The organism is Pseudodesulfovibrio sp. (assembly GCF_028692895.1).
Lineage (GTDB): Bacteria > Desulfobacterota > Desulfovibrionia > Desulfovibrionales > Desulfovibrionaceae > Pseudodesulfovibrio.
Genome location: NZ_JAQUWN010000001.1, coordinates 1 through 57,541, shown reverse-complemented (window position 1 = coordinate 57,541; position 57,541 = coordinate 1). Strand labels below are relative to the sequence as shown.

The 57,541-nt window shown below is 64.6% G+C and carries 50 protein-coding genes (1 of these 50 cut by a window edge); 23 read left to right on the top strand and 27 right to left on the bottom strand.

Annotation, left to right across the window (positions count from 1 at the left end; all coding sequences use genetic code 11):
- On the bottom strand, window positions 1-1,173 hold the start of the coding sequence (locus PHP91_RS00250; protein WP_300135389.1) for a PAS domain S-box protein. The gene continues 2,496 nt to the left of window position 1, outside the view; 1,173 of the gene's 3,669 nt are visible here — the first part of the coding sequence; it begins with the start codon at window positions 1,171-1,173; the stop codon falls past the left edge of the window.
- 163 nt (window positions 1,174-1,336) lie between these two features.
- On the opposite strand from PHP91_RS00250, the gene PHP91_RS00245 reads away from it, so the two are divergent.
- Window positions 1,337-2,101 carry a transporter substrate-binding domain-containing protein gene (locus PHP91_RS00245; RefSeq protein ID WP_300135387.1) on the top strand — a complete coding sequence of 255 codons (765 nt, stop codon included), beginning with the start codon at window positions 1,337-1,339 and terminating at the stop codon, window positions 2,099-2,101.
- Between the two features lie 47 nt (window positions 2,102-2,148).
- On the opposite strand, the gene PHP91_RS00240 is transcribed toward PHP91_RS00245, so the two are convergent.
- The 4 genes from PHP91_RS00240 to PHP91_RS00225 all read right to left on the bottom strand — a co-directional run bounded on the left by PHP91_RS00240 (window position 2,149) and on the right by PHP91_RS00225 (window position 8,998).
- On the bottom strand, window positions 2,149-3,444 hold the full coding sequence (locus tag PHP91_RS00240) for a PAS domain-containing sensor histidine kinase (RefSeq protein ID WP_300135385.1): 1,296 nt from the start codon (window positions 3,442-3,444) through the stop codon (window positions 2,149-2,151).
- Window positions 3,428-4,600, bottom strand: a complete 1,173-nt coding sequence (gene ercA, locus PHP91_RS00235; RefSeq protein ID WP_300135383.1) for an alcohol dehydrogenase-like regulatory protein ErcA — start codon at window positions 4,598-4,600, stop codon at window positions 3,428-3,430. The genes PHP91_RS00240 and ercA overlap by 17 nt, the downstream gene beginning before the upstream one ends.
- Before the next feature lie 109 nt (window positions 4,601-4,709).
- Window positions 4,710-8,273: a PAS domain S-box protein gene (locus tag PHP91_RS00230; RefSeq protein ID WP_300135381.1), complete on the bottom strand. Its 3,564-nt coding sequence runs from the start codon at window positions 8,271-8,273 to the stop codon at window positions 4,710-4,712.
- A 104-nt stretch (window positions 8,274-8,377) separates the two neighbouring features.
- A complete protein-coding gene (locus PHP91_RS00225) occupies window positions 8,378-8,998 on the bottom strand; it encodes a hypothetical protein (RefSeq protein WP_300135379.1) in 621 nt (206 codons plus the stop codon).
- Window positions 8,999-9,165: 167 nt separating this feature from the next.
- On the opposite strand from PHP91_RS00225, the gene hcp reads away from it, so the two are divergent.
- The gene (gene hcp, locus PHP91_RS00220) at window positions 9,166-10,773 is read left to right on the top strand and encodes a hydroxylamine reductase (protein WP_300135377.1); all 1,608 of its coding nucleotides are present in this window, start codon (window positions 9,166-9,168) and stop codon (window positions 10,771-10,773) included.
- Between the two features lie 782 nt (window positions 10,774-11,555).
- Here the strand turns inward: hcp and PHP91_RS00215 are convergent.
- The 10 genes from PHP91_RS00215 to PHP91_RS00170 form a co-directional block, all read right to left on the bottom strand.
- Entirely contained in the window at window positions 11,556-14,798 is a 3,243-nt protein-coding gene (locus PHP91_RS00215; RefSeq protein WP_300135375.1) for an efflux RND transporter permease subunit, read from the bottom strand.
- A 399-nt stretch (window positions 14,799-15,197) separates the two neighbouring features.
- Entirely contained in the window at window positions 15,198-16,262 is a 1,065-nt protein-coding gene (locus tag PHP91_RS00210; protein WP_300135373.1) for an efflux RND transporter periplasmic adaptor subunit, read from the bottom strand.
- Window positions 16,263-16,296: 34 nt separating this feature from the next.
- Window positions 16,297-16,479 (bottom strand): hypothetical protein, encoded by a 183-nt coding sequence (locus tag PHP91_RS00205; protein ID WP_300135371.1) that lies wholly within the window; start codon window positions 16,477-16,479, stop codon window positions 16,297-16,299.
- Window positions 16,451-16,702, bottom strand: a complete 252-nt coding sequence (locus tag PHP91_RS00200; protein ID WP_300135369.1) for a hypothetical protein — start codon at window positions 16,700-16,702, stop codon at window positions 16,451-16,453. The genes PHP91_RS00205 and PHP91_RS00200 overlap by 29 nt, the downstream gene beginning before the upstream one ends.
- Window positions 16,703-16,950: 248 nt before the next feature.
- Window positions 16,951-17,556, bottom strand: coding sequence for a TetR family transcriptional regulator (locus tag PHP91_RS00195; RefSeq protein WP_300135367.1), 606 nt, complete (start codon window positions 17,554-17,556; stop codon window positions 16,951-16,953).
- Between the two features lie 221 nt (window positions 17,557-17,777).
- Window positions 17,778-18,998, bottom strand: coding sequence for an ABC transporter permease (locus PHP91_RS00190; RefSeq protein ID WP_300135365.1), 1,221 nt, complete (start codon window positions 18,996-18,998; stop codon window positions 17,778-17,780).
- Between the two features lie 66 nt (window positions 18,999-19,064).
- Complete coding sequence (locus PHP91_RS00185) at window positions 19,065-19,730, bottom strand: DUF3431 domain-containing protein (protein ID WP_300135363.1); 666 nt, start codon at window positions 19,728-19,730, stop codon at window positions 19,065-19,067.
- Entirely contained in the window at window positions 19,723-20,511 is a 789-nt protein-coding gene (locus PHP91_RS00180; protein ID WP_300135361.1) for a LarC family nickel insertion protein, read from the bottom strand. Before PHP91_RS00180 ends, PHP91_RS00185 begins: the two co-directional genes overlap by 8 nt.
- A gap of 81 nt (window positions 20,512-20,592) precedes the next feature.
- A complete protein-coding gene (gene larB, locus PHP91_RS00175) occupies window positions 20,593-21,342 on the bottom strand; it encodes a nickel pincer cofactor biosynthesis protein LarB (protein WP_300135359.1) in 750 nt (249 codons plus the stop codon).
- Window positions 21,339-22,100, bottom strand: coding sequence for an ATP-dependent sacrificial sulfur transferase LarE (locus PHP91_RS00170; RefSeq protein ID WP_300135357.1), 762 nt, complete (start codon window positions 22,098-22,100; stop codon window positions 21,339-21,341). The genes larB and PHP91_RS00170 overlap by 4 nt, the downstream gene beginning before the upstream one ends.
- Before the next feature lie 161 nt (window positions 22,101-22,261).
- Here PHP91_RS00170 and PHP91_RS00165 point away from each other — a divergent pair, with 161 nt between their 5' ends.
- The 4 genes from PHP91_RS00165 (at window position 22,262) to PHP91_RS00150 (ending at window position 24,830) form a co-directional block, all read left to right on the top strand.
- Complete coding sequence (locus PHP91_RS00165) at window positions 22,262-22,735, top strand: MarR family transcriptional regulator (protein WP_300135355.1); 474 nt, start codon at window positions 22,262-22,264, stop codon at window positions 22,733-22,735.
- Window positions 22,736-22,841: 106 nt separating this feature from the next.
- Window positions 22,842-23,621: a class I SAM-dependent methyltransferase gene (locus PHP91_RS00160; RefSeq protein WP_300135353.1), complete on the top strand. Its 780-nt coding sequence runs from the start codon at window positions 22,842-22,844 to the stop codon at window positions 23,619-23,621.
- A 538-nt stretch (window positions 23,622-24,159) separates the two neighbouring features.
- Window positions 24,160-24,414: a helix-turn-helix domain-containing protein gene (locus tag PHP91_RS00155; RefSeq protein ID WP_300135351.1), complete on the top strand. Its 255-nt coding sequence runs from the start codon at window positions 24,160-24,162 to the stop codon at window positions 24,412-24,414.
- Between the two features lie 11 nt (window positions 24,415-24,425).
- Window positions 24,426-24,830 (top strand): hypothetical protein, encoded by a 405-nt coding sequence (locus tag PHP91_RS00150; RefSeq protein ID WP_300135349.1) that lies wholly within the window; start codon window positions 24,426-24,428, stop codon window positions 24,828-24,830.
- A gap of 117 nt (window positions 24,831-24,947) precedes the next feature.
- Here the strand turns inward: PHP91_RS00150 and PHP91_RS00145 are convergent, their stop codons facing one another.
- The 3 genes from PHP91_RS00145 to PHP91_RS00135 form a co-directional block, all read right to left on the bottom strand.
- Window positions 24,948-26,252 (bottom strand): ATP-dependent 6-phosphofructokinase, encoded by a 1,305-nt coding sequence (locus PHP91_RS00145; protein WP_300135347.1) that lies wholly within the window; start codon window positions 26,250-26,252, stop codon window positions 24,948-24,950.
- A gap of 106 nt (window positions 26,253-26,358) precedes the next feature.
- Window positions 26,359-27,366 (bottom strand): D-glycero-beta-D-manno-heptose-7-phosphate kinase, encoded by a 1,008-nt coding sequence (gene rfaE1, locus PHP91_RS00140; RefSeq protein ID WP_300135346.1) that lies wholly within the window; start codon window positions 27,364-27,366, stop codon window positions 26,359-26,361.
- Between the two features lie 142 nt (window positions 27,367-27,508).
- On the bottom strand, window positions 27,509-28,426 hold the full coding sequence (locus PHP91_RS00135; protein WP_300135344.1) for a ParB/RepB/Spo0J family partition protein: 918 nt from the start codon (window positions 28,424-28,426) through the stop codon (window positions 27,509-27,511).
- A gap of 94 nt (window positions 28,427-28,520) precedes the next feature.
- On the opposite strand from PHP91_RS00135, the gene PHP91_RS00130 reads away from it, so the two are divergent.
- Window positions 28,521-28,946: a hypothetical protein gene (locus PHP91_RS00130; RefSeq protein ID WP_300135342.1), complete on the top strand. Its 426-nt coding sequence runs from the start codon at window positions 28,521-28,523 to the stop codon at window positions 28,944-28,946.
- Window positions 28,947-29,012: 66 nt separating this feature from the next.
- On the opposite strand, the gene PHP91_RS00125 is transcribed toward PHP91_RS00130, so the two are convergent.
- From PHP91_RS00125 to PHP91_RS00100, 6 genes are all read right to left on the bottom strand, one after another.
- Complete coding sequence (locus PHP91_RS00125; RefSeq protein ID WP_300135340.1) at window positions 29,013-29,786, bottom strand: AAA family ATPase; 774 nt, start codon at window positions 29,784-29,786, stop codon at window positions 29,013-29,015.
- Between the two features lie 227 nt (window positions 29,787-30,013).
- Window positions 30,014-31,021 (bottom strand): NAD-dependent epimerase, encoded by a 1,008-nt coding sequence (locus tag PHP91_RS00120; protein ID WP_300135339.1) that lies wholly within the window; start codon window positions 31,019-31,021, stop codon window positions 30,014-30,016.
- Between the two features lie 360 nt (window positions 31,022-31,381).
- Window positions 31,382-32,098 (bottom strand): hypothetical protein, encoded by a 717-nt coding sequence (locus PHP91_RS00115; protein ID WP_300135337.1) that lies wholly within the window; start codon window positions 32,096-32,098, stop codon window positions 31,382-31,384.
- A gap of 2 nt (window positions 32,099-32,100) precedes the next feature.
- Window positions 32,101-33,324: a bifunctional phosphopantothenoylcysteine decarboxylase/phosphopantothenate--cysteine ligase CoaBC gene (gene coaBC / locus PHP91_RS00110; protein WP_300135335.1), complete on the bottom strand. Its 1,224-nt coding sequence runs from the start codon at window positions 33,322-33,324 to the stop codon at window positions 32,101-32,103.
- A gap of 4 nt (window positions 33,325-33,328) precedes the next feature.
- Complete coding sequence (locus PHP91_RS00105; RefSeq protein ID WP_300135333.1) at window positions 33,329-33,793, bottom strand: hypothetical protein; 465 nt, start codon at window positions 33,791-33,793, stop codon at window positions 33,329-33,331.
- A gap of 75 nt (window positions 33,794-33,868) precedes the next feature.
- Window positions 33,869-34,528, bottom strand: a complete 660-nt coding sequence (locus PHP91_RS00100) for a hypothetical protein (RefSeq protein ID WP_366141523.1) — start codon at window positions 34,526-34,528, stop codon at window positions 33,869-33,871.
- Between the two features lie 173 nt (window positions 34,529-34,701).
- Between PHP91_RS00100 and queA the strand changes: the two genes are divergently transcribed.
- The 10 genes from queA to PHP91_RS00050 all read left to right on the top strand — a co-directional run bounded on the left by queA (window position 34,702) and on the right by PHP91_RS00050 (window position 43,358).
- The gene (gene queA / locus PHP91_RS00095; RefSeq protein ID WP_300135329.1) at window positions 34,702-35,796 is read left to right on the top strand and encodes a tRNA preQ1(34) S-adenosylmethionine ribosyltransferase-isomerase QueA; all 1,095 of its coding nucleotides are present in this window, start codon (window positions 34,702-34,704) and stop codon (window positions 35,794-35,796) included.
- 40 nt (window positions 35,797-35,836) lie between these two features.
- On the top strand, window positions 35,837-36,070 hold the full coding sequence (locus PHP91_RS00090) for a 4Fe-4S binding protein (RefSeq protein ID WP_300135327.1): 234 nt from the start codon (window positions 35,837-35,839) through the stop codon (window positions 36,068-36,070).
- Window position 36,071: 1 nt separating this feature from the next.
- Window positions 36,072-37,142 carry a 3-methyl-2-oxobutanoate dehydrogenase subunit VorB gene (locus PHP91_RS00085; protein ID WP_300135325.1) on the top strand — a complete coding sequence of 357 codons (1,071 nt, stop codon included), beginning with the start codon at window positions 36,072-36,074 and terminating at the stop codon, window positions 37,140-37,142.
- Window positions 37,143-37,913: a thiamine pyrophosphate-dependent enzyme gene (locus PHP91_RS00080; RefSeq protein ID WP_300135323.1), complete on the top strand. Its 771-nt coding sequence runs from the start codon at window positions 37,143-37,145 to the stop codon at window positions 37,911-37,913.
- Window positions 37,913-38,455: a 2-oxoacid:acceptor oxidoreductase family protein gene (locus tag PHP91_RS00075; protein ID WP_300135321.1), complete on the top strand. Its 543-nt coding sequence runs from the start codon at window positions 37,913-37,915 to the stop codon at window positions 38,453-38,455. Before PHP91_RS00080 ends, PHP91_RS00075 begins: the two co-directional genes overlap by 1 nt.
- A gap of 196 nt (window positions 38,456-38,651) precedes the next feature.
- Entirely contained in the window at window positions 38,652-39,539 is an 888-nt protein-coding gene (locus PHP91_RS00070; protein ID WP_300135319.1) for a class I SAM-dependent methyltransferase, read from the top strand.
- Window positions 39,540-39,797: 258 nt separating this feature from the next.
- Window positions 39,798-40,898, top strand: a complete 1,101-nt coding sequence (locus PHP91_RS00065) for an iron ABC transporter substrate-binding protein (RefSeq protein ID WP_300135317.1) — start codon at window positions 39,798-39,800, stop codon at window positions 40,896-40,898.
- A 1-nt stretch (window position 40,899) separates the two neighbouring features.
- Window positions 40,900-41,970 carry an iron ABC transporter permease gene (locus PHP91_RS00060; protein WP_300135315.1) on the top strand — a complete coding sequence of 357 codons (1,071 nt, stop codon included), beginning with the start codon at window positions 40,900-40,902 and terminating at the stop codon, window positions 41,968-41,970.
- Window positions 41,967-42,722 carry an ABC transporter ATP-binding protein gene (locus PHP91_RS00055; protein ID WP_300135313.1) on the top strand — a complete coding sequence of 252 codons (756 nt, stop codon included), beginning with the start codon at window positions 41,967-41,969 and terminating at the stop codon, window positions 42,720-42,722. The genes PHP91_RS00060 and PHP91_RS00055 overlap by 4 nt, the downstream gene beginning before the upstream one ends.
- A 24-nt stretch (window positions 42,723-42,746) precedes the next feature.
- Entirely contained in the window at window positions 42,747-43,358 is a 612-nt protein-coding gene (locus tag PHP91_RS00050; protein WP_300135311.1) for an FmdE family protein, read from the top strand.
- 110 nt (window positions 43,359-43,468) lie between these two features.
- Here the strand turns inward: PHP91_RS00050 and PHP91_RS00045 are convergent, their stop codons facing one another.
- The gene (locus PHP91_RS00045; RefSeq protein ID WP_300135309.1) at window positions 43,469-44,638 is read right to left on the bottom strand and encodes a homocysteine biosynthesis protein; all 1,170 of its coding nucleotides are present in this window, start codon (window positions 44,636-44,638) and stop codon (window positions 43,469-43,471) included.
- Between the two features lie 616 nt (window positions 44,639-45,254).
- Here PHP91_RS00045 and PHP91_RS00040 point away from each other — a divergent pair.
- The 5 genes from PHP91_RS00040 (at window position 45,255) to PHP91_RS00020 (ending at window position 54,120) form a co-directional block, all read left to right on the top strand.
- Window positions 45,255-46,553 (top strand): DnaA/Hda family protein, encoded by a 1,299-nt coding sequence (locus PHP91_RS00040; protein ID WP_300135307.1) that lies wholly within the window; start codon window positions 45,255-45,257, stop codon window positions 46,551-46,553.
- 148 nt (window positions 46,554-46,701) lie between these two features.
- A complete protein-coding gene (dnaN, locus tag PHP91_RS00035) occupies window positions 46,702-47,871 on the top strand; it encodes a DNA polymerase III subunit beta (RefSeq protein WP_300135305.1) in 1,170 nt (389 codons plus the stop codon).
- Window positions 47,872-50,271: a DNA topoisomerase (ATP-hydrolyzing) subunit B gene (gyrB, locus tag PHP91_RS00030; protein WP_300135303.1), complete on the top strand. Its 2,400-nt coding sequence runs from the start codon at window positions 47,872-47,874 to the stop codon at window positions 50,269-50,271. It begins immediately after the preceding gene.
- A gap of 253 nt (window positions 50,272-50,524) precedes the next feature.
- Window positions 50,525-52,966: a DNA gyrase subunit A gene (gene gyrA / locus PHP91_RS00025; RefSeq protein ID WP_300135301.1), complete on the top strand. Its 2,442-nt coding sequence runs from the start codon at window positions 50,525-50,527 to the stop codon at window positions 52,964-52,966.
- A 293-nt stretch (window positions 52,967-53,259) separates the two neighbouring features.
- Entirely contained in the window at window positions 53,260-54,120 is an 861-nt protein-coding gene (locus PHP91_RS00020; protein WP_300135299.1) for a tetratricopeptide repeat protein, read from the top strand.
- Between the two features lie 97 nt (window positions 54,121-54,217).
- On the opposite strand, the gene pgl is transcribed toward PHP91_RS00020, so the two are convergent.
- Window positions 54,218-54,949 (bottom strand): 6-phosphogluconolactonase, encoded by a 732-nt coding sequence (pgl, locus tag PHP91_RS00015; RefSeq protein WP_300135297.1) that lies wholly within the window; start codon window positions 54,947-54,949, stop codon window positions 54,218-54,220.
- A 130-nt stretch (window positions 54,950-55,079) separates the two neighbouring features.
- Here pgl and PHP91_RS00010 point away from each other — a divergent pair, with 130 nt between their 5' ends.
- Complete coding sequence (locus PHP91_RS00010) at window positions 55,080-55,808, top strand: TerC family protein (RefSeq protein ID WP_300135294.1); 729 nt, start codon at window positions 55,080-55,082, stop codon at window positions 55,806-55,808.
- A 706-nt stretch (window positions 55,809-56,514) separates the two neighbouring features.
- On the opposite strand, the gene PHP91_RS00005 is transcribed toward PHP91_RS00010, so the two are convergent.
- A partial coding sequence (locus tag PHP91_RS00005; protein ID WP_300135291.1) for an asparagine synthase C-terminal domain-containing protein occupies window positions 56,515-57,541 on the bottom strand: 1,027 nt, incomplete at its 5' end.

The window sequence follows — 57,541 nt, the reverse complement described above, 5'->3', positions numbered from 1 at the left end:
CTTGCGGGCCGTGATGTCCGAAAAAGAGATGAAGACCACCCTGGCCCCGTCCAGCTCCATGAGCGCGGCCGAGGCCTGGCACCAGAACCGGCTCCCGTCCGTTCGGCGCATCAGGAGCTCCACGCCGCTGAGCCGCCCCTGGGCCAGCAGGCGCTCGGCCAGGCGGTCGCGGGAGGCTGGGTCGTCGTAGAACCGGCGCGCCCGCAGCCCCACGGCCTCCTCCAGGGGGAATCCGAACTGCTCGGAAGCCCGCCGGTTGGCGAAGAGGGTCCGGCCGGTCTCCAGGTTGACGATGACGATGGGCAGGGGCGAGGCGTCAAGCATGGCCCGCATCCGCTCCTCGTTCTGGCGCAGCTTTTGCGCATATTCCTGCTGCCGGGTCATGTCCGAGAACACGCCGACGATGCCGGCCGGGCTCCCGGACCGGCCCCGAAAGACCGCCTTGCGCACGATGAGGTGGCGCGCCTTGCCGTCGATGACGCTGTCAATATCGCGGGCCTGGGCCTCGTCCGGGCGGGCCAGCAGCCGCCGGTCCATTTCCTCGTACACGGCCGCCTCCGCCGCCGGGCTCACGTCGGAAACCCGCAACCCGAGCAACGCCTCGCGAGGCCTGCCCATGAACGCGGCGAAGGCCTGGTTGCAGCCCAGGTACCGCCCCGCGAGGTCCTTGTAGAAGATGTGGTCGGGCACGGCGTCGATGATGACCTGAAGAAAGGCGAGCTGGTTGGCCAGGGCCTCCTGGGCGCGCTCGCGCTCGCAGGTCTCGTGGGCCAGCCTCCGGCCCTGGGCAGCCAGGTAGCCCGCCCGCTCAAAGGCCTTGCACAGGGCATGGTCCAGTTCGTCCAGGACATCCCCGTCCTTGACCACGAAGTCCCAGGCCCCGTTGCGCATGGCCCGGATGGCGTCGTCGCGGCCGGTGGCGCCCGAGATGACGATGAGCGGTGTCGTCTCCGACCGGGACGCCAGCTCGGCCAGCACCATGTGGCCGTCCATGCCGGGCATTCGCAGGTCCACCAGCACGGCGGAAACGCCCCCCCCGGCGAACAGCGCCAGCCCGGACGGCCCGTCCCCGGCGGCGGAGACCCGGTGGCCGCGCCGCTCAAGATGGCTCGCCACCAGGTCCCGGAAGGACGCGTTGTCGTCTATGAGCAGTACGTGTTTTTTCCCCGGCACAGCCGCTCCCTGGCGCTGGATGACTTTCGACTGAACAACCGCTTACTCCGAACCGCGACAAAAGGTTATTATTATTCCGCGACCGTCACAGTCCCAAGCTTGTCTCACGCCCCGGAACCGGGTATCGTCCAACACCAACCCGTAATTTTTCAGGAGAAACGCCATGCGAACCCTGCTGCTCGCCGCCCTGCTCGGCCTGACCGTGCTGGCCGCTCCCGCCCAGGCCCGGCCGGTGAAGTTCGTGGCCGACATCGACTTCGCGCCCTATTCCATGCTCATCGACGGCGCTCCGGCAGGCATCGACGTGGAGCTGCTCCAGGCCGCGGCCGACAAGGCGGGCGTCACCATCGACATCGAGCTGAAGCCCCTGGACCAGGTGCTGCGAATGCTCAAGGACGGCTCCTGCGACGGGGCCTTCGCCCTGTTCCGCAACCCGGAGCGCGACAAGATCGGCCTGTTCATGGAGGCCTCGCCCGTGCACAGCAGCGATTTCGTCCTGTTCACCAAGGTGGGCGACACCTTCCCCTTCGGCGCATACGACGACCTGAAGGGCAAGACCGTTGGCCGGGTCCAGGGCACTTTCCTGGGCGAGGCCTTCGCCGACGCCGCGTCGGCCGGCCTGGTGGCGGTCAAGGACTATCCGGACCTCTCCTCCAGCCTGCGCGGGCTGATAATGGACGAGACCCAGGCCTTCGCGGGCAACATCGACGTCACCTACTACCGACTCAAGGCCATGGGCATGACCAGCTCCATCACCTACCTGTCCAAGAAGCTGGTGGACCAGCAGCCCGCCTACCTGGCCATGTCGCGCGCGGCGGACCTGCCGGAGAAGGAGGACGTCCTCCAGCGCCTGGGCGAGGCCCTGGACCAGATGCGCCGGGACGGCGCCTACAACAAGATCGCCCGGCGCTATCTCTTCCGCTACTAGGCGGCTGCCGACGGAATGTTATCGGAACGGGGGAGCGGCCGGAGCGGTCACTCCCTGAGCGCGGGCAGGGTGAAGACGAACCGGCTGCCCGCCCCCTCCCCGCTTTCGGCCCAGATGTGGCCGCCGTGTCCCTCGATGATGTGGCGGCAGATGGGCAGTCCCAGGCCGGTGCCGCGCGGGCGGTCGGCCAGGCTGCCCTCGCCCTGCACGAACTTGTCGAAAATGGCCCCCAAAAGCGGCTGCGGGATGCCGGTCCCGGTATCGGCCACGCTGATCTTGACGTATCCCCCGGCCCGCTCGGCACGGCAGGTGACGCTGCCCTTGTCCGTAAACTTCGCGGCGTTGGAGAAGAGGTTGACCAGGACCTGGATGAGCCGGTCGCGGTCGCCCCGGACCCGGGGCAGGTCGTCGGCCACTTCGGCCAGGAAGGCCAGGCCCGCCTCCTCGAACATTGCGTCCGAGGCCTCCATGGAGCGTTCGATGAATTCCCCGGGGCGCAGGCGCTCCATGCGGTAGTCGATGCGGTTGGCCTCCAGCTTGGCCAGGTCGAGCACGTCGTTGATCAGGGCGGTAAGGCGTTCGCCCTCGGAGACGATGATGTCGAGGTTGCGACCCGCCCGGATCATCTCGCGCCGCACCTTTTCGTCCCCGCAGCTTTCCACGGCCGGAAAGACCGTTTCCGCAAGCTTCTTGCGGGTGATCTTGGCGAAGCCGAGGACCGAGGTCAGCGGCGTTCGCAGCTCGTGGGAGACGATGGACAGGAATTCGCTCTTGGCCCGGTTGGCCCGGTCCAGCTCGCGGGTCCGCTCCCGGACCCGGATCTCCAGCTCGTCGTGGCTCTTGCGCAGCGCCTCTTCGTTGCGCCGCCGCTCCGAGATGTCGCGGGCCACGATGACGGCGCAGCGGTCCCCCTGCTGCTCCACGAGGCGCAGGGACATCTCCACCGGCACGGCCGGGGCGTCCCCGCAGACCGGATGGTGGAACTCGGTCTCCAGTTGCAGCACCTCGTTCTTGTGGTTGAACAGGTTTGCGGCGTAGCGCGCGATATGCTCCGGCAGGAGCTTTGCGAATTCGATCCCCTTGAGCTCCCCGGCGGCGCAGCCGAGCATGGCCTTCACCGCGCCCGAGGCGTCCAGGACCAGCCCCGAGACGGCGTCCACCACGAAGATGGCGTCCGAGACCTGGTCCAGCAGGCCCCGGAACCGTTCCAGCTCCTCCAGCCGGGCCCGCAGTTCGGGGTAGTAGCTCTTGCTGATGGACCGCTTGCCCAGCCCTATCAGCTTGGCCCGCTCCTCTCCCCGGTCGGCCGGGGCGGGAACGGGCGGGTCAGCACGCCGCTTCATAGATTTCCATCACTTCGGCGGCCGAGGGCTGCCTGGGGTTGGTCAGCATACAGGCGTCGGCCAGGGCCTTCTGCGCCAGCAGGGGCAGGTCGGCCGGAGTCACGCCCAGCTCGGCCAGGTTGTCGCGGATGCCCACGGACCGCTTGAGGCTGCGCAGGGCCTCCAGCACAGCCTCCCCGGCCTCGTCCTCGGGCATGGCGTCCGGGATGTCGGCCCCCAGGGCGATGCCCAGGCGGCGGTACTTGGCCGGTTCGGCCCGATAGTTGAAGGCCGCCACGTGATCCAGGAGAATGGCGTTGCACAGCCCGTGGGGCAGGTCGAGCAGGCCGCCCAGGCTGTGGGCCATGGCGTGCACCGCCCCGAGAATGGCGTTGGAGAAGGCCAGGCCCGCATAGGTGGAGGCGAGCATCATGCCGGAGCGCGCCTCCAGGTCGCCCGGCCGCTCCACGGCCCGGAGCAGGTGGCGGCGGACAAGCCGCACCGCCTCCAGGGCGTGCAGATCGGTTACGGCAGAGCTGGCGTTGGAGACATAGGCCTCCACCGCGTGGGTCAGGGCGTCCAGGCCGGTGTAGGCCGTGAGCCGGTCGTCCATGCTCACGGTCAGCAGGGGGTCGATGAGGGCCACGTCCGGAACCATGGTCTTGGAAACGATGGCGATCTTCACCTTCCGGCCCACGTCGTTGATGATGCAGAACTGGGAGATGTCCGCGGCCGTGCCCGCGGTGGTGGGCACGCAGATCATGGGCGGTCCGGGCCGCTTCACGCGGTCCACCCCCTCGAAATCCAGGACGTGCCGGCCGTTGGTGCAGACGATGCCGATGGCCTTTGCGCAGTCCATGGGGCTGCCGCCGCCCACGGCCACAATTGCGTCGCACCCCTCGCGGCGGAAGACCTCGGCCCCGGCCATGACCTCGGCGTCGCGCGGGTTGGGCGAGACGTCGGTGTAGACCACGGGGGCCACGCCCTCGGCGGCCAGAACGTCGGCCACGGCCCCGGTCACCCCCAGCCCTTCCAGCCTCGGGCCGGAGACGACCAGCGCCCGCTTCACCGAAAGGTTGGCCGCATATTGCCCGGCCAGCTCGGCCGCCCCCGCGCCGAAGACGAACTCCGGGGCGACGAACTTCCTCAATTCGGAGATGTCGTATCCCTCACCCATGGTTTCCCTCCAGGCTTGGCTCCCTCCACAATGCAACCGACCAATGAGATCATCACGTTATCCGAAAACACGCGCGAATTCGATTAGAATTCCACCTTCCGGGCCGCGCTCAACGATTTTTCATCCTTTCCAGCAGCTCTTCGGCCATGGCCTGAAGCCGGGCGAGGGGCCCGGAGTCGCCCGCGCGGCAGCCCTCGGCCAGCCGGGCCGCCGCCCGCGCGGTCTGGTGCGCTCCGATGGAGGCCGAGATGGACCGGACCGCGCCCGCCAGGGTGGCCGCGTGAACCAGCTCGCCCCGGCCCACGGCCTGCCGGAGCTCCTCCAGGGTGGCGGCCAGCTCATCCCCTGCCGTGTGCAGGAACCCCTCGAAGGTGGCCTTGTCCACCCCGAGCCGGGCCATGGCCCGGTCCGGGTCCCAGGCGGCCGGGGCCTCCCGGTCCTCCGGCGTCGCGGCCGAACCCAGGGCCTCCGGCGTCGCGGCCGAATCCGGGGTCTCCGGGGCGTCCGCCCCCTCCGCTCCGGCCCGCGCCTTGCCGGCGGGCGGGGGCACCGATCCCACCAGGCGGGTGATGATGACGGCCAGTTCGTTGAAGTCCACGGGCTTGGACACGTAATCGTCCATGCCCGCGTCCAGGCTCTTGTCGCGAAATTCCTTGAGCGCGTGGGCCGTGACCCCGACGATGGGGATGTCCGGATTGGGAATGGAGCCGCCCGGCACGGACGAGCGGATGGCCTTGGTGGCCGAGATGCCGTCCAGCACGGGCATCTCGATATCCATGAGGATGAGGTCGAAGTGCTCGCGCTTGACCATGTCGAGCACCTCCAGGCCGTTCCTGGCCACCACGCACCGGTAGCCCAGGACCTCCAGCCGCAACGTGGTGACCATGACGTTGACGTCGTTGTCCTCGGCCACCAGCAGCCGCACGGGCCGCCGGGGCGCACGGGGCAGGGACGGGGCCGACCGCACCGGCGCGGGGCAGGTCACGCCCGGCTCGAACCGGATGGTGAAGGCGAAGGTGCTGCCCGCGCCCACCCGGCTCTTGACCCCGATGTCGCCGCCCATGAGCGAGATGAGCTGCTTGCAGATGGCCAGCCCCAGGCCAGTGCCGCCGAATGCCCGCGTTGTCTGGGAAAAGGAGAGGAAGATCGTCTCCAGGAAATCCTCGGGGATGCCGATGCCCGTGTCCTCCACCTCGAAGGAGACGCCCAGGGTGCGCGAGTCGTCCGGGTCGGGCCCCGGCCCGGCCGGGAAAACGCGCACCGCCACCTCGCCCCGGTGGGTGAACTTGATGGCGTTGCCCACCAGGTTGACCAGGACCTGGCGCAGGGAGAGCGGGTCGCCCTTGACGCAGCGGGGCACGCCGTCGGCCACGTCCAGGACCAGGGAGAGCCCCTTCTGCCGCGCCTGGACCGCCAGCCCCTTGATGGTGGACCCCACGTGGTAGGGCAGGTCGAAGTCCACCCGGTCCAGGGTCAGCTTGCGCGCCTCGATCTTGGAGAGGTCCAGGATGTCGTTGATGATGGCCAGCAGGTGCTGGGCCGAGTCCATGACCGTCTTGAGGTAGTCGCGCTGGTCCTCGCTCAGGTCGGTCTGGAGCGTGATGTCGGTCATGCCCACGATGGCGTTCATGGGCGTGCGGATCTCGTGGCTCATTGCGGCCAGGAACTCGGACTTGGCGCGGTTGGCCGCCTCGGCGTCCTCGCGGGCGCGCATCAGCTCCTCGCGGGAGCGGCGCTGCTCGGTGATGTCGTCCCAGGCCCAGATGATGCCCTTGCCCAGGCTGTCGCGGTCCAGGGCCTTGGCGTACATGCGGCACCAGACCACGTTGTCGTTCCGGCCCCGAAAGGCGTGCTCGGTGTTGAACTCCCCGCTCTCCGAAAGGGCCCGACGCGAGACCGAGGCGAACTCCTCCACCTCCTCGGCCGAGTCGAAAAGCACGGACACGTCGTTGCCGATGAGCTCCTCCGGGCTGTAGCCGAAGATTTCCGCGCCGCGCCGGTTGATGGTCACGAAGGTCCGCTTGCGGTGCATGGCGATGCCCATGAGCGAGTTCTCCAGAATCGCCTCGAACTTGGACAGGGACTGGCGAATGCGGTTCTCCGACTCCTTGCGGACCGAGATGTCTCGGACGTTGGACAGAATCGCCTCCCGGCCGTGGTACACGATGCGGTTCAGGTAGACCTCCACATCGAATTCGCTGCCGTCATGCGGGCGGCGGGCCTTCCACTCGTAAAACTGGGCCTCGCCGTTGATGACCGAGCGCCAGACGGACGAGAGCCGGTAGACCGCGTTGCTGCGGCTCGAAATGTCGCGGGCGATGGAGATGTCCCGGATCTCGTCGCGGGTCAGCCCGTACATCTGGAGCATACGCTCGTTGACGTCCAGGATATGGCCCGCGACGTCATGAATGACGATGGCGTCGTGGGAGGCGTCGAAGACCGTGCGCAACGCCTCCACGGTCTCCTTGACCTCGCCCGTGCGCTCCCGGACGCGCTCCTCCAGCAACTGATGGGCGCCGCGAAGCGCCTTTTCCGCCTGCCTGCGCCGCGACGTGCTGACCACCAGGGCCAGGATGACCATCATCTGGACCGAGCCGAAGCCTACCACCACCCAGATCAGGGCGCCGTACTCCGAATAGAAGCTGCGCGGCCGGTTGATGACCCGGCTGCCCTCCGGCAGGCTCCCGGGGTCGATGCCGTGCTTGCGCAGCATCTCGTAGTCGAACATGGGCGCGGACGGGAGCTTGTCGATGACCGGAATGTCCCTGGGCGGCCGGCCCGCAAGGACGTGCAGGGCCAACTGGGCCATGGCCTGCCCCTGCTCGCGGCCGCTGGTGAGCAGCCCCCCCACGATGCCGTGGCCCAGGTCGAAGTCGTACAGCCCGTAGATGGGCAGGCCGGTCCGGGCCGCGATGGCGTCCAGGGCCTCGCCCGTGTTGTAGAACCGCCCGCCGGGATCGCGGTAGTAGAATCCGTAGAGGATGATCGCGTCCCTGGGCAGGCTGTCCACCTCGGCCAGGATTTCCTCCAGGCCGAGGTCGCCCGAATAGCGCACCGCCACCCTGGGGGGGACGCTCTCCAGGTCCTGGCGCATGGCCTGGACCGCCGCGCGGCCCGAGGGCGAATAGTCGTGGACGACGTAGACCGTGCTCACGCCGGCATGTTGCTTGAGCGCCCACCAGAGCGTGCCCCGGACGTCCAGGCTTTCGGCCGCCCCCGTGAATAGCGGGTGGGAGCGCAGGAGCTCGTCCGAATAGTGGTTCACCCCGCAGAAGACCACCGGCACGCCGGGGAACAGCAGGCCGTGATAGCGGCGCAGAAATGCGAAGGCGTTGTCGTCCGTGGCCATGACCAGGCTCAGGCGCGTGTCCCGATACTTGTGCAGGTACACGTCGCGCAGTTGCTGGACGTAGTGCTCGTTGAACGCCACACGCTTGGTGTCCATGTTCTCAACGTGCAGGACGATTCCGGTCTCTCCCGGCCGGAGCACGTCGGTCACGCCACGGAAGATGGACTCGGTCCAGGCCAAATTCTGGTGGTAGGAATTGAGGAGAAGAATCTCCTTGTGTTCCGGCGCGTTGCCGCGCGCCTCCCCACCAATGCAGGTCCCGGTCGCCAGCAGCAGGAGGGCGGCCAGGGTGCTGAGGGCAAGGACTGTTCGGCGACGATCCATGGCGGCGACCCGGCGTTGAAGGGAGAGAAGATTTCTTGCTCTACCAAAAAGACGGCAACAAATAAAGAGGGTTGCATCCGCCGGCCCGCCGGAGGCGAGACGCCCTACGTCCCGGCCGGAATCAGGCCGTCGAATCCCGCGGCCAGCCGCGCCTTGTACAGGGCGTCGTCCCCGGCATGGTTGGCCTTGGCGTGCTTCTCGTAGTCCACCTCGATCAACAGGGCGTTGGGATTGAAGGCGAGCTGCCCCGTGGCGTAGGCGATGGCCGAAAGCTCGGTATCGCCGTACTGCGAGTGGTATCCCGGATAGAAAAGCATGTTGCGATAGAGCCGGGCCAGCCAGGCGCGCCGCGCCAGGCCGAAGGCCGCCAGGGTGCCGAAGAAACGGCCCTCGTTGAAGGCCAGCAGTCCCTTGCCCGTCCGCTCCAGCAGCCCGACCCCCTCCCGGAGCCAGTACATGCCCGGATAGGCGTCCTGGGCCAGGTAGCCGAAGAGCGGCGACCGGGTGCGCAGGTAGACGAGGTTGGCCACGCGGATGAAGCCCATGCGCTCGTCGTCGTCCACCAGGACGAGCAGCCCGTCCTGCTCGGCGCGTCGGCACAGGATCGCCTCGGCCCGCTCGGCCATGGCCTGGTCGATGTAGGGCAGGACCATGACCACGGTCTCGTGGCTCAACGGCGCAAAGGCGTCAAAGGCCGAGGATTTGATGAAAACGGATTCGAGCATGGATTCTCCCGGGCAAAAAATGCCTTACCCTCCCCCTAGCAGGAATCCTGCCAGCCATTTTTTCGGTTTTGCACTGTTTTTTGACTCAAATCATACAAACGCCCGCCGCCCTCCGCTATGTTGGGGCCTCACAACGCAATCCACCCACCAACCCAAGGAGGCAACCCATGTTTTGTTACCAATGCGAACAGACCGCCAACGGCGGCTGCACCAAAGTCGGCGTCTGCGGCAAGAAGGACTCCACCGCCAGCCTGCAGGACCTGCTCCTCTACCTGGCCAAGGGGTTGGCCCAGGTGGCCGTGGCCGCCCGCGCCCAGGGCGTCGACGACCCGGCCGTGAACCGCTTTGTCGCGGCCGCCGTCTTCTCCACCCTGACCAACGTGAATTTCGACGACGCGCGCTTCGTCGCACTCATCGACGAATGCGTGCGCCTGCGCGACGGACTGCGCGCCAAGGTCTCGGGCGTGCTCTTCGACGGCCCGGCCGTGCTCCTCCCGGCCGTCGGCCTCGACGCCCTCGTGGCCCAGGGCAAAACCTACGGCATCGAAAACGACCCCGAGCTGAACGCGGACATCAAGTCCCTCAAGCAGACCCTGACCTACGGCCTCAAGGGCGTGTGCGCATATGCCGACCACGCCGCCATCCTCGGCAAGGAGGACCCCGAGCTCCACCACAAGATCCAGGTCCTTCTGGCCGCCACCCTGTCGCGCGACCTGACCCTGGAGCAGGCCATCGAAGCCGGGCTGGAATGCGGCCGCGTCAACATCCGGGCCATGGAGCTGCTGGACGACGCCAACACCTCGGCCTACGGCCACCCGGTCCCGACCCCGGTCAAGCTCGGCCCCACCGCGGGCAAGGCCATCCTGATCTCCGGCCACGACCTCAAGGACCTGGAGACCCTGCTCAGGCAGACCGAGGGCAAGGGCGTCAACGTCTACACCCACGGCGAAATGCTCCCCTGCCACGGCTATCCGGGCCTCAAGAAGTACCCCCACCTCGCGGGCCACTACGGCACGGCCTGGCAAAACCAGCAAAAGGAATTCGCCGAGTTCCCCGGCGCCATCCTGATGACCACCAACTGCATCCAGAAGCCCAAGGGATACATGGAGAACATCTTCACCACCGGCCTGGTCGGCTGGCCCGGCGCGGTGCACGTGGGCAACGAGGACTTCACCCCGGTCATCGAGCGCGCCCTGGCCATGGACGGGTTCGCGGCCGACGCGGACAAGGGCTCGGTCATGGTCGGTTTCGCGCGCAACGCGGTCATGTCCGTGGCGGGCACGGTCATCGACGCGGTCAAGGCGGGCAAGATCCGCCACTTCTTCCTGGTGGGCGGCTGCGACGGCGCCAAGCCCGGCCGCAACTACTACACCGAGTTCGTGGAAAAGACCCCGGCCGACACCATCGTCCTGACCCTGGCCTGCGGCAAGTTCCGCTTCTTCGACAAGCAGCTCGGCGACATCGGCGGCATCCCCCGCCTGCTGGACGTGGGCCAGTGCAACGACGCCTACTCCGCCGTGCAGATCGCCCTGGCCCTGGCCAAGGCCTTCGACTGCGACGTCAACGACCTGCCGCTCTCCCTGGTCCTGTCCTGGTACGAGCAGAAGGCCGTGGCCATTTTGCTGTCCCTCCTCGCCCTTGGCATCCGGAACATCAAGCTCGGGCCCAGCCTGCCCGCGTTCCTTACGCCCAACGTGCTGAACTATCTGGTGAACACCTACAACATTGCGCCGATTGCGACGCCGGACGAAGACCTCAAGTCCATCCTCGGCTAAGCGGACGCGCACGAATCGAAAGCCAGGCCCCTGCCGATGTGTCGGCAGGGGCTTTTCGTTTGTCGATTCGGCGTGGCGGCGGGCGAAAAGAGAGGGGAGGCCCGATCATCCGCAACGGAAGGAGCTGAAGGAAAACGCCCGGGGCCGTAGTTTGTCTGAGTTGATGAGCCAAGCCCAGCCCTGTGTTCCGACGGTTAGCAGCCGACCATGCGGGCAAGGCGGCTCCATGGGGCCACCCGGCCGGTTGGGCGTAATGCAAGGCGCTTTCGCGGAGGGATGGCAGTAACTTACCGGGAGAAATGGAGCCGCCCCGCTTGGATCGGAGGCTTGGCGGCGCAACACGTCGGCGGGCAAGCTGCCCCCAGGCACCCAACGAGAGAGCTCTGAACGAACAGACGAACGGCTTGTTGCGGCAGTTCTATCCAAAACGAAAATCTTCAAACTTCGCCGATCCAAGCAAATTGAAGTGGGCGGTTGATCTTATAAACCATCGACCAAGGAAAAAATTTGGCTACAGGACACCCTTGGGAATTATTGAGGAGCGCGGACTTGCCGAGGCGTTCAGTTTGATTTGACAATCCACACAGCAAAAAAAGAACCGCCGCCCGCGCAGGGCATTAAAAAAACGTGGAGGGGGAAGCCAACGCTTCCCCCGGCTCTCGTCACACTTCCAAGCCGCCGCCTGCCTTCCCCTCCCTCAAACTCCCCCACCCCACACAAAAACTGTCAACAATTCTCGTTCTCTCTTCACTTCTCCAGAAAATTTCTATAAAAACTCCAGACTACCGGCCCTCTCCCTCATCCGCCTCCGCGACAACCTCGGCCTCCCCGCGAGCGCCACCGGTTTCCCCGCCCTCGCGCTCGCGCCGCTTCCGCTCCCTCTTCTCGCTCCATCGCATCAACAAATCCCATTCAACGGGCATGATGAACAACGTCAGCGTCGTCGCCACGCACAACCCGGTGACGAAGGTGGTGGCCATGGTCCCCCAGACCAGCGAATACGACGGGATGCCTACGGCCATGGGCAGCAGGCCCAGCGTCGTGGTCAGGGTGGTCAGCAGGATGGGCCGCAGCCGGATGCGCACGCCCTCCCGCACGGCCTCGGCCCGGGAGTACCCGGCCGCATAGAGCCGATTGATGAAGTCGAGCAGGACCAGCGAGTCGTTGACCACCACGCCGGTGACGCCGACCGTGGCGATGAAGCTGTTCACGGTGAACAGCGAGCGCGTCAGCATGGTCCCGAAGACCACGCCGGTCAGGGCGAAGGCCACGGCCGAGAGGATAATTACCGGCTGGACGTACGACTGGAACTGGCAGGCCAGAATCGTGTATATCAGCAGGATGGCGATGAGAAAGGCGTAGGTCAGCGAGGTGAACGATCGACCTGTGGACTCGTATTCTCCGGCGAAGTTGAGGGTCGCGCCGGGATATTCGGCCTTTATGGTGCCGTAATAGGCGCGGATGTCGTGGACCACGCTCGGGGCGTTGACCGGCGCGCCGGGGCGGATGTTGGCCGTGATGGTCACGGCCCGCTGCCGCTGGAACCGGTTGAGCTGCCCCGGCTCGCGATAGGTGCCGACCGTGACCAGGTCGCCCACGCGCACCGGCCCCTGGTCGTCCTCCAGGATAGGGATGCTTAGGGCGTCCTCCGGGTTCTTGAGGAACCGCTTGTCGATCTTGAGCCGCAGGTCGATGTCCTCGTCCGAGGCCCGGAATTTGCCCACGAACCGGCCGTCCAGCAGGCCGCCCGCCAGGGCCACCACCTGGGACGGTGTAAGCCCGTACTCCGAGATGCGCGCGCTGTCCGAACTGAACCGGAAGACGCGGTTGTCCGTGCCCGTGTCGGTCTTGAAGTCGGTCAGGTACGGGGCGATGGCCTTGTTGTGCCGGAGCCAGCCGTCCACGTCGTCCTTGAGGGCGCGCACGGCCTGCTGGTCCGGGCCGAGAACCCGGATGTTCAGGTCCTTTCCCGATGGCGGTCCGCCCTTTTCCGCCCAGACGTGCATGGTCCAGCCGCCCTTTTCATGGGGCTCCAGCTTTCGCCGCACGATGTCGAGCAGGAGCTGCGGGTCGTTGTCCGGATTCTCGGCGAAATGCTGCGCGTCCCTGGCGGGCATCTCCACGATGACGATGGCCCTGTTGGACCCGAACACGTTCTCGTAATCCTCGGTGATGTCCATGCCCGCCAGGGCGGACGCGGCCTGGACCGCGCCCGGCCCCAGCCCGTGCAGGAAGGCGGCCACGGACTTGGCCTTGTCCGATGTGGCGTAGACGTCCGTGCCCACCGGCCCCTCCATGGACACGTAGAACAGGCTGTACTCGTCCGGGAAGAATTTGATGCGCAACAGCGGCATGGCCCCGGTCACGGACACGACGAGGGTGACGATGGCCAGGATGAACGCCCCGAACACCACCACCAGGGACTTCCGGCGATGGCGCATGGTCAGCCCGAGGACGCGGTCCACCCCGCCCCGCAACGCGACCAGGAACCGGGGGTCGGCGGCGCGGCGGCTGTGCGTGCGCGACTCGCTCCGAAGCCGCCTGGCCCCCGGCCAGTCCAGAAAATGCGGCGGCAAAATGAGCAGGCACTCGGCCATGGACGCCAGAAGCGCGAAGCTCACGGCCTTGGGCACGAGGGCGAAAAACTCGCCCGTGGACCCGGTCATGATGAGCATGGGCAGGAACGCCGCCACCGTGGTGGAGGTGGCCGCCAGCACCGGGATGCAGACCTCGCTCGCGCCCTCCACCACCGCCTCCTTGAGCGGCCGCCCCTCCTGGACGTGGCGGTAGATGTTCTCCACCACCACGATGGCGTCGTCCACGATGATGCCGCTGACGAGCACAAAGGAAAACAGTGTGATTTCATTGATGGAGTTGTTGGTGAGCCACATGATTATCATGGTCACCAAAAACGAGAACGGGATGCCCACCGTGGTCAGCATGGCGTTGCGGAAACCCATCACCAGCCAGATGCAGCCGCAGACCAGGACGATGCCCAGCAGCAGGTTGGACCCCAGGGTGTCGATGTTCTCGTTGATGTAGACCCGCTGGTCCTGGGTCATGACCGGGGTCACGCCCTCCCTGTCCAGGATGGGCCGGAAATCCGCCACCACACGCTCCACCGCCGCCCCGATGTCCAGGGCGTTGCCCCCCGGGGTCTTGATGATCTTCACCGACACCGAGTCCTTGCCGTTCACCGACGAGATCACGAAGGGATCGCGATAGGCCATGCCCGCCTCGCTGATCACGTCGCCCACCGTCACGAACGAGCCGTCGCCGTCGCGCCGTACCACCGTGGCCGCGATCTTGTCCCGCGACCGGAACTTCTCGTCCGCCACGATGACGTACTCGCCGGAATCGCTGACGAAATCGCCAGCCGGGACCGAAAAGTTCGCCCCGCTCAGCGCCTTGGCCACCTCGTCGAAGGTCACGCCGAGCCGCATCATCTTGCCCGGATCGAGCGAGACGTGGAACTCGCGCGTGAACTCGCCGTTGATCTGCACCTCCTTGACCCCCGGAATGCGCTGCAACGGGATGCGCATCTCCTCAGCCATCAGCGTCAACGCCCGGTTGGCCCTGTCCCCGGTCAGGTTCACCGAAATCACCGGCAGCCACTCGCTCACCCGGATCACCGTGAACGTCGGCGGGTCCATTTCCTCGGGCAGATCGTTCTGGATCGACAACACCTTGAATCGCAATTCGTCATACAAAGCGTCGTAGTCGGTATCGTCCAGAAACTTGACCATGACCGAGGCGCGCTGCCGAAACGACCGCGAACGGATGTACTCCACGTTCTCCAGGTCCTCCAGCGCGTCCTCGATCTTGCGCGTGACCAGCGTCTCCACCTCGGCCGGACTCGCGCCGGGCAAAAAACCGCTGATCACCACCTGGCCCATGCGCACGTCTGGATACCGCTCCACCGGCAGGTTGAAGACGCAAAACACCCCGACCACCATCAACACCACAAACACAAGGTTCACCAAAACCTTCTGCCTGAGCGTATAATGCACTATCTCGCGTATCATGGATGAAGATGCCTCCGGCGGCCGGGGGGAGCGGGCCAAGTTGATCCGTGCGACTACCGCAATGTCAAACGTTCAAGTCCAATTTTAAAGGCATTTGAAATAACAAAACAAATTGTTTTAATCCCCTTTTCTCCCCCAAACACTCCCCCCTCTTCAACCGGGCCACTGTCCGGGAGTCTTCGGGCGGGCTGTTTTCGTCCCGGCGGGCGAAAGCGGCCCACCCGAAGACTCCCGGACGCCGCCTGACCGCCCCGCACGCCGTCCGGACCGCGCCGCCCAGCCATCGGGCTCTGCCCCCGCGAAGCGGAGAGTGGGGTGCAGGGGCTTTGTCCCTGCCGGGTCCAGGGCAGCGCCCTGGTCTCCCCGAAGGGGCCGCCGGAGTCATCCCCCATGCCGCGCCTACGGGTTCAGCAGAAACCTGTCTCCCGGCCGCACGTCCGGGCTGGAGACGCGGCGCAGGTCGTCTTCGGCGGCGCCGAGGAGGACGACGCGGACGCGCTGGTTGTCCGGGGTGACCAGGAAGTATTCCTCGTAGGCCTTGACCAGGGCGGACTTGGGCACGAGCACGGCCCCGCCGGGGTCGGGCAGGTCGAGAAGCAGTTCGGCGCGCAGGCCGCCGCGGAACTCGAAGTCGCCGGTGGTTATTTCCAGGTCCACGTTGATCTTGCGCGACTGGGGATCGAAGCCGGGCGAGACGCGGGCGATGGTGGCCTCGACGATCCGGTCGAGGTCGGTCATGCGCAGGCGGATGTCCTTTTTGTCCTTGAGGACGCGGTATTCGGCGCTGGTCAGGGCGAAGGGCACGAGGAGCACGTCGTAACGCCCGAGTTCGGCGACCTTTTCTCCCTTGGTGACCCACTCGCCGGGCTCGATGTAGCGGGTGACGACCTTCCAGCCGGAAGGGCCGAGCAGGGAGAAGCGCTTCATGCGTTCCGAAAGTACGCGCTCCTCGATCTGCTTGGCGCGCAGTTGCTGCAGGGCGGACTGGTGGGCGCGGATGTTGTTGTCAAGGGTCGACTGGGCGGCGTTCTTGCTTTTGACCAGAGCCTGGTAGCGGTCCATTTCCTTCTTGTTGTAGGCCACCTCGGACAGGAGTCGGGCCTGGTCGGCCCGGTTCTGTTCCAGGTCGAGCTCGATGAAGGTGGTGTCGAGCTCGGCGAAGAGGCCGAACGTGTTCAGGGTGTCGCCCACGTCGGCCACCACCTTGTGCACGCGGCCGGACTCCTCGGAGACCAGGGTCATGGAGTTGCGGGCGCGCGTGAAACCGGTAAGGGCGGCCTCGCGCGCGGCGGACCGGGCGATGAAGCTTTGGGCCGGCGCGGCCGGAGCGGCGGCGGGTTCCGGGGTCGGAGCCGGGGCCTCGGCGGCGGCCGTGTGCGCCGGTACGGCGCTTTCGACTTTTTTGTCGTCGTTGCAGCCTGCGAGGAGCAGGGCCAGAAAAAGCAGTGGTATGAGATAGTTCATGGCAAGCTCACCTGTTGGTGAATGGTTGCTGAGATCACCGGAATCCGGGCCGCAGGCCGAGGCCGACGATGTGCCCGACGACCCGTTCGATGTCCGTTTCATTGGCGAGGGCGGCGACGCAGCCCCGCACGGAGGAGCGAAAGAGCTCGTCTGAATCACGGGAGTTTTTCGCCTTTTCTTCTTCCAGGTCAACCTCCCGGCAGTTGGTGCAGAACATGAGCCGGAAGTATTCCGGCTCGTTGATGGCGAAAGCCGCGTAGCTGCACCGCCCACGCGCAGCCGCTCAAGGGGGTCGTGCTCGGTGTGCTGGAGCTCGCGCCGGGAGGCCACGAACCGAACGAAGCCCTCTTCGCGCAGTCCGGGAGGATTTCGAGCTTGTTGCAGAAATACCGGTAAAGGGCCGCCGGGCTGTACTCGATGGCCGAGGCGACGCCCCGCATGGACAGCCCCGGCGGACCAACAGGGTCCTGGCTGCGTCCAGGATGCGCCGCCCCATGGCTTCCCGGTCACGTTTCCTTCGTTGTTGCTTGCTCATTGCCAGGGCCAGCAAACACTCTTCGCTTTATAAACGCTGTTTGCGAATTGTGGCAAGGGCCGCCGCTTCCCACGCCGGGCGCAACAAGGCGGCCCGCGTGCGGAGGAAGGGATGAAGGCGTGGGAGGCGAACGTGGCCCGGGCCAGCGCCGGGTCAGGACTTATGGCAGGAGAAGAGCAGCCGGACCTGGGGTTCGATGAATTGCAGCACCTTTTCAGCGTCGAACCGCATGGCCCGCATGCCGATGGTGGCCACCCCGGCCAGGTAGATGGAAACCAGGGTTTTGACCGTGGTGGAGACGTCGGTTTCGGCCTGGAGCTCGCCGGTGCGCACCGAGTGTTCGACGAGCGTGGCGAAATGCACGGAGAGATGCCAGATGAACTGGTCCAGGGTGTCGGACCACGGCTGCTCACCCTCCAGGGCCAGCCGGTAGAAGATGTCCGCCTCTTCCTGCATCTCGCTCAGGCACTGGCATCGCCGCTTGATGATGAACATGATCTTGTCGTCGAGGCTGGCCTCGGGCATGGAGGCCACATAGTCGTTGATTGCGTCGTTGAGCTGGTCCGCACCGGCCGCGCAGACCAGGAAGGCTTTGCAGGTGAAATCTTCCTCGATCTGGGCGACGTCCACCCCCGCCCTGGCCGCGATTTCGTCTATGTCCACGTCCCGGACGCCCTTTTTGCCGAAACACTCCACGGCGGCCCGGATGATCCGTCGGCGGCGAGCCAGTTCCTCGAACGTCTTTTCCTCGTCTTGCATTGCGATCTTCCCCCTGGTCCCCGTCACGGCCGTGCCGATCGCAGGCCGGACTATCCCCGTTCATAGGACAGCAACGCCGACGCCGCGTCAACCGCCTGATGAAAATTATCATGCCTTGTGATGTTCTCCTGGTAGCGGGACCGACATTTAAATAGCCGGCTGTTTTTCAATTGAATAGCCAGCTATGTTACTTTGTATCAGCAATGATTTTGGATGGTAAGCTAATTTCTCAGGATGTCGAGGATTTCAATGTGCGCCGCCTGCCAGGCCGGGTAGGCCCCGGCCGCCACGCCGAGCAGGCAGGAACCCGCCAGGGTCGCGACCAGGCTCGTCGGGTCAAGGACCAGGGGCAGGTCGGCCACGTTGCAGCCCACCACGACCAGGACCAGGGTGGTGGCCACGCCGAGGGCTCCGCCCACCCCGGCCATAAGCGCGGACTCGAAGAGGAACTGGCGCACGATGTCGCGCCTGCGGCCCCCCACGGCCCGGCGCACCCCGATCTCCACCCGCCGGGCGCGCACCACCAGGATCATGATGGAGAGGATGCCCAGCCCGCCCACGGCGAAGGAGATGACCGACGAGATGCCGCCCAGGGTGGACATCAGGTCCAGGGCCTGGCGCTGCAACTGCATGGCGTCGCGCGGGGTCATGGAGGCGAAGTCGTCCGGCTCGCCCGGCGTCAGGGCGTGGCGACTGCGCATGATGGCGTTGACAGAGGCCTGGACCTGGTCCAGGCCGGCCTCGCCGTCCAGGCGCAGGAACACGCCGTTTACCCAGGTCTGGTTGCTCGCCCGGCGCATGTAGGTGGAAAGCGGCATGAGCAGGTATTCGTCCTGGTCCTCGCCCGAGACGTCGCGCCCCTTGCCCTCCATGACGCCGACGACGTGGAACGAGGCGCGGTAAAGGTAGACCAGGCGGCCCACCGCGTTCTCCGCCCGGCCGAAGAGCCGCTCGGCGATCTTGCGGCCGAGCACGCAGACCTTGGCCCGCTCCTCCACTTCCCGCCCGGTGAAGAACCGGCCCGTGTCCGGATAAAAACTGCGGATGCTCTGGTACTGCGGCCAGGTGGCCAGAATTTTGGCCGTGACCGCGTTGCCGCCTCCCCGCACCTGCAGGTTGGCGCTGACGAAGGGCGCGCCCTCCAGGACCGACGGAACCCCGTCGATGAGCGCCTGCGCGTCCGAGAGCTGAAAGGTCTTGATGTTCCCGTCCGTGCGCATCTCGCCGCTGCGGCGGAACCGGATCTGCCCGGCCAGGACCGCATAGAGGTTAGGCCCGAGCTGCTCCGTCTCGATCTCGGCCCGGCGGACCAGGATTTCCGAGACGTGCTGCACCCCGGTGAAGGCCAGGGCCCCGAGGAACACGCCGAGCATGGCCAGGATGGCCCGCCACTTGTGCGCCCGGAGCGACGACACGGCGATGCGCAGGTTGAGCGGCAGCATCAGCGGACCGCCTCCACGTACGGGACGGCCGCGATCCGCCCTGCCCCGCGTCCAGCGCCCGCCGCCCTAGTCATAGCGCTCCCGGTTCCAGGCCGTGTTGCCGTTGAATATGTATTGCCAGAGCCGCTCGATGGCGTGGCCGGTGTTGTTCGCGTCGTCCGGGTCCCGCTCCGCCAGGCGCAGGGCGTGCTCGTAGAAGGCGCGCGGCCGGGTCCGGATGCGCTCACCCGTGACGGCGAAAACGCCGGTCGGCGCCCGAGCCACTATCCGCTCGGGCGGCGCGGCGGCGAAGAGCGCGGTGAAGACCGTCCCCACCGGGATGTCCTTGCCCCACCCGGACCAGCGGCCCCGGTTGCTTTCAAGGCGCATGTCGTGCGGCCGCCCCAGCGCGTCGCACTCCAGCCGGAACCAGGCGAACCCCCGGAACGGAACGCGACCGTCCGCAACGTCCGCAATCATCGACCGCAACATCGCCGGCGTGCCCCGCCCCGTCCGATCAATGTGATCGAACGGATCGCCCTGGACAAAGACGTTGACCCTGGCCAGGTTGTCGTACTCGCGCACGACATGGGTGAAATAGGTATGCGCCTCCCGCCCGATGTTCGGCAGCGGGACAGCGCCAGTTGGCGCATCGTCCCCCTTGTCGTACACGACGTAATCATAGCCCAGCTCATCGGCCCAGGAGACGTCCTCCCGGTATCGGGCGATGATCACCTCGACCGTATCACGCATGATGATGTGCGGAATGATGGTGACGCACGGGTTTCTTGCCCACAACCGTCTCCAAGAGGAAGGCGCGCACGTAGGTGGGCTGCTCGTCGCAGGATCGCCCGCCCGAGCCGTAGCCCACCGCCAGGACCCTGCCCATGGGCTGCGGACCGCAATCCCGTGCAATGGTCCGCAGGATGGCCAGGCCCGTGGGGGTGGCCCGCTCCATGCCGCAGTCGGAGCCGAAGGTGGCCAACCCCTTGGCCAGTTCGGCGCAAGCCGGTGCCGGAACAGGCATTTTGCCATGCGCACAGGTCACGAATCCCGACCCGAGATCCACGGGCGAGACGACCGTCTCCACGGCCTCCAGCGCCTCCAGCAGGACCATGGCGCCCACAACGTCCACAATGGTGTCCACAGCCCCGATCTCGTGGAAGTGGACCGTCTCCAGGTCAACGCCGTGGACCTTGGCCTCGGCCCGGCCGAGCAGGGTCAGGGCCTGGATGGCCCGCTTCGCCTCCTCGGGCGAAAGCGCGCTGTCCTCCACGATCTTCACGAGGTTGGAATAGGTCCGCAGAGGCTGGTCAGCGGTCTGCTCCACATCCAGGTGCCAGGTGGCGATGCCGCCGACCTTCTTTTGCGACCAGTGCAGGGCGAAGCCCGCCAGCCCGAGCCTGTCCAGCGACTCGCCCAGCCGGGCGAACCCGTTGCCTGGCCCGGCGGTCTCTTCCAGCGCGTGAGCCATGGCCGACAGCAGCATGTCCCCGCTCACGCCCGAGGAACAGTCCAGATAGAGTGTGCGCATCTTCGCTCCGGTTTGCAATTCATCTCACCGGTACACGCCCGGCCGCCTTTCGGCAACCTCGTGCACCGTTCGGCCCATCGGTCAGGCGACCGGGCCCCGGACCGCGCGCATGTTGATCTTGTGGGCCAGGAAGCCCGCGCCGAATCCGTTGTCGATGTTGACCACGCCCACGCCCGGCGCGCAGGAATTCATCATGGCCAGCAGTGCGGCCAGGCCCTGGAAGCTCGCGCCGTAGCCAACGCTGGTGGGCACGGCCACCACCGGCAGGTCGGTCAGCCCGCCCACCACGGACGGCAGCGCGCCCTCCATGCCCGCCACAACCACCAGGGCCGTGGCGCCCGCCACGTCCTCCATGGCCGTGAAAAGCCGGTGAATGCCCGCCACCCCGCAGTCGTGGCGGCAGGCCACTCCGCTGCCCAGGAAACGGGCCGTGCCCGCGGCCTCCTCGGCCACCGGCATGTCCGAAGTCCCGGCCGAGAGGATCAGTATGCGGCCGCGCGGCTCCGGGTCGGGCCCCACGCGCAGCAGCCGCGAGACCGGGTCGTAAACGGCGTCCAGCGAGGCCGGGAGCGCCGCCGCATGAGCGGGCTCGGCCCGGGTTCCCAACGCCCGGCCGCCATGGGCCGCCAGCCGACCGAAAATAACCGCCACCTGCTCCGGAGTCTTGCCCGCGCAGTAGACCACCTCCGGACCGCCCGCCCGCGCCTCGCGGTGCAGGTCCAACTGGGCGCAGCCGGCGTCCACCACCAGTTGACCGAGCAACCGGCGCTTGGCCTCCTCCATGGTCATCCGCCCGGCCGCGTATGCTTCGAGAATCTGTTCCGGGCTCATTCCCGCCACTCCCTGAATCGGCATGATCTCAGGCCGATCCCCTCGATTTCCGCCGCGAAATTATCACGCAATTTATCTACTATTTCACTGTGTTCCGGCATGTACTCCACAGTCGCCATCAGATTATCAGGCCGGACGCGCAGGGACTCGACCCCGCGCGCATGGAAGAAGGATTCGAGCCGGTCCACCAGGGCCAGCTCCCCCGGTTCCAGCGGAGTCCCCGTGGGTATCCGCGTGGCCAGGCAGCTCTCGGACGGCCGGTCCCAGGTGGGCAGCCCGGACTCCCGGGCCAGGGCCCGCACGTCCGACTTGCACAGCCCGCACGCCTTGAGGGGCGAGACCACGCCCCACTCGCGTACGGCCCGCAGCCCCGGCCGGGCCGGATCATCGTCCGCATTGGTCCCGTCCAGGACCAGGCAGTCCGCGCCCAAGGCCTCCCGGATGGCGCGGAACAACGCCCGCTTGCACCCGTAGCACCGGTCCGGGCCGTTGCCTCGCACCAATGGATCGTCCAGCGGCTCGACGGGCAGCACCCGGTGGGCCATGCCGATAAGGGCCGCCAGCTCCGCCGCGCGGTCCAGCTCGCGCCGGGCCACCAGCTCGTGGTCCCCGGTCACGGCGATGGCGCGTTCGCCCACGGCCCGGAACGCGGCCAGGGCGACCAGCGAACTGTCCACCCCGCCGGAAAGGGCCACCACAACGCAGCCGCCCTGCCCCGCCTTGTCCGCAATCGACGCCTGCAACAGATCCATCCGCATACGCGAAACCTAGCCCAGCCCAGCCCCGGCTTCAACTCCTTTCGCCCGCGCCTGCCCCCCCCCGCCACCCGCCCCGGCCCGGCACTCCCCGGTTGACACGCGGACCGGCTTGACATAGCCTGCTATATATTTGGCTATTCGTCATATTACCCACTGGAATCATGGAAGATAGCAACAACGACCTTTTTTACTGCCAGCTCTCGCGTTTTCACCGGCTGTACGACCGTGCGCTGCGCAGCCGGTTGGCCCCTTACGACGTCAATCCCGGCTACCTGGCGGTCCTTCAGCACCTCTGGCTGGCGGACGACGTCACCCAAACCGAACTCAAGGGCCAGCTCGACGTCGAGCAGGCCACCCTGTCCAACACTCTGCGTCGCATGGAGCGTGACGGGCTGATCCTGCGCACCCCCAACCCCGAGGACCGACGGCACCACGCCATCACCCTGACGGAAAAGGGCCGGACTTCGCACCGACTTGTCGTCGAGGCCATTGAGGACCTGCGCCGGACCGTGCACCAGGGGCTGACCGTCAACGACCGCCGCTATTTCAAGCGGATCATGCGCCAGATGACCGACCAGTTGGAAGACGACCTCACCGAGCCGCTCTTCGTCCTCCTGGACGAGGTGACGGAGTGATCCCCTGCCTCGGCCTCACGCCCCCGGCCCGCTTCAACGCGGCCCGGGCAGAACGAATGGTTGCAAAGCCGGTGCAACCCCGCTAGTAAGACCCCCCGGAGCACCCATGAAAAAATACATCGACGTGACCATCGGCGGCGAGACCGTAAAGAAACACCGTCGCGACGTCCTCAAGGACGCCGTCATCTGCGCCTCCATTCCGGACCGGCCCTGCCACATCTTCGAGGCCAGCGCCGGTTCCGCCATCCTCTCCCGCCAGTTGCGCGACCAGGGTCACCGGGTCAGCATCTCCAACTATTACCCCTGCGGCTTCGAGGACATCGAGGAGCATTTCGCCGACCTGAACCGCCCCCTCGACCTGCCTGACGACACCTATGACGTGGTCATCTGCCGCGAAGTCATTGAACACGTCGAATCCGTGCCGCATACCCTGCGCGAGTTTCACCGCATCCTCAAGCCGGGCGGGACCCTTATCCTGACCTTCCCCAACCGGCTCCAGATCCGCTCCCGCTTCCTCTACCTCATGTCCGGCTTCTACCGGGGCATGAAGTCGCCCATCAACCTCGGCATCCACATGGGCGAGGGCCACATCAACCTGATCGGCTACCCCGAGATGGACTATTTCCTCCGCAAGACCGGCTACGAGGTGCGGTCCGTGGACGCCTCCTACTACCAGGCCAGCGACAAGATGTTCCTGCTGCTCAAGCCCCTCATCGCCCTGACCACGAACTATTACCTGCTGAAATACAAAAAGAAGGCGCAGGACCACGACAAGACCAAGCCGGAGAACATCGCCTACAATCGATACATCGCCAAGACGCTGCTGACCAATGCCCTTTTCCTCGGCAAGGACGTCATCATCTCGGCCTCCAAAGCAACCAGTTGAAATCTTGAAGTAAGCTGAGGGTCAACCCCATTCGCGCCCCTTTTGGGCCCAAGCTGTCGACGGCTCCCGAGTTCACCGCCTCTTCAATCAACTTCAATCGACTGTAATTCCCAGGGTCTCGCCAGTCCCCACCTACCCCTTTCCGTTTCTTCATCCTCTCCGGCAACGCTTACCACAACAGACTTCAATCTTTTGTGTTTTTTGCCCTAATTTTGTCCAAGTTATTCTCGACTACATATCATCCTGAAATTCATAAATATTTATACTTTAGCCCACAGTTCTGCTCATGATAAACCTATGACATTTTCTAGAATTTCTTCATTGAATTCAGTCATTGAATTGTTCAATTCGTGGTTTTTTCCCATTATGTTTTTGCACGGATTCTGCTATAGCCTTCCCTAATGGACAACAACCTCCCGTAATCCCGCCCGTTCGGCTGTCTTTAGAAATTCTCTAGACTTTGTGGGACAACGTTGTACTTTGTTGACAATCTTTGACACCTTATGTCAAAGAGTGAACATCGCAGGTCTGATGTGACATGGTGAACAACAAAGAATCGACCAAGCCTCCCGCCCTTTTGACGGTGAAGGAGGTAGCGGAGTTGCTGAGGGTTCATCAGCGCACGGCATACCGCTTGATTACGGACGGGACCATCCGTGCCGTGAAGATCGGCAGCCAGTGGCGCGTTCCGGAGCAGGCCCTGCTGGATTTCATTGAAAACGGACTGAACGAACCGGTCGCCCCGTCGAAGAGGAAACCGGTTTCGGATCAATACAAACTTCCCTTGGACTAAGGAGCAAGCGCATGTCGAACAAGGTTATTGGTGGTCTCAGCGGCACCGATCCCATCCTCAAAGTCAATCTGCCCAACGATTTCGGGCAGGACATCCCGGTCACGGGCCAGCTCATCGGCGAGGAGATGTATTTTGACGACCACAGCGGCATGCTGACCATGGAGAAGCTCTACCGCGATCAGGACGGCCATCTTTCCTACGGCATCATTTCCGCCATCGGTCATGCTCGCGAGCGCCGCGCGTATCGCATCGAGGAGCGCGAGGAGAGCTGCATCGCCTCCAACGGCAGCCTTTCCCTGGAATTTTCCTACGACGAGCTTTTCGAGCTGCTGGCCGTGGCCATGGAGGCGGAAAAGGAAAGCGCCGGCCGTCAGGTCAGCGAACAGGTCCGCCGCCGTCTCGCCGTCAACGAATAGGTTTTTTCCGGTTGACGCGAAAAGGGAGTCCGAAAGGACTCCCTTTTTCTTTGTTTTCCATTTGGTTAAGGCTTGTTAAGGGATGGAGCCGGCTTGCAGACCTGCACCGGGCCTTGGCTAGTCCTTGTAGTAATCCTGCTGGCCGGTGGCTTCCATGACCGCGCGCCAGTAGTCGGACTCCACGTTCAGGGAGCGGCGTTTTGCCGTGACCAGGTCGAGGGGCAGGTGGACCATGCTCGACTTGAGCTGGGCCACGACCATCCCGGTTTTTCCGGCCATGGCGGCATGGACTGCATTCTGGCCAAGGAAGCCGCAGTAGACGCGATCCCCCGCATTGGCCGGGACCGAGCGGATCATGTAGCTTGGGTCGATGAATTTCATGAACATTTCCATGTCCGTGGACTCGAAGTGCGTCTTGATCCGCTCCATGAGCAGGGAGCAGATGTCGGCCAGCCGCCGGTTGCCGGACGGGTCCTTGCGCTCCTCGCGCAGGAGCAGGTCTTGTCCCGCGCCCTCGGCGCAGACGATAAGGGCGTGGCCGCGGCGACGCAGCCGCCGTTCCAGGGCCATGAGGAATCCGTCCTCGCCGTCCAGGTTCAGGTCCGCCTCCGGCACGAGCAGGAAGTTGACTTCTCGCATGGCCAGGGTGGCCTGGGCGGCGATGAACCCGGCCTCGCGGCCCATGAGCTTGACCAGGCCGACGCCCATATCCATGCCCGTGGCCTCGACGTGGGCGCTCTGGATTGCCTCGGTGGCTTTTTCCACGGCGGTGTCGAAACCGAAGGAGCGGGTGATGAAGTTGATGTCGTTATCGATGGTCTTGGGCACGCCGATAACAGCTATCTTCCTTCCGCGCTTGGATATTTCATCGACGATCGCCTTGGCCGCGCACATGGTCCCGTCCCCGCCGATGACGAAGAGGACGTTGACGTTCATGCGCTCCAGTGAGTCGACGATCTCGCCGGGGTCCTGGGGCCCGCGCGAGGAGCCGAGCACGGTGCCGCCGAAGTGGTGGATTTCCGACACGGACTGCGGGGTCAGTTCGGCCACATCGTATCCGTAGCGCGGGATGAAGCCGCGCAGGCCGAAGCGGATGCCGATGACGGTGCGGATGCCGTAGTTGTAGTGGGCCTCGTTGACGATGGCGCGGATGACGTCGTTGATGCCGGGGCACAGGCCGCCGCAGGTGACGATGGCGCACTTGGTCTTGGAGGGATCGAAGTAGATCTTTTCCCGAGGGCCCGCCTTTTCGAACCGCATGGCCAGGGTTTCGTTCCCGAGCTCGCAGAGTTCCTCGCCGGTCATCATCAGGGTCAACGGTTCGGAATCATTTCTATATTTGCTGAGCTTCTGCGGCGTTCCGATCTTGGCCGGGCCCAGGTTCCCGATGGTGGTATCGTAGGAAGCCTTTTTTTTCGGCATGATGCACCCCGATCCGCGACATCTTTTGCGGAGAGTTGCGGTTATTACTGTTTACGATGGCAACACACCGATTTCCGGCGTGGTTTCATCTTGTATTCCTTTGCGGCTACCACGCCTCGACTTCGGGCTCCGGGAGTTCTTCCATGGCCAGGTACAGGTCCTCGATGGAGGCCGTGGCCGCACCGATCTGCCCCACGACCACCCCGGCCGCATAGTTGGCCAGGGTGCAGGCGGTGAGCAGGTCCAGCCCGGCAGAGAGCCCGAGGGCCACGGTTGCGATGACGGTGTCACCCGCACCGGTGACGTCAAAGACCTTCTGGGCGAAGGTAGGGATGTGGCTGACCGTGCCGGGCCCCTCGAACAGGGCCATGCCGTCGCCGCCCATGGTGATAAGCAGGTTGCGGCATCCCAGGCGTTCGAACAGGGCGCGCCCGGCGCGGATCACGGTGTCCTGGCTCTTGACCGGCAGCCCCGCCCCCTCTCCCGCCTCCTTGGTGTTGGGCGTAAGCAGGTCCACGCCCCGGTAGAGGTCGTAGTTCACGGTCTTGGGGTCGACAAGGATGAGCGGTCGGCGCTCGCACCGCTCCACCATGCGCATGAACCGGCACATGAAATCCTCGCAGATGAAGCCCTTGCCGTAGTCGGAAAGGATTATCACTGGATAGTTGTCGATAACGCCCTCCAGGTAGGCGAAGAGGGAATCGAGCTCCGCCACCTGCAGGGGCACGGCCAGCTCCTGGTCCACGCGCACCACCTGCTGGTTCGCGGCGATGATCCGGGTTTTCTTGGTGGTGGGCCGGGCCGGGTCGCGGATGAGCTTGGTCTTGATCTCCGCGTCGCGGCAGAGCTTGTCCAGCCGCTCGCCGTCCTCGTCCGTACCCACGGCGGCCACGAGCAGGGCCCGGCCGCCCAGGGACACGATGTTGCGGGCCACGTTTCCCGCCCCGCCCAGGAGCGAGGATTCGCGCACCACGCGCACCACGGGAACGGGGGCCTCAGGCGAGATGCGGTCCACCTCGCCGATCATGTAATGGTCGAGCATAAGGTCGCCAATGATCATGACCCTCTTCCCGGCAAGGGCCTCGATGGCCTTTCTAATCTGCTTCAGTGTCATAGTTCCAACCATGCGAATTTTAATATGTAATCAGAATGTATGATTCGCGCTGTCCGATGATCGTCGCCTGACCCTCAGGGCCGGATCATCACCGCCCTATCGGCGGAAGATCGATGGCGGATCACTCTTCCCCGGTGCGGGTTCAGACGAATTCCGCCCCGAGCTTTTCCGCAAGAATCCGCAAATCACTTTCGTTCTTGTAACTGACGGTAATCTTGCCCTTATCCGTGGTGCCCGCAATCCTTACCTTAACATTCAGCAACTCGCCGAGCGCCTCCTGGAGATTGGTCAGGCGGGGATCAGTGGGAGCGGCCTCTTCCCGGACTGGGGCGGGACGCGGGGCCTGGCCGATTTCCTCGGCCCCGGGCAACCGGCCATGTTCCTTCCAGAACGAGGCCTGCGCCTCGGCTTGGCGCACGGTCAGTCCGTTTTCGGCGATACGGCGGTGCAGCGCGCCCTGGGCGTCGGCCTCGGTCACGGCCATGATCGCCCGGCCGTGGCCCGCGCTCAGGGTTCCCTGCTGGATGTCGGCCCTGACCTCGTCCGGCAGGTTGAGCAGGCGAAGCGAGTTGGCCACGGCGGACCGGCTCTTGCCCACCTGGCGGGCCAGCTCCTCCTGGCTCAGGCCGAACTGCTGCTGCAACTGTTGGTAGCCGAGCGCCTCCTCCACCGCGTTCAGGTCCTCGCGCTGCAAATTCTCGATCAGGGCGATGGCCAGGCTCTCCTGGTCCGTCATCTCCCGGACCAGGGCCGGAATCTCGTCCAGCCCGGCCAGCCTGGAAGCGCGCAGACGTCGTTCGCCCGCCACCAGCTCGTAGCGACTGTCGCCAAGCGGCCGGACAAGCACTGGCTGCAGGACGCCGCGCACCTTGATGGAGGCGGCCAGGTCGTCCAGCCCTTCCCGGGAGAATTCCCGGCGCGGCTGATGCGGGTTGGGCGTAATGGCCGAGAGCGAAATCCGCCTGACCTCGGAGGAATCCGAGGTCTTCCGTTCGTCCTCGCGGACGCCGCCGAGCAGCGCGTCCAGCCCACGGCCAAGCCCCTTGCTGGGTAATGACATATATCCTCTCCTTCTGCTTCCCGCATTGCACCTTGCCCCATGGTGCTTTTGCGCCTATAACGCCCCTCAAACACGTAACCGACCGGAGCATCCCATGGCCGACCACATCCACGAACTTTTCGACAAAGACGGCAACCCCATCGGCGCCCTGCTCTCCGCCGAGGCGTGGGCGGTCGTTCGCGACGACGTCCTCGCCCGCCTGGGCCTCGCGGAGCAAAGCACCCCGCCCGAAAAGCCCGAACCCCTCGGCGACTGGGAGACCCTCCAGGAGTACTGGGACTTCGACTACCCGGTGGACACCGACGTGACCTGCTCGGTTTGCGGCAACACCACCGAGGACTGGGCCGCCGACGATCCGCGCAAGTTCCGGCTGACCGCCGCCAACCTGGCAGGCCTGGTCTCCTTTCAGTGCCGCAACTGCCTGACCAAGGTGGTCAAGAAGCACTTCAAGGACACCATCGTCACCGAATGCACCCCCTTCCAGGGCGAAAAGCTCCAGAACAAGGAAGGCCGGTACTGATCCGCCGCCGGATCACGGTGATCGACGGGGTCGAGCACTCGTGATCTTCATGAGAAAGAACAGCCGCTAACCTCTGGCGGTCGTGCTTTTCGCCACTTCCTGGGCCAGGGCCAGATAGGCCTCCGCGCCGCGCGACTTGATATCATAGTTGATCACGGGCTTGCCGAAGCTCGGGGCCTCGGACAGACGCACGTTGCGCGGGATGATCGTCTCGAACAGGTGCTGCGGGAACGCCTTGCGCACCTCGTTCTTGACCTGCCAGGAGAGCCGGTTTCGCGAGTCGTACATGGTCAGGACCACGCCCAGGATGTCCAGATCGCTATTCAACCGCTTGCGCACGAGCTCGTAGGTCATGAGCAGTTGCGCAATGCCCTCCAAAGCGTAATACTCGCACTGTAGGGGCACCAAGAGCTCGGTGGCCGCGCACAGGGCGTTGACCGTGAGCAGCCCCAGAGACGGCGGGCAGTCGATGAGGATGTAGTCAAAATCCTCGTCCGCCATGCTCAGCAAGTCCCGCAGGTAATACTCCCGCCCCAATTTATCCACCAGCTCGATCTCCGCGCCGACCAGATCCTGCGTTCCCGGCAGGATGGAGAGGTACGGCACATCGGTCTCGTAGATGGCCCGCCGGATGTTCTTGGGCTCGAAAAGCACAGTGTAGACATTCTCCCGCTTGTCGCCGGGGTAGAAACCGAGCCCGCTGGAGGCGTTGCCTTGGGGGTCGCAGTCCACCAGAAGCACCTTTTTTTCCATCACAGCCAGGGACGCGGCCAGGTTCACGGCCGTGGTCGTCTTGCCGACGCCGCCCTTCTGATTCGCCACAACGATTTTTCTCGCCACGGAGTCCTCGCTTGCTTGTTCTCGATCCGCTCACGCGTTTCACGTGAAACAATCATGGTGATCAGGTGAGTGTTTCACGTGAAACACTCAAAGGCACCCTTTCATCCGTTCCTAGGCGGATTCGAAAAATAAGGCAACGCCAAAATGGAAACAGGTGGCGAAAAAAAAGGCGGGCGCCGAAGCGCCCGCCTGTATATCGTCGGGATTTGCCTTGATATGAGGCAAAATTAGACGTTGTAATACTCTCTGTACCACTCAATGAATTTCCGAATGCCGTATTCAATGGTGGTGTCAGGCTTGAAACCCACATCAGCCACCAGATCGCTGACGTCCGCCTCGGTGGCGGGTACGTCGCCGGGCTGCATGTCCATGTAGTTGCAGATGGCCTTCTTGCCCACCACTTCCTCGATGACCTCGATATAGCGGGAGAGCTCCACAACGGAATTGTTTCCGATGTTGTAAATTCGGTAGGGAACCGTGCTGGAGCAGGGGTCCGGATGGTCGCCGTCCCAGGCGGCATTCGGGGCGGCCGTGTGCTTGACCACGCGGACCACGCCCTCGACGATATCGTCGATGTATGTGAAATCACGACGCATCTTGCCGTGGTTGAATACATTGATGGGCTTGCCCTCCAGGATGTTCTTGGTGAACAGGAAGAGCGCCATGTCCGGCCGACCCCAGGGTCCGTAGACCGTGAAAAAGCGCAGGCCGGTGGTCGGCAGGCCATAGAGGTTGCTGTAGGAGTGGGCCATCATCTCATTGGCCTTCTTGGTGGCGGCGTAAAGGCTCATGGGGTGATCCACGGCCTCGTGCGGATCAAGCGGCATCTTGGTGTTCAGGCCGTAGACCGAACTGGACGAGGCGTAGACAAGGTGCTGCACCTTGTTATGGCGGCACCCTTCAAGGACGTTGAGGAACCCGACCACATTGGAGTCCACGTAGGAGCGCGGGTTCTCGATGGAATAGCGCACCCCTGCCTGGGCGGCCAGGTTGACCACATGGGTGAACTTCTCGGATGCGAAGAGCTCGGCCATGGGAGCGTTGTCCTCAAGGGAGATGTTCGCGTGCTTGAAAAGCGGGCTTTCCTGGAGGATGGCGAGCCGCTGCTTCTTGAGGTTCACATCGTAATAGTCGTTCAGATTGTCCAGGCCGACCACTTCATGGCCTTCGCCGGTCAACACTCTCGACAGGTGGAATCCGATAAAACCGGCCGCGCCGGTGACGAGAATCTTCATGAGTCCTTGCTGATCCTTTCGCTGTGGCCGCATCATGCGGCGACGATTAGTCCGAGGGGCGAGGCGAAGGCCTCACCGTGATTGCAGCAACCACATACGTTACCCCGCCTTGGTTGGGCAAGCCGGGAAAAGATGATTTTAGGGGCCAAAACAGCGCCTCATCGCGCGGACGCAAGAGATGCGCAATAAAAAATAATATATTTCAAAATGTTGCTACTCATCTTCCACATTCGCGGCCCACGGCATTTTTCCGACAATTCCGACCGGCTCCCCCCATCCGGGACAAAAATGCGTGAAACGGCCGCCTGACGCGATATCCGGGCGCTTCCCATAGAACCTTCCACAAAAAGGGGCGGCCGGCTAGAACCGGAGGTTCGCCAAGGCGCTGACGGCCAGTTGCTGTTCATGCGGGAGCATGGCGACGAGCTCGCCCATGGAAGGCAGGACGTGGACCATGACGTCGCGGAGCATGTGCATGGAGCGGGCTGGGTCGGCTTCCGGCAGGATGACCCGGAGGGCGTCCCGGCCGAAGCAAACAACATGCGGGGTTTTCCAGAGCCGCCAGCCGCGCCAGAAAAGTTCCCGGTCGGGGACGAGGCGGCCGGACTGCAACGCGGCCACGGGCCAGAAGGCCACGGGCCGGGGCGGCAGCCGGAGGTGCCGGATCAGGTTGGCCACAACGGCGCGCCGCCGTTCGTCCTTTTGCCCGCCCAGGTCCAGGCCGAGCTCCATGTAGGTCCAGACCATCTTGTGACCGGGGGCGACCAGCTTCAGGTATGAGGCCCACGGCTCGGGGAAGGCCGGTCCCGCAGACGCGGACGAACTGCCTGTCGGTTCGCGAAACGCCTCGGGCGTCGGACGGGACGCCCCCACCGCCCTGTCCTGACGCGCAGCTTTTTCCGGGACGGAAGACGTCTGCGCCGGAACCGGACAGTGATTGGACTGTGCAGGCGGCTGCGGGGTCAGAGGCAGGGCCTGAGCGGGCGTCGCCGCCACGGCCTCGGCCGCGACGGGGCCGCCGGGATGGAAGACGTGCTCCAGCCCGGATTCCAGCCACGGACGCAGATGCTCCGGCACGTTCAGTCGAGCAGAAGGTGATCCCATAAACGCCAGGCCACTTCGGTCTTGTCGAGTTGGGGCCAGGTCTCCCTGCGCCCGGCGGCGTCGAGCACGTACATCTCGTTGGTCGCGCTGGCGAACCCGCTTCCCGCCTTGGAAATGTCGTTGGCCGCGATGATGTCCAACCGCTTGCTTTGCAGCTTTCGCCCGGCCTCGGCCTTGAGGTCGCCGGTCTCGGCGGCGAAGCCGATGAGACGCTGTCCATCCCGCTTGGCCTCGCCGAGCGTGCGCAGGATGTCCGGGTTGGGCGTGAACTCCACGGTAATGCCCTGCCCCGCGCCGGAGGCCTTCTTGAACTTGGTCTCGCCAAAGGGCACGGGCCGGAAGTCGGCCACGGCGGCGGTGCAGCAGGCAACATCCATGGACGGCCACAGGTCCGTGGCCACTTCGAACATCTGCCGGGCCGTGGTCACGGGGACCACGCGGACGGCCTCGGGAAAGGTCAGGACGGTGGGCCCGGCCACAACGGTGACGTCGGCCCCGCGCAGGTGTGCGGCCATGGCCAGGCACGCGCCCATGAGCCCGGAGGACGGGTTGGACCAGAACCGGACCGCGTCCCACGGCTCGCGCGTGGGGCCGAGGGTGACCAGGACCTTCCGGCCGGCCAGGTCCTGAGGCGCCAGCGCTCGGAGCACGGACGCGAAAATCTCCTCCACCGGAGCCAGGCGGCCCTCGCCGGTGTCGCCGCAGGCCACATGCCCGCTCCAGGGCCGGACGCGGATGTAGCCGAGTTCGCCGAGCATCTCCCAGTTGCGCCGGGTGGCCGGGGCCTCCCACATGCGCGGGTTCATGGCCGGGGCAACTATCTTGGGCCCCGGGAAGGCCAGGGCCTGGCAGGAGAGCATGTCGTCGGCCAGTCCGAAGGCGAGGCGCGCGATGGTCGCGGCCGTGGCCGGGGCGATGACCATGGCGTGGGCGGCCTGGCCCGGCTCCAGGTGGCCGAAGGCGGAACCGGAGGGCGAGCCTTCGAACATGGAGCCGTACACCGGCGAGGCCCCCAGGGCCTCGAAGGACAGGGGCCGGACGAACTCGGCGGCCCCGTCGGTCAGTGTGGCGGAAACAAGGCAACCCGCCTCCTGCAGGGAGCGCAGGAGGTCGAGCGCCTTGTAGGCGGCGATGGAACCGGTGACGCCGAGATGGACGCGCTTGCCCAGGAATCCGGCGAAGCGGTAATGGGGCTGCATGTCGCTACTTGTCCTTGACCGCGGCGTCCTTGAGCTCCACGGCGAATATGGTGATCTTGGCCGATCCGAAGGAGTCCTCGACCTGGATGACGCAGCTCTTGTTGTACTTCTCGAACGAAAGGACGGAAAGCGCGCCGGTCTTGTTGTTGGAGATGAGCTTCCAATTGTCCTTGGACATGTTGTTGACGAAATACTGGACCAGCTCCAGGACCTCGACGCGGCCCTTGAACTTCATGATGGCCGCGCGGAACTTGGAATTGTCCAGCTTGTAGGAGTCGTCGTTCTGGTAGGAGATTTCCTTGGGAATAAGGATGTCGTCGAAGTCGTAGTAGTAGTCGGGAGCCTGCTGGGCGGCCTGGGTGCCGCCCGCGGGATCGGTGTCCGCGCTCTGGCCGCCGCTGGTGGTGGTGCACGCGGCGAAGAGCATGAGCAGGGAAACCATGACGAGCGTTTTCACGAAAGAACGCATAACTTCCTCCTGGTACGTTCTTGAGGTTGGCCGGAGCTGTGGCCCGTGTAACAGGACGCGGGCCAAAAGAAAAGGTCAGGAGGCGGCGTCCTTGAGGCGGTCGATCTTGTCCTGGAGGTACTTCTCCATCTCCCGGCGGTCCTTGCGCAGCCGGATGAGCTCCGACTCCAGGATCTGCATCTTGGCCTTGATGTCCGAGGTGTCGAAACTGAGCTTCAGCGCCATCTCCTCGATCTCCGCGTCCTTCTGCTCCAGGGCCTGGGTCTGGCGGAGGATCTCCTCGGGCAGGACGTCGGACGGTCCGGGCAACTGTTTCATCTTCTTCTGGCTGCGGGCGAGCAGGACAAAGGCGGTCTTGAGCTTCTGAATGTCGTCCTGCTGCCGCTCGATGACCGACTTCTGGTTGGCGATGACCTCCATGCAGGACGCCACCTTGCCCATGACCCCGTTGAAGACGCCCGCCAGCTCGGCGAACATCTCCCCGCGCACGGGCGGCTCGGCCTCGCGCTCCACCTCGATGGTGCGCGTGAACTCGCGCTTGAGGCCGTCCTCGATCTCCGCCGTGACCTTGCCCTCGCCGTACATTCGCGAAATCCGTTCGAAAACCACGAGGCTGTCCTCGGGGTACTTGGTGATCCGGCCCATCTTGCGTCCGTTCAGGAAGTCCTTGAACAGGGAAGCGTACCGACGGGCCGTCGGCGCGGGGATGCGGGTAAGCTTGGCTATCTCAGCCACGGAAAGCCAATTCATGGTATAATGAAATACCAGGATTACGAGCAATGGCAAGTCCCAACCCCGGAGCTGGACGAAAGCGTGGCATCCAACCGCAATCATTGGAATAAAAAAGCCTACACCTCATGGTTTCAATGGGTTACAAGAGGTCACCAATCGAGGGACGGACTTCATATATGGAAATACCCCAGGACTTCCGGCTGGCGAGCTACGACTACGACCTGCCCGAGGATCGCATAGCCCAGCAACCCGCCGACCGGCGCGACGGCTCGCGCCTGCTCGTGCTCGACCGGGCGGCGGACACGCTCACCCCGGCCCGGTTCACCGAACTGGCCGACTATCTGCCGGAGGGCGCGCTGCTTGTGGCCAACAACTCCCGCGTCATCCCGGCCCGCATCTTCGGGATGAAGCCCACGGGCGGGCGGGTGGAGTTCCTGCTGCTCACGCCCCTGCCCCTGCTCGCGCCCGCCCCCGCCCCCGACCTGGGCGACGGCTGGCTCGCGGCCCCGGCCGAGGGGCTGCTGCGCGCCTCCAAGTCGCCCAAGCCCGGCAGCCGGGTGACCATCAGCGACGACCTGTTCCTCCTCGCCGAGGAGCCCTCGCCCTTCGGCCGCTGGCGTGTCCGCCTGTGCTGGCGCGGGGACCTGACCGGCCATTTCCAGGCCATGGGCCACCTTCCCCTGCCGCCCTACATCCGGCGTCCCGACTCGGCGGCGGACCGCGAGCGCTACCAGACCACCTATTCGAGCGAGGCCAAGACCGGCTCGGTGGCCGCGCCCACGGCCGGGCTGCACTTCACGCCCGAGCTGCGGGCCGGGCTGGCCGGACGCGGGTTCACCTGGGCCGAGGTCACCCTCTACGTGGGCTACGGCACCTTCAGCCCGGTGCGCGAGCCGGACATCCGCAACCACCGGATGCACGCCGAGTACATCGAGGTTTCACGTGAAACCGTCGACGCGGTGAACCGGGCCAAGGCGGAGGGCCGCCCCGTGGTCGCCATCGGCACCACCAGCGCGCGCACCCTGGAGGGCATGTACCGGGCCTGCGGCGAAATAGCCGAATTTTCAGGTGAAACAGACATCTTCATCAAGCCGGGCTACACCTTCAAGGTGGTGGACGCAATGCTCACAAACTTTCATTTGCCAGAGTCATCCCTCATCATTATGATTGCGGCCTTGGCCGGAAGGGCGAGGGTCCTATCGGCCTACAACTACGCGCTCGAAAACGGGTTTCGCTTCTTCTCCTACGGAGACGCGATGCTGATAAGGTAATGGCTGGAGACGTAATCCCCATCAAACCGGAGTCTATTGCATGTCCCGAATCGTAGTCCAGGAAGACCGGTGCAAAGGTTGTCTGCTCTGCACCACGGTCTGCCCCGTTGGCATCATCGTCCAGTCGGACCGATTCAACGTCAGCGGTTACAAGGTCGCCGAGGTTTGCGAAGCCGATGCGGACAAATGTACCGGCTGCGCGTCCTGCGCCCAGATCTGCCCCGACGTGGCGATCACCGTCTACAAAACCCCCAAGAAAAAGAAGGGGGAATAGCATGAGCAAGCAACCCGAACGCATCTTCGTCAAAGGCAACGAGGCCATCGCCCGAGGCGCTCTGGCCGCCAAGTGCAAGTGCTTTTTCGGCTACCCCATCACGCCCCAGAACGACATCCCGGAGTTCATGTCCTCCGAGATCATCAAGGCCGGGGGCGACTTCGTCCAGGCGGAGTCCGAGGTGGCCGCGGCCAACATGCTGCTGGGCGCCGGGGCCGCGGGCATCCGCGCCATGACCTCTTCGTCGTCCCCCGGCGTCGCGCTCAAGCAGGAGGCCATCTCCTACATGGCGGGCTCGGAGCTCCCGGCCGTCATCGTCAACATGAACCGGGGCGGCCCGGGACTGGGCGACATCGGCCCGGCCCAGGGCGACTACTACCAGTCCACCCGTGGCGGCGGACATGGCGACTACCGCCACTTCACCCTGGCCCCCGGCACGGTCCAGGAGGCCTACGACCTGACCATCCGCGCCTTTGACATCGCCTTTACGCAGCGCAACCCGGTCCTCATCCTGGGCGACGCCATCCTCGGCCAGATGAAGGAGCCCATCACCCCGTGGACCCCGGAGAACATCGACGAGGAAGCCGGTCGCGACTGGTGCCTGAACGGACGGACCGGCGGCCGCGAAAAACGGCTGCTCAAGTCCCTCTTCCTGGGCGAAGGCGAGCTGGCCGGGCAGAACAGGCACCTCCAGGCCAAGTACGCGAGCTGGGAAAAGCTGGCCGAGGCCGAGCTGTTCGAGTGCGCCGACGCCGAGCTGGTCATCTGCGCCTACGGCTCCATCGGCCGCATCGCCAAGTCCGTGGTCCGCAAGTTCCGCAAGGAAGGCAGGAAGGTCGGCCTGTTCCGGCCCATCACCCTCTACCCCTACCCCTCCGAGCCGCTGCTCAAGCTGGCCAAGGAAGGGAAGCGGTTCCTGACCATCGAACACAACCTGGGCCAGATGGTGGACGACGTCCGCCTCGCCATCCGCACGGTGGCCGACTCCGGCTTCCACCCCATCTATCCCGGCAACATGCCCACCCCGGACGAACTGGAGGAACCCATCCTCAACTGCCTGGAGGGTAAATAAATGACCCAGTCCGCTGAAAAGATCGTCTTCCGGAAGCCCGAGTCCGTCATCGACCGCGCCACCCACTACTGCCCCGGCTGCCACCACGGCGTGGCCCACCGGCTGGTGGGCGAGGTGCTGGACGAGCTGGGGCTGGCCGAAAACGCCATCCTCATCGCCTCCATCGGCTGCTCCGTCTTCCTCTACAACTACCTGAACGTGGACTCCGTTGAAGCGCCCCACGGCCGCGCCCCGGCGGTGGCCACCGGCGTCAAGCGCGCCCGGCCCGACAAGTTCGTCTTCACCTACCAGGGCGACGGCGACCTCGCCTCCATCGGCATGGCGGAGATCATCCACGCCGCCAACCGGGGCGAGAAGGTCTGCGTGGTCTTCGTCAACAACACGGTCTACGGCATGACCGGCGGCCAGATGGCCCCCACCACCCTGCTGGGCCAGGTGACCACCACCAGCCCGGCCGGACGGTGCATGACCCACGAGGGCGCGCCCATCAAGATGACCGAGATCATCGCCTCCCTGGGCGGCACCGCCTTCGCGGCCCGGGCCGCGCTCAACAACGTCAAGAACATCAAGACGGCCAAGAAATACATCAAGAAGGCCTTCGAGTTCCAACTGAGCAACACCGGCTTCGGCTTCGTGGAGCTGCTCTCCGCCTGTCCGACCAACTGGAAGATGACCCCCGTCAAGGCCAACGAACGCATCGAGACCGAGATGATCCCCTACTTCCCCCTCGGCGTCTTCAAGGACGTCTCCGACGAAGGAGGTGTCTGCTGATGCGCTACATGGACACCATCATCGCGGGCTTCGGCGGCCAGGGCGTCATGCTCATCGGCAACCTGCTGGCCTACGCGGGCATGAAGGACGGCCTCAACGTCACCTACATCCCGGTCTACGGGCCGGAAATGCGCGGCGGCACCGCCAACTGCACGGTGGTCCTCTCCGAGGAGGACATCGGGTCGCCCATCATCCTGCGGCCCAAGTCGCTCATCGCCATGAACCGCCCGTCGCTGGACAAGTTCCAGCCCCGGGTCCAGGACGGCGGCGTGCACATCATCAACTCGTCGCTCATCGACATGAGCCTCGCGGACACAAAGCGCCTCGACTGCCACGCCGTGCCCTGCAACGAGATCGCCGACAAGCTCGGCAACTCGCGCATGGCCAACATGGTCGCCATCGGGGCCTTCGTCCAGGCCACGAAGATCATCCCCCTCTCGGCCGTTATCGGCTCCCTGGAGAACGTGATCTCGAAGCGCTACCACAAGCTCATCCCGGCCAATACCGACGCCATCAACGCGGGAGCCGAAACCATCGGCTAGCCGCGCCGGACGCGAACAATTGAACGGCCTGCCCGACCTCGGTCGGACAGGCCGTTTTTTTTCGTCTCCGGCCCATCCAAGCCCCTTCCCGAACGGTTGGCCGCGCCTCGCGCGTATGGCATGGGCGTGAAAAGGAGCGCCTTTTTTTGTTTGGGGAAATTGGTTAGAGAAGGGAAAACACCGCCTGGAGGCTCCCGTGACCCTGGAACAACTCAGAATCTCGATCATCAATTCCTCGATCATGCGCAAGGCCGTTTTCGAAATGGTTCCCGAGGGCGCGTCGCGCATCCTGGACGTGGGGTGCGGCCGTGGCGGGCTCCTGCTCCGGCTCCAGCGGGACAAGGCGTGCACCGAGCTCTACGGCGTGGACATGGACCAGGACGCCATCGCCAGGCTGCGCCACTTCGTGGACTACGCCGGGGTGGCGGACATCGAAAAGGAGGAGATCCTGCCCGCCAGGTACAAGGGATTCTTCAACCTCGTCATCATGCACGACTTCGTGGAGCACCTCTTCGACCCCTGGCAAACCCTGGCCCGCATCCGGGACTACCTGGCCGAGGGCGGGCTGGCCATCATCTCCACGCCCAACCTGCTGCACTGGCGATTGCAGTACGAGATCATGTCCGGCCGCTTCCCCTACGGCCACGGCATATGGCACCCCGGACACCTCCGCTGGTACACCCCGGCCAGCCTGCTCACGGTCCTGGCCATCGGCGGCTACGAGGTCCGGCAATACTGCCTGGAGCTCGGGGCCGACGCCACGCGGGAAGTCATCCAGGCCAAGCGAGGGCTGACCACCATCCAGTTCCCGCCCACGGAAGTGCAGCGCAAATACCCGGATATGCCCCCCTTCACCATCCAATATCCCAAGGACATCCGGCCCTCCTACGCCGCCTTCTTCGCCACCAAGCTCATCGCCGTGTGCGCCAGGGGAGCCCTGCCCTGCGAACCGCAGCCCATGACCTACAACGTGGACCTGATCCACCAGCTCACCGAGGCCGTGGCCAACCCCTACGACCTGTTCAACCCGCCGCCAATGACCCTGCTCAAGCCCGGCTCGTTCCCCAGGGAAGACGAGGGCTGAGCCCCGGCCCCCAACGGCCTGCACCGGCCATGCTCCCCCTGACGCGGCCCAACGGCGCGCCTTTGGCCCGGCTCCCCGCCGGCCGCCCTTGCGCGCGTTCGTTCCCCGCCACCCAAATCATCGCGCAACAGCCTGAAATTCCGGATGGCCTTGACGGGAATCCGGAGATTGCCTAGGGTCCTCCCGTGTCACCTTTTCATGATTCATGACAACATAGGTGATACTTCATATCAATCATATGCGTAAAAGGGTGATCGAATGAAACGTTGTATCTATGCGTTGGTCCTGGTCTTGGCCATGGCGGCGGCCGCCCTGGCCGGTGAGCGCGCGGTGGAGGACGGACGGGGCAAGTCCGTGGTCATTCCGGACAAGGTGGAGCGCGTCATCTGCTCCGGGCCGGGCTCGCTCAGGCTGCTGACCTACCTCCAGGCCCAGGACCGGATCGTGGCCGTGGACGACATCGAGACGCGGCGGCGCGCCTTCGACGCGCGGCCCTATTCCATCGCCAACCCGCAGTTCCGCAAGATGCCTGTCTTCGGCGAGTTCCGGGGGCACGACAACCCGGAGCTGATCCTGACGCTGGACCCGCAGCCCCAGGTCATCCTCAAGACCTACCCGACCATGGGCCACGACCCGGACGAGCTGGCCCGGAAGACAGGCATTCCCGTGGTCACCCTCAATTACGGCAACCTGTTCAGCTACAAGAAGGACCTGTTCCGGTCCCTGCGCATCGTGGGCGAGGTCGTGGGCAAGGAAGAACGCGCCGGGGCGGTCATCGCCTACATGCAGGGGCTCATCGACGACCTGCGGCAGCGCACGGCGGACATCCCGGCCGACAAGCGCCCCACGGTCTTCGTGGGCGGCGTGGCCTTCAAGGGGCCGCACGGCTACCAGTCCACCGAGCCCGCCTACCCGCCCTTCCAGTTCGTCAACGCGAACAACCTGGCCTATCGCGAAGGTCTCAAGGGCAAGGAGCTCTCCCACGCCGACGTCTCCAAGGAGATGATCGTCAAGTGGAACCCGGACTTCCTCTTCCTGGACCTCTCCACCCTCCAGCTCGGCGACGAGACCGGCGGCCTCTTCGAACTGCGCCACGACCCGGCCTACCAGACCCTGACCGCCGTCAAGCAGGGCAAGGTCTACGGCCTGCTGCCCTACAACTGGTACACCAGCAACTTCGGCTGCACCCTGGCCAACGCCTACTTCATCGGCAAGCTGCTCTACCCCGGCCGGTTCGCGGACGTGGACCCGGCGGCCAAGGCGGATGAAATCTTCACCTTCCTGGTGGGCAAGCCGGTGTTCAAGGACATGGACGCCATGTTCCGGAACCTGGCCTACAAGCCCGTCCCGCTGCGGTAGCATGCACTTCGCCGACGGGCAGGTTCCCGAGGAATACCGGCGTTACGTCGGACGCAAGGCGGCGCTCATCGGCGTCAGCGCCGTGGCCCTGGTCCTGTGCCTGATGGCCGCCATCTCGCTGGGCGCGGCGGGCCTGCCCCTCTCGGCCGTGGCCAAGAGCCTGGCCGGGCTGGACGTGCCCCGGCGGGTGGACGCCATCGTCTGGAACATCCGGCTGCCCCAGGCCCTGGCCGCCATCATGGCCGGGGCCGCCCTTTCCGTGTCCGGCGCGGCCATGCAGTCCATCCTGCGCAACCCGCTGGGCTCGCCCTTCACCCTGGGCATCTCCCACGCCGCCGCCTTCGGCGCGGCCCTGTCCGTCATGACGCTGGGAGGCGGCGTCATGGCCTCCTCCCAGGGCGACGCCGTGAACATCACCGACCCCTGGCTGACCACGGCCGTGGCCTTCGCCTTCAGCCTGGCGGCCGCCGGCGTCATCATCGGCGTGTCCCGCCTGCGCGGGGCCACGCCCGAGGTCATGGTCCTCACCGGCGTGGCGCTGGGCGCGCTCTTCACCGCCGGGACCATGTTCCTGCAATACTTCGCGGACGACGTGCAGCTCGCGGCCATGGTCTTCTGGACATTCGGCGACACCGCCCGGGCCTCCTGGGCCGAAGTCGGCATCATCAGCGCAGCCACCGTGCTCTGCTCCGCCTACTTCATCGCCAATAGCTGGAACTACAACGCCATCGACGCGGGCGACGAGACCGCCAAGGGGCTGGGCGTGCGCGTGGAGCGCGTCCGGATGGTCGGCATGCTCCTGGCCTCTCTGCTCACCGCCTTCGTCATCGCCTTCCTCGGCATCATCGGCTTCGTGGGCCTGGTCGTGCCCCACATGGTGCGCCGCGTCATCGGCTCGGACCACCGTTTCCTCATCCCCGCCTCGCTGCTGCTGGGCGGCCTGCTCCTCCTGCTGTCCGACACCGTGGCCCGGCTCATCCTCGCGCCGCACGTCCTGCCCGTGTCCGTGCTGACCGCCTTCATGGGCGCGCCGGTCTTCATCTACCTCATCATCAGGGGGCAAAAACGATGATCCTCTCGGTCTCGGACCTGGACTTCCGCTACGGCGGCCACCAGGTCCTCGGCAATGTGGACTTCCGCCTCGAAGGCGGCGAACTCCTGGCCATCCTCGGCCCCAACGGCGTGGGCAAGACCACCCTGCTCAAGTGCATCAACGCCATCCACGCCCCCTCCTCCGGCGCCGTGCTCGTGGAGGACCGCAACGTCCTGCGGATGCGCCCCCACGAGATCGCCCTGACCATCGGCTACGTGGCCCAGCGCTCGGACTCGGCCCGGCTGACCGTGTTCGACGCCGTGCTCATGGGCCGCAAGCCCCACGTCAAATGGAAGGTCGCCGACCATGACCTCAAGATCGTGGACTCGGCCATCCGCCACCTGCACATGGAACACCTCGCCCTGCGCTACATCGACCAGCTCAGCGGCGGCGAGCTGCAAAAGGTCGCCATCGCCCGCGCCATGGTCCAGGAGCCGCGCCTGCTCCTGCTCGACGAACCGACCAGCTCGCTGGACCTCAAAAGCCAGGTGGACATCCTGAACATGCTCCGCCACATCATCACCGAGCACCACCTCGGGGCCATCATGACCATGCACGACCTGAACACCGCCCTGCGATACGCCGACAAGGTCCTCTTCCTCAAGAACGGCCGCATCCACTCCACCGGCCCGGCCTGCCAGGTCACACCCGAGGTCGTCGAAGAGGTCTACGGCCTGCCCGTGGATATCCACAACGTCAGCGGACGCCTCATGGTCGTCCCCGCCGCCTGAACCCGAACCCCCAAGGAACCAGCCATGCCCTGCACCATCCCCGACCAGATCATCCGCGCCACCATCTCCTACCACGGCCACGTCTGCCCCGGCCTGTCCATCGGCATCCGCGCCGCCGAACTCGCCCTGCGCGACGTCGGCGACCCCGCCGTCATCAACATGGTCGCCATCGCCGAAACCGACATGTGCGGCGTGGACGCCATCCAGTTCATCACCGGCTGCACCCTGGGCAAGGGCAACTTCATCCACCGCGACTACGGCAAGATGGCCTTCTCCTTCTTCAACCGCGATACCGGCAAGGGCGTCCGCGCCGTGCTCGACACCACCGCGCGCAACGGCCTCTTCACCGAATACCGCGACCTGACCAACAAGGAGGCCCAGGGACGCATCACCGAACAGGAACGCGAAGCCATCGCCGACCTGCGCGCCCGGCTCCAGCAGCACCTCATGCGGATGGACCTGGACGACCTCTTCAACGTAACCCCCGTGGACAAGGGGCTCCCCCGGCCTCCCCGCGTCCTCGAAAGCATCCCCTGCGCCCGTTGCGGCGAATCCACCATGGAATCCCGCACCCGTCGCATGGGCGGCGAGACCTACTGCATCCCCTGCTTCCGGGAGATCGATCAGAAACTGTAGGCTCTTCCCACTCCGTCCATACAATCAACACATCATCCCCGCACAAAGACCGCGAAAAAGGCTGCCGGACAGGTCCGGCAGCCTTTTTTGACGTGCAGTTATTTCGGGACTTAGAAGCTCGGAATGTTCTCGACCTTTTCGGTCAGGAGGAACTTGCCGTTTTCGATCCATTTTTTCAGTTTATCGGCGATTTCGAGGGACATGGAATAGGAGGTGACGGGCACGGTGGACGTTTTCTTGCCATTGACCTCGATCTCGCCGGAGCGGAGCTGCTCGAAGGTGACCCGGGCGAGCTCGCGCGGGATGCCGTTGGGGTAGTCGTAGCCGTAGTCCTTGACCGGCATGGTGATGTCGGCGTCGGACACGGCGGTGAACCATGCCATTTCCTCGTTCAGCATGGGGATGGGGATGCCCACGCCCACGGCCAGGGACGGACCGTAGCCGGTGAGGGACTGGCCGCGCACGTAGTGGGCGTCCATCTGCTTGAGGTCGCCCTTGAGCATGAGGGTTCCCGCAGGGTTGACGGGCAGGCCGCGCTCGTTGCGCTTGGGCTTCTGGACGTGCTGGGTGCCTTCGCCGATGACGTAGCCGATGCCGCCGCCCAGGAAGATGCGGGTGCCCAGCCCGATGGTCCTGAAGTAGGGGTCGTTGAAGAGCGGCGAGAGCTGGCCCGCCGTGGCGAAGTTGCAGTTGGCGCAGTTGGACTTGAGCGGGCCCATGTAGGTATAGATGGTCCGGCTGGTCAGGTTCACGGCCGCGTTGTAGTTCTGGTAGCAGTTGCGCGGGTTGAGCATCCACGCGTTGGGCAGGTCGGCCAGGGTGATGTCCTTGTCGAGCTCGCGGCGCGGGTAGCAGTCGGTGCCGAAGGCGGTGGCGCGCAGGTGCACGGCCTTGCCGCGCAGCAGGTCCTCGATGACGTGCCCGCCGCCGTAGGCGAAGCGGCCGGGGTGGACCTTGTTGAGCGGGTCGTCCTCGGAGGGCTCGGTGGCGCCGACGTAGGCGTCCACGGCGGCGATGCCGCAGTAGCAGGGCACGTTGTTGAGCCAGAGCTTGGACACCTTCATGACGGGCGGCTGCTGGCCGATGTTGAAGAGCACGCCGGACGAGCACATGGGCGAGAAGGTGCCGGTGGTGACCACGTCCACCTCCTGGGCGGCGCGGACCTTGCCTTCCTTTTGCACGATGCGGATCATTTCCTCGGCGTTGACCACCACGGCCTTGCCTTTGCGGATCCGTTCGTTGATCTCGGCGATGGTCTTGTTCACCTGAAATTGAGCCATGAAGTACCTCCATATGCCCTCCCGGCTGGGGGGCGGGGGGAACCGCTGTCCGGTTCCCGGGCTCTCTTGTTCGTTTCGCGGCCATGCCGCGTTCAATTTTCAAATCCCGTGTACCAGAGGGGCCGGGTGCGAAAAATGCGTCTGCGGGCCCCTCAGGCCCCTTGTACCCCGACCGGCGTGTCGGGTCGCGTCTCCGTTTGGGACGCGGAGGCGGGGGGAAGGAAAAAGAGCGTTTCCGGAACCGGACCCCTCTCCCCTTCCCCCCGCTCCCGATCGCCTGGTAATTAGTAGAAATCCGCGCCGGGCACAAGACGGTCCTGGCCCGGCGCGAACCGCCCCTGGACAAGCCACTCAATATCACAATTAATTTCGTAGTTATTCAAGCGTGTTGTCGTGTACTAACTCCGGTATTTCCAGTACGGGGGATCGGATGCCGCCAGAAATTGGCGCAGGTGAGTTTTTTTGACCCGAACCGGGCCTCGGCGCTTGGCTTCCCGGGTATTTTAATGTATATGGTCGAAGGAATTTCGGGATTTTCTTTAGACTCGATATAGCCGATTTTTATAGCTGTAAATCAACGTAGTTGGAAAACCACGGTACAACGGTTCGGTTCAGCGTGAAACAAAGTCTTCGCACCCATCTTCTGCAGACCAATTCGGACGACGATCTCAAGCGCTGGTTCGACCCGTTGCAGTTCGAATACGACGAGGAAAACAAGCGGGTCACCGTGGGTTTTCCCCATGCTTTTTTCGCCAAGTGGTTCGAAAGCGAAATCCAGGACCGCTTCGAGGCGCAGCTCAACATGTACCTGGGCGCGGGATACGTGGTCAGCTACCGGGACAACGGCGCGGTGGACCGGTCCAAGGGCGTCCAGGCCGTGGAGCTGGTCAAGCGCATCGACTTCCCCTTCGGCCAGGAATTCACCTTCGACACCTTCCTCATCAACAAGAAGAACTACTTCCCCATCGCCTCGGCCAAGGAGGTCTCCAAGCAGTCGGGCTCGCTGTTCAACCCGTTCATCATCTGCGGGCCGGGCGGTTCGGGCAAGACCCACCTCATCAAGTCCGTGGGCAACGAGATCAGCAAGAAGCACGACTACTCGGCCATTTTCATGGGCACCATGGACGAGCTCAACTCGCTCTACACCATCCAGTTCCGGGGCGACCCGTTCCGGGCCCGCAACCACCTGTTCGAGTATGAATTCCTGTTCCTGGACGACTTCCAGAAGATCCGGGAATATCCGCATTTCCAGCAGGAGCTGGTGAACATCTTCAACCACTTCTACGACAACAAGAAGCAGATGGTCATCGCCTGCCGCGACAAGGTGACGAGCTACGACTTCCTGGACGAGAGCCTGCAATCCCGGCTGGGCTGGGGGCTCATCGTCACCCTCAAGGAGCCGGACCTGGAGATTCGGGTCGGATACATCCAGCGCCAGTGCCGACTCAAGCGCCTCAACCTGTCCAAGGAGCAGATCCTGACCCTGGCCCAGCGGTTCACGGACTTCCGCTATCTCCAGGGCATCCTGCTCAAGCTCTTCGCCTTCAAGGAGCTGGTCAAGAAGGACCTGACCCAGAAGGACTTCCAGCACATCCTCTCCAACACCGAGGAGAAGGCCACGGACGACCTGACGCCCAAGAAGATCATGAGCGTGGTCAGCGAGCATTTCAACATCCACGTCAAGGACCTGACCGGGGCCAAGCGGCACCAGAACATCGCCCAGGCCAGGCAGGTGGCCATGTTCCTGTGCCGGACCATGCTGAACACCTCCTACCCCTCCCTGGGCCGCGCCTTTGGGGGCAAGGACCACTCCACGGTCCTGTACTCCGTAAAAAAAATCGATCAATTACAGGAAGATGACATGGAATTGAAACAACTGTTGAAAACCCTGAAGCAAAAATGTCGCATGTCGTGAGCGAGAGCGACGGACAGGGAGTTTGGAAAACCGGCACCTGAACGACGAACCAGGATGTGTGCATATAATCTTCATTCATTCCGGCATGATAAGCTGGAAACGAACATAAGAACCGGGACAATAAATCCCAATTAAGGAGATATTGTTTATGTTTTTGAAAGTGAACAGAGACGAGATCATCGAAGGCCTGCAGAAGTCGGCGAACATCATCCCGGCCAAGACGGGCGCCGCCTTCCTGCGGACCATCTGGCTCCAGTGCGAAAACGGGAACCTGAACGTGATGTCCACCGACTCCAACCTGGAGTTCAAAGGGTCCTACCCGGCCTCCATCGAGAATGACGGACTGGCTGGCGTCCAGGGCCGGGCCTTCTACGACCTGGTCAAGCAGCTTCGCTCCGACCAGGGCGAGCTGACCATCCGCACGGACGACGAGTCCGCCAACGTCCTGGTGGAGCAGAAGGCCAGGAAGTACAAGTTTCCGGTCAACGACCCCGAGTGGTTCCAGAAGTTCTCGGCATTTCCCGAGGACAACACCGTGTTCTGGTCCGGCGACTTCCTGCACGAGATCATCGAGAAGATCTCGTTCTGCATCTCGGACGAGGACTCCATGGAGGCCATCGCCTGCATCTACTTCGCGCCGCGCGAAGAGGGCGGGGTGAAGAAGGTGGAGGTCTGCGGCCTGAACGGCCACCAGTTCGCCATGTTCAACTTCCTGAACGACGACATCCACGCCATGCTCCCCGAGGAGGGCGTGCTGATCCAGAAGAAGTACCTGGCCGAGCTCAAGAAATGGCTCACCGCCGACGAGATCGAACTGGCCATCTCCGAGAAGCGGCTCTTCTTCCGCACCGGCAACCAGCGCGAGACCTTCACCCTGCCGCTCTCCTATTACCAGTATCCCAACTACCACAACTTCCTGGCCAAGCTCGGCGATCCCGACGTCTCGACCCTGGAGGTCAAGCGCATGGAGCTGGTGGACGCCCTGTCCCGCGTGGCCCTGTTCAACACCGACTCCAACCGCTGCGCCTACTTCGCCTTCGGCGGCAACGAGGTCACCATCTCGGCCCAGGGCCAGGAGACCGGCACGGCGCGCGAGTCCCTGGACGCGACCTTCACCGGGTCCATGCAGCGCATCGCCTTCCCGACCCGGCACCTGATCGACATCCTGAACCACTTCAATTCAGACACCGTCAAGTTCACCCTGACCGGCACCGAGGCGCCCTGCGGCGTCACCGGACCGGACGACAAGGACTACCAGGTCATCGTCATGCCGATGATGATCCAGGAAGAGACTTACTACACCGAGGAAAATGCGTAGATGAGCGAACAGTACAACGCCGATTCAATTACCGTACTCGAAGGACTCGAGGCCGTTCGGAAACGTCCGGCCATGTATATCGGGTCCACCGACATCCGGGGCCTTCACCACCTCGTCTACGAGGTCATCGACAACTCCATCGACGAGGCGATGGCCGGATACTGCGACAAGATCAAGGTCGTCCTGCACATGGACAACTCCTGCACCGTGTCCGACAACGGCCGCGGCATCCCGGTGGACATCCACCCCAAGGAAAAGGTGCCTGCGGTCCAACTGGCCATGACCACCCTGCACGCGGGCGGCAAGTTCGACTCCGAGACCTACAAGGTCTCCGGCGGTCTGCACGGCGTGGGCGTGTCCTGCGTCAACGCCCTGTCCGAGTTCATGGAGACCACGGTACGCCGCAACGGCAAGACCTACCGGATCAAGTTCGAGCGCGGCCACGTCGTTTCCGAGCTGGAGGAGATCGGCACCTCCGACCACACCGGCACCACCCAGCGCTTCCGCCCGGACGAGGAGATCTTCGAGGTCAACCAGTTCGACTACGACGTGCTGCGCAAGCGGTTCAAGGAGCTGGCCTACCTCAACTCCGGCCTGGAGATCGAGTTCCTCGACGAGCGCAACAGCGAAGCCGAGCCCGAGACCTTCAAGTTCACCGGCGGCATCCGCCAGTACGTCAAGGACCTCAACTCCAACCAGACCACCATCGGCGAGATCGTCTACGGCGAGGGCGAGCAGGAGAACATCCTGGTCGAGTTCGCCCTCCAGTACACGGCCGGGTACAAGGAAAACACCTACACCTTCGCCAACAACATCCGGACCATTGAGGGCGGCACTCACCTGGCGGGCTACAAGACCGCGCTGACCCGCGCCATCAACAACTACGTCCAGAACGCGGACATCCCCAAGAAGCTCATCCAGAAGCTCACCGGCGACGACGTGCGCGAGGGCCTGACCTCGGTCATATCGGTCAAGCTGCCCGACCCGCAGTTCGAGGGCCAGACCAAGACCAAGCTCGGCAACTCCGAGGCGGCTGGCCTGGTGGCGGCCGTGATCTACGACAAGCTGAACGTCTTCTTCGAGGAGAATCCCAAGGAGGCGCGGTTCATCATCGAGAAGGTGGTGGACGCGGCCAGGGCGCGCGAGGCGGCCCGCAAGGCCCGCGACCTGGTGCGGCGCAAGGGCGCGCTCTCGGACAACTCCCTGCCCGGCAAGCTGGCGGACTGCCAGTCCAAGGACCCCAAGGATTCCGAAATATTCATCGTCGAGGGCGACTCCGCAGGCGGCTCGGCCAAGCAGGGCCGCGATCCCAAGATCCAGGCCATCCTGCCCCTGCGCGGCAAGATCCTGAACGTGGAGAAGACCCGCCTGGACAAGATGCTCGGCAACAAGGAAATCCGCGCGCTCATCACCGCGCTGGGGATCGGCATCGGGCACGAGGAGGAGGAAAAGGACTACGACAAGCTGCGCTACCACAAGGTCGTCATCATGACCGACGCCGATGTGGACGGCTCGCACATCCGGACCCTGCTCCTGACCTTCTTCTTCCGCCAGTACGAGGAGCTGATAAACCGGGGCAACCTGTACATCGCCCAGCCGCCGCTCTACCGCGTGCACAAGGGCAAGTTCGAGCAGTTCATCAAGGACGACGTGGAGCTGGACGACTTCCTCATGGAAAAGGTCGGCGGCGACGTGACCGTGCGCACCGGCACGGGCAGCCAGTTGACCGAAAAACCGCTCATGGAGCTCCTGGACAAGATCCGCTTCCTGCGCGTCAAGTTCCACGAGGCCGAGACCGCGGGCGTGGACCCGGCCCTCTACCAGGTCCTGCTGGACCATCCGGAGCGCATCTCCTTCACCCACTTCGAGGACCACGATCCCGAGGCCTTCGCCCGCGCCTTCGACGGCCTTGGCTACAAGGTGACCATCGAGGTGGAGCACGACCACGAGCTCGACAAGGACCGCACCCACGTTGTCTTCGAAAACCAGAACGGGCACCGGACGCGCCTGGCCATGGAGTTCTTCCACTCCAGGCTCTACAAGCACGCCTACAACACCTACAGCGAGCTCAAGGCGGCCTGCGGAGGACTGGAGTTCGCCCTGGTGCTCAAGGATTCGCCCGAGGTGCCGGTTTCCGGCATGTTCGCGCTTTACGACGCGGTCATCGACGAGGCCCACAAGGGCTGGAACATCCAGCGCTACAAGGGTCTGGGCGAGATGAACCCGGAACAGCTCTGGGAGACCACCATGGACCCGGAAAAGCGGACCATGCTTCAGGTCAGGGTCGAGGACGCGGCCGCAGCCAACGACATCTTCATCGACCTGATGGGAGACAACGTGGAGCCCCGGCGCGAATTCATCGAAAAGAACGCCCTGGCCGTCCAGGAGCTGGACATCTAGGCGAGACCGGCCGAGCCGCCGCCACCGGGTCCAGGGACAAGCGTGACCCGCGCGGCAGAAGGCCGGCCACAGTGGATTACTTTTAGAGAACACGACAGCAACGGTTCGCCGCAGGTCCGGTCAGGGAGGTTCGACCCGGTCCGGCAGGCGGCGGAACAAACAGTTTGGGAGCGTCCCGGCGACCGTTTTCCGGTTTCCGCGACCGCCGGGGGCGACGGCCGACAGGCCCGCCCGAGGCATCCCAGGAGGCTGAATGAGCGATACGATTACCATCGAACGGGAGATGAAGAAGAGTTACCTGGAGTATTCGCTGTCCGTCATCATCGGACGCGCGATACCCGACGTGCGGGACGGCCTGAAACCCGTCCACCGGCGCATTCTCTTCGCCATGCACGACCTGGGCAACTACTTCAACCGTCCGTACAAGAAGTCCGCGCGCGTGGTCGGCGACGTCATCGGTAAATACCACCCGCACGGCGACTCCGCCGTCTACGACGCCCTGGTCCGCATGGCCCAGGACTTCTCCATGCGCGACACGCTGGTGGACGGCCAGGGCAACTTCGGCTCCATCGACGGCGACTCCGCGGCCGCCATGCGTTACACCGAAGTGCGCATGGCCCGGCTCTGTTCCGAGTTCCTCGGCGACATCGACAAGAACACCGTCGACTTCGGGCCCAACTACGACAACTCCCTGCAGGAGCCCCTGGTCCTGCCCACCAAGGTGCCCAACCTGCTCCTCAACGGCAGCACCGGAATCGCGGTCGGCATGGCCACCAACATACCGCCCCACAACCTGGGCGAGCTCATCGACGGCACCGTCCACCTGCTGGACAACCCCGGTTGCTCGGTGGCCGACATCATGCAGTACGTCAAGGGCCCGGACTTCCCCACCGGCGGCACCATCTTCGGCGGCCAGGGGCTGACCGACGCCTACACCACCGGCCGGGGCTCCATCAAGATCCGGGGCGTTGTCGAGGTCGAGGAGGCCAAGAAGGGGCACAAGGAGCGGATCATAATCCGCGAGATTCCCTTCGCGCTCAACAAGTCCACCCTGGTGGAGAAGATCGCGGCCCTGGTCCACGAGAAGCGCATCGACGGCATCGCCGACCTGCGCGACGAGTCGGACCGCAAGGGCATCCGCATCGTCATGGACCTCAAGCGCGGCGCCATTCCGGACATCATCGTCAACGCGCTCTACAAGTACACGCCGCTTGAGACGAGCTTCGGCATCAACATGATGGCCGTGGTGGGCAAGCGGCCCATGCTCCTGAACCTCAAGGAGGCCCTGTCCCACTTCCTGGAGCACCGCCGCGAGGTGGTCATCCGCCGCACCAAGTTCGACCTCGACAAGTGCGAGAAGCGCGTCCACATCCTGGAAGGCCTCCGCATCGCGCTCGACAACATCGACGAGGTCGTCCGGCTGATCCGGGCGTCCAAGTCGCCCGAGGAGGCGCGCGACGCCCTCATGTCCCGCTTCTCACTGTCCGAGATCCAGGCCAAGGCCATCCTCGACATGCGCCTTCAGAAGCTGACCGGCCTGGAGCGCGAGAAGCTGCTGGAGGAACTGGCCGAGCTGCTCAAGAAGATCGAATACTACAAGTCCATCCTGGAGAACGAGGAAGTGCTCAAGTCGGTCATCCGCCAGGAACTGACCGAGATCAAGGAGGGCTACGCCACCCCGCGCAAGTCCGAGCTGCTCATGGCCGACCTCGACGCCATCGACATCGAGGACCTCATCCCGGACGAGGAAACCGTCATCACCCTCTCCCGCCGCGGCTACATCAAGCGCACCCCGCTCTCCAACTACACGGCCCAGAAACGGGGCGGAAAGGGCATCGCTGGCGTGCAGACCGGCGACGGCGACTTCATCCACACCTTCATGCTGACCACCAACCATCAGCACCTGGTCCTGTTCACCAACCTGGGCAAGATGTTCAAGATCAAGGTCCACCAGGTGCCCGAGGGCTCGCGCTACGCCAAGGGCGGCCACGTCAACAACCTGCTGCCGCTGGAGAAGGACGAGCACATCGCCACCGCCCTCTCCCTTCGCGAATTCGCGGACGACCGCTTCTTCCTGTTCGTGACCCGCAAGGGCATGATAAAGCGTTCGTCCATCGGCTTGTACGGCAACTGCCGGGCCACCGGCATCCGGGCCGTCAACCTGCGCGACAATGACGAACTGATGACCGTGCGCGAGGTGGAGCCGGACGTGGACTGCATCCTGGTCAGCCGCGACGGCTCGGCCATCCGCTTCCATATCGACGACGCCCGGCCCATGGGCCGCGCCACCGCCGGCGTCAAGGGCATGGCCCTGCGCGGCGACGACGTGGTCGTGTCCTGCGAGGTCACCGGCGATCCGGAACGCGACCAGTTGCTCACGGTCAGCGAGGGCGGCTTCGGCAAGCGCACCGGCATCGACCAGTACCGGGGCCAGTCGCGCGGCGGCAAGGGCATCCTGAACATGCGCCTGACCAACAAGACCGGCAAGGTCGTGGGCGCGCGCATGGTCAACGAGACCGACGACGTCATCCTGCTGACCACCCAGAACAAGATCATCCGCATGTCCGTGTCCGAGGTCTCGCTGACGCGCGGCCGCGCCACCCAGGGCGTCCGCCTGGTGCGCATGGACGAAGGCAACAGCGTGGCCGGGTTCGACCTGGTCATGGACGACGACGAGGAAATCACGGAAGCATAGAAAATGCCTCCGGCGGCCGGGGGGAAGGGGAAACCCTTTGAAAAGGGTTCTCCCCTTCCCTTCCCCGCGCAACCCATCCCCTTCCCAAACTTTTTGGCTACGCTTCGCTTGGGAGGGGTTGAAACCATGGTTGTTTCTGAATGGGGTTCGGCGTTGCCCATTGGATTTCAATAGGCTCTACCCACCCCCGCTTTGACCCGCGAAGCGCGTTAAAAAGTTTTGGAGATTCTTAAGAACCTTTTTCAAAAGGTTCTTAAGCCGCCGGAGGCATTCTGACGACGATGCGGCGAGCGATGGCATATATGGCGGTGGTCCTGGCGCTTCTGGCGCTGGTGGGCTGCTCGCGGTCCGGCTCGGCCGGGGCCGAGGACCTGGAGCAGGCGCGCGACGCCTATTCCAAGGGCTTCTACCTGGAGGCCGAGAAGGGATACGAGCGCTATCTCCAGGTCGAGCCCCAGGGCAAGTTCCGCAAGGAGGCCTGGGAGCGGCTGAGCGAGATCGCCGTGAACATCAAGGGCGAGCTGGATCGGGCCGTGGTGCTCCTGGAGGCCATGTATCTGGAGCTCGGCACCGACCCGGACGAGGCCTGGCGGATCATGAACCGGCTGGGCGACGTCTATTCGCAGTTGGGAAACCTGACCAAGGCAGTGGAATCATACGAAAAATGTCTGGTGCACGCGGCCGGAAATCCCGAGCGGATGTGCCAGACCCAGATGCGCATGGCCAAGCTCTACCGGGCCATGGGCAACTACGACCTGGTCACCGCCACGCTGTCCAACTGCGCGGACGCGGCCCCGAACAACGAATCCAAGGCCAAATGCCTCTACGAGCTGGCCCAGAGCTATTCGTTCATCTCCAACTGGAGCCAGTCGAAACGCGCCGTGGACACGCTTCTGGACCTGCCGGACGTGAGCGACGAGACCCGGGCCCTCTCCATCTTCCTGCTGGCCGACATCTACGAGAACGAGCGCAACTACGCCAAGACCCGGGAACTCCTGGAATCCATCCGCACCACCTACCCCAACCCCAAGGTCGTGGAGACGCGGCTGGCCAACCTGCCCGACGCCGGGGTCGAAGAGGAAAAACCCGGCCCGCCGCCGGACATGGACGATCCCCCGGCCCAGGACCCCGAACCGGCCGGAGAAGGCATCTAGCAAATTCTCCGATTTACACCCGGATGAATATCGAATGAAAAAAAGAAGGTGCGCCGTATTGTACGACGCACCTTCCTGCATTGTATGGTCGAAGCAATCAGCCCTTCTTGGCCAGGCTGAAGGCGTTCTCGTCCACGTACCAGAGCGTCTGCTCCGCCTCCACGCGCGCAGCCGGATACCGGTCCATCGCCGCGGGATCGTTGACCACGTCGCGCACCACCGGAGCCTTGCCTGTGCCCGTGGCCAAAAAAAGCGCCGTGCGCGCACGGTTGAAGACCGGCAGGCTCAGGGTCACGCGGTCCACGGCCGGGTCGGCCGAGGCATTGGAAACCGGCACCACCCAGGATGTGGCCTCCAGCTCCGGCCCGCCCGGAAACAGCGAGGCCGTGTGTCCGTCCATGCCCACGCCCTGGATCACCAGGTCGAACCGGGGCGCGCCGCACGGCCCGAAGGCCTCGGCCAGGTCGGCCTTGTACGCCTTGGCCGCCTCCACGGCGCCCAGCTCGCCCCGAATCCGGATCACGTTCTCCTCCGCCACCGGCACGTGGTCCAGCAGCGTCACCCGCGCCATGCGATAGTTGCTGTACTCGTGCTCAGGACCCACGGCCCGGTCGTCACCCCAGAAAAACAAGGTGCGGTTCCATGGGATGGCCGAACACCAGGGGGAAAACGTCAGCCGCTGAAACAGCGGCACCGGCGTCGAACCGCCGGAAAGCGCCACCGTGAACCGCCCGCGCTCATACAGCGCCTGATGGGAAAGATCGGCAAAAAGACGCGCCGCCGCCTCGGTTACGGCCGCAGTGTCCTCGAATACATGAAAATCCGCCATGCCTTCCTCCGACTAGGGTTTGCCGGGGACCATTTCATACCCGAAGGTTCGCGTCAATCGCTTGACCTTGATTTTATAACAGCCATCTCACATACTCCGTCCGCCCACCCCCCACCAACACGGAGCCAATATGCTGGAAGGACTCTGGACCCTCGAAAACCTCGTCGCTCTCATCACCCTCGCCGGTCTCGAAATCGTGCTCGGCATCGACAACATCGTCTTCGTCGTGGTCGTCACCAACAAACTGCCCGACACGACCCGGGACACCGCCCGGAGACTTGGCATCGCCCTGGCCATGATTACCCGCATCGCCCTGCTTCTCGCCATCTCCGCCATCATGGGCCTCACCGCGCCCCTCTTCACCGCGTGGGGACATACCGTGTCCGGACGCGACGTCGTGCTCCTTCTGGGCGGTCTCTTCCTCCTCGCCAAGGCCACCCACGAGATCCACGACAAACTCGAAGAGCCCGGCCGGGAAACCGCCGGGGCCCGGTCCGTCAGCTCCCTCGCCTCCGCCGTCATCCAAATCATGCTCCTCGACATCGTCTTCTCCCTCGACTCCGTCATCACCGCCGTGGGCATGGCGCAACACCTCACCGTCATGATCGCCGCCATCGTCATCGCCGTCGGCGTCATGCTCCTCTTCTCCAGACCCGTCAGCACCTTCGTCTCCAACCACCCCACCGTCCAAATGCTCGCCTTCGCCTTCCTCCTCCTCGTCGGCATCTTTCTCATGGCCGAAGGCATGCACAAGCACATCGACCGAGGCTATATCTACTTCGCCATGGCCTTCTCCCTGTTCGTCGAATTCCTGAACCTGCGCATGAAAAAATTGCGCGCGCGCAACGCGCAGGGATAGGGCTGGGCTGGACTGGCGCGGGGAATGCCTCCGGCGGCCGCCTCGCCGGCGGGGGCCGCCTTCGGCGCGACCAGGGCGCTGCCCTGGACCCGGCAGGGACAAAGCCCCTGCACCCCCATCTCCGCTTCGCGGGCGAGTAGCTCGGGGGATTGGGAGTTGGTGAGCGGGGGGATTGGCTGGCGGCGGCTGAGCGGCGTCCTGAAAGGTTTGGCCGGTCCATTCCCGCCCTTCGGGACGGAAATGGACCGGCCAAACCTTTCAGGACACTAGCCCACGCCGTGTGAACTGCTTGGTGAAGATTTGAAAAGCCTGTCGTTACGGCGTCTGAGACATTTGCAGAGGCGGGGTTCTTGATTTTAAAATTGACCTGTTTCTTTGTCTTCAAAAAACACCCCGGCTGGGGCCGAGAAAAGCGGCGGGAGGTGTTCCGGTAAGCGGCACGTATCCCCGCCCGTTTTTCTCGGGCCCAGCCGTTACCCGGCACGGCGGGGGCGAGCGAGCAGTCCGTCTCCGCGCATGAGTCGTCCTGCCAAGTTATGCCCCCGCGAAAGCGGAGAGTGGATTCCAGCTTCAGCCGTTGGCGAGTCTTCGAGCCTTACGGATGAAGACAGCAGCGATAAGGCTCGCCTTTGGCGGGTCCAGGGCAGCGCCCTGGTCTCCACGAAGTGGCCCCCGGAGGGCCGCCGGAGGCATTCTTCCTCCGTGCTTACATCCACCTTTCGAGCCATGCCTCAAGCATGAGCAGGTTCCACAGACGGTACTGGTTGTTGCGGCGTCCGGCCAGGTGGTCGGCGAGGCAGCGCCGCACGGGTTCGGGGTTGAGGAGTCCTTGTTGGCGCAGGCGTTCGGGTTCGAGCAGGTTGGCGGCCCAGTTGCGCAGGGGTCCGCGCAGCCACTGGTCGAGGGGCACGTCGAACCCGGCTTTGGGTCGTTCGACGAGGGAGCGGGGGACGAAGCGGTCGAGGAGGGTGCGCAGGAGGAGTTTGCCCTGGTTGCCGGAGACGAGGAGGGGGAGGGGCAGGCTCCAGGCGAACTCGACGACGTGGTGGTCGAGGAAAGGTGCGCGGGATTCGAGGGCCACGGCCATGGTGGCGCGGTCGACTTTCTGGAGCACGTCGCCGGGCAGGTAGGCGAGGGTGTCGATGAACTGCATCCAGCGGGTGAAGTCGGGCAGGGGGGGCCAGGTTTCGGGCTGGTCCGGGGCGGTCGGCGGTTCGGTTGCGCCGGATAGGAGGGCGGCGGGGTCGGGCCAGGTGGAGGCGAGGCGTTTGTAGAGGTCTTCGCGGGTCTGGGCGTCGAGGGCGTCGGCGAGTTTATGGGCCTTGTGTCCGGGCGTGCGGATCTTGGCGCGGGCCGGGAGGACGGGGTCGGCGAGGCGGAAGAGGTGGTCCCAGCCGCCGGGGGGGAGCAGGCGCATGGCGCGGGCCGCGAGGGAGCGCAGGGGGGCGGGCAGGGGGGCGAGGCGCGTCCAGAGGGAGGGGGCCCAGAAGTGTCGGTTGTAGCCGCCGAAGGATTCGTCGCCGCCGTCGCCGGTGAGGCAGACGGTGACGTGTTGCCGGGTCAGGGCGGCCACCAGGTGGGTGGGCAGTTGCGAGGCGTCGGAGAAAGGCTCGTCGTAGATGTCGGGCAGTTGGCGGACGAGGTCGAGGGCGTGGGCCGGGGTGGCGACGAGGGTGGTGTGTTCGGTGCCCAGGTGTTCGGCCACGCGGGCGGCGTGGGTGGATTCGTCGTAG

Excerpts from the sequence above, each read along its gene's own strand:
- PHP91_RS00245 (WP_300135387.1), top strand. The coding sequence starts at position 1,337 with ATGCGAACCCTGCTGCTCGCCGCCCTGCTCGGCCTGACCGTGCTGGCC.
- PHP91_RS00240 (WP_300135385.1), bottom strand. The coding sequence starts at position 3,444 with ATGAAGCGGCGTGCTGACCCGCCCGTTCCCGCCCCGGCCGACCGGGGA.
- ercA (WP_300135383.1), bottom strand. The coding sequence starts at position 4,600 with ATGGGTGAGGGATACGACATCTCCGAATTGAGGAAGTTCGTCGCCCCG.
- PHP91_RS00230 (WP_300135381.1), bottom strand. The coding sequence starts at position 8,273 with ATGGATCGTCGCCGAACAGTCCTTGCCCTCAGCACCCTGGCCGCCCTC.
- PHP91_RS00225 (WP_300135379.1), bottom strand. The coding sequence starts at position 8,998 with ATGCTCGAATCCGTTTTCATCAAATCCTCGGCCTTTGACGCCTTTGCG.
- hcp (WP_300135377.1), top strand. The coding sequence starts at position 9,166 with ATGTTTTGTTACCAATGCGAACAGACCGCCAACGGCGGCTGCACCAAA.
- PHP91_RS00215 (WP_300135375.1), bottom strand. The coding sequence starts at position 14,798 with ATGATACGCGAGATAGTGCATTATACGCTCAGGCAGAAGGTTTTGGTG.
- PHP91_RS00210 (WP_300135373.1), bottom strand. The coding sequence starts at position 16,262 with ATGAACTATCTCATACCACTGCTTTTTCTGGCCCTGCTCCTCGCAGGC.
- PHP91_RS00205 (WP_300135371.1), bottom strand. The coding sequence starts at position 16,479 with ATGTTCTGCACCAACTGCCGGGAGGTTGACCTGGAAGAAGAAAAGGCG.
- PHP91_RS00200 (WP_300135369.1), bottom strand. The coding sequence starts at position 16,702 with ATGCGGGGCGTCGCCTCGGCCATCGAGTACAGCCCGGCGGCCCTTTAC.
- PHP91_RS00195 (WP_300135367.1), bottom strand. The coding sequence starts at position 17,556 with ATGCAAGACGAGGAAAAGACGTTCGAGGAACTGGCTCGCCGCCGACGG.
- PHP91_RS00190 (WP_300135365.1), bottom strand. The coding sequence starts at position 18,998 with ATGCTGCCGCTCAACCTGCGCATCGCCGTGTCGTCGCTCCGGGCGCAC.
- PHP91_RS00185 (WP_300135363.1), bottom strand. The coding sequence starts at position 19,730 with ATGCGTGATACGGTCGAGGTGATCATCGCCCGATACCGGGAGGACGTC.
- PHP91_RS00180 (WP_300135361.1), bottom strand. The coding sequence starts at position 20,511 with ATGCGCACACTCTATCTGGACTGTTCCTCGGGCGTGAGCGGGGACATG.
- larB (WP_300135359.1), bottom strand. The coding sequence starts at position 21,342 with ATGAGCCCGGAACAGATTCTCGAAGCATACGCGGCCGGGCGGATGACC.
- PHP91_RS00170 (WP_300135357.1), bottom strand. The coding sequence starts at position 22,100 with ATGCGGATGGATCTGTTGCAGGCGTCGATTGCGGACAAGGCGGGGCAG.
- PHP91_RS00165 (WP_300135355.1), top strand. The coding sequence starts at position 22,262 with ATGGAAGATAGCAACAACGACCTTTTTTACTGCCAGCTCTCGCGTTTT.
- PHP91_RS00160 (WP_300135353.1), top strand. The coding sequence starts at position 22,842 with ATGAAAAAATACATCGACGTGACCATCGGCGGCGAGACCGTAAAGAAA.
- PHP91_RS00155 (WP_300135351.1), top strand. The coding sequence starts at position 24,160 with ATGGTGAACAACAAAGAATCGACCAAGCCTCCCGCCCTTTTGACGGTG.
- PHP91_RS00150 (WP_300135349.1), top strand. The coding sequence starts at position 24,426 with ATGTCGAACAAGGTTATTGGTGGTCTCAGCGGCACCGATCCCATCCTC.
- PHP91_RS00145 (WP_300135347.1), bottom strand. The coding sequence starts at position 26,252 with ATGCCGAAAAAAAAGGCTTCCTACGATACCACCATCGGGAACCTGGGC.
- rfaE1 (WP_300135346.1), bottom strand. The coding sequence starts at position 27,366 with ATGACACTGAAGCAGATTAGAAAGGCCATCGAGGCCCTTGCCGGGAAG.
- PHP91_RS00135 (WP_300135344.1), bottom strand. The coding sequence starts at position 28,426 with ATGTCATTACCCAGCAAGGGGCTTGGCCGTGGGCTGGACGCGCTGCTC.
- PHP91_RS00130 (WP_300135342.1), top strand. The coding sequence starts at position 28,521 with ATGGCCGACCACATCCACGAACTTTTCGACAAAGACGGCAACCCCATC.
- PHP91_RS00120 (WP_300135339.1), bottom strand. The coding sequence starts at position 31,021 with ATGAAGATTCTCGTCACCGGCGCGGCCGGTTTTATCGGATTCCACCTG.
- coaBC (WP_300135335.1), bottom strand. The coding sequence starts at position 33,324 with ATGCAGCCCCATTACCGCTTCGCCGGATTCCTGGGCAAGCGCGTCCAT.
- PHP91_RS00105 (WP_300135333.1), bottom strand. The coding sequence starts at position 33,793 with ATGCGTTCTTTCGTGAAAACGCTCGTCATGGTTTCCCTGCTCATGCTC.
- queA (WP_300135329.1), top strand. The coding sequence starts at position 34,702 with ATGGAAATACCCCAGGACTTCCGGCTGGCGAGCTACGACTACGACCTG.
- PHP91_RS00090 (WP_300135327.1), top strand. The coding sequence starts at position 35,837 with ATGTCCCGAATCGTAGTCCAGGAAGACCGGTGCAAAGGTTGTCTGCTC.
- PHP91_RS00085 (WP_300135325.1), top strand. The coding sequence starts at position 36,072 with ATGAGCAAGCAACCCGAACGCATCTTCGTCAAAGGCAACGAGGCCATC.
- PHP91_RS00080 (WP_300135323.1), top strand. The coding sequence starts at position 37,143 with ATGACCCAGTCCGCTGAAAAGATCGTCTTCCGGAAGCCCGAGTCCGTC.
- PHP91_RS00075 (WP_300135321.1), top strand. The coding sequence starts at position 37,913 with ATGCGCTACATGGACACCATCATCGCGGGCTTCGGCGGCCAGGGCGTC.
- PHP91_RS00065 (WP_300135317.1), top strand. The coding sequence starts at position 39,798 with ATGAAACGTTGTATCTATGCGTTGGTCCTGGTCTTGGCCATGGCGGCG.
- PHP91_RS00060 (WP_300135315.1), top strand. The coding sequence starts at position 40,900 with ATGCACTTCGCCGACGGGCAGGTTCCCGAGGAATACCGGCGTTACGTC.
- PHP91_RS00055 (WP_300135313.1), top strand. The coding sequence starts at position 41,967 with ATGATCCTCTCGGTCTCGGACCTGGACTTCCGCTACGGCGGCCACCAG.
- PHP91_RS00050 (WP_300135311.1), top strand. The coding sequence starts at position 42,747 with ATGCCCTGCACCATCCCCGACCAGATCATCCGCGCCACCATCTCCTAC.
- PHP91_RS00045 (WP_300135309.1), bottom strand. The coding sequence starts at position 44,638 with ATGGCTCAATTTCAGGTGAACAAGACCATCGCCGAGATCAACGAACGG.
- dnaN (WP_300135305.1), top strand. The coding sequence starts at position 46,702 with ATGTTTTTGAAAGTGAACAGAGACGAGATCATCGAAGGCCTGCAGAAG.
- gyrB (WP_300135303.1), top strand. The coding sequence starts at position 47,872 with ATGAGCGAACAGTACAACGCCGATTCAATTACCGTACTCGAAGGACTC.
- gyrA (WP_300135301.1), top strand. The coding sequence starts at position 50,525 with ATGAGCGATACGATTACCATCGAACGGGAGATGAAGAAGAGTTACCTG.
- PHP91_RS00020 (WP_300135299.1), top strand. The coding sequence starts at position 53,260 with ATGGCATATATGGCGGTGGTCCTGGCGCTTCTGGCGCTGGTGGGCTGC.
- pgl (WP_300135297.1), bottom strand. The coding sequence starts at position 54,949 with ATGGCGGATTTTCATGTATTCGAGGACACTGCGGCCGTAACCGAGGCG.
- PHP91_RS00010 (WP_300135294.1), top strand. The coding sequence starts at position 55,080 with ATGCTGGAAGGACTCTGGACCCTCGAAAACCTCGTCGCTCTCATCACC.